Annotated in this window: 49 protein-coding genes, 1 other RNA gene and 1 pseudogene (1 of these 51 running past the window's edge); 29 read left to right on the top strand and 22 right to left on the bottom strand. The window is 42.3% G+C overall.

From position 1 onward, the window contains the following. The 3 genes from mfd to ACMHKH_RS09005 form a co-directional block, all read left to right on the top strand. Window positions 1-1,360, top strand: partial view of a transcription-repair coupling factor gene (gene mfd, locus ACMHKH_RS09015; RefSeq protein ID WP_413520304.1) — the final stretch only. Its footprint begins 2,369 nt before the window's first position; 1,360 of the gene's 3,729 nt are visible here — the last part of the coding sequence; the start codon falls outside the window, past its left edge; it ends in the stop codon at window positions 1,358-1,360. A gap of 225 nt (window positions 1,361-1,585) precedes the next feature. Continuing rightward, on the top strand, window positions 1,586-2,020 hold the full coding sequence (locus ACMHKH_RS09010) for an HIT domain-containing protein (protein ID WP_290162864.1): 435 nt from the start codon (window positions 1,586-1,588) through the stop codon (window positions 2,018-2,020). A 356-nt stretch (window positions 2,021-2,376) separates the two neighbouring features. After that, complete coding sequence (locus ACMHKH_RS09005; RefSeq protein WP_413520303.1) at window positions 2,377-3,798, top strand: adenylate/guanylate cyclase domain-containing protein; 1,422 nt, start codon at window positions 2,377-2,379, stop codon at window positions 3,796-3,798. Between the two features lie 136 nt (window positions 3,799-3,934). Here the strand turns inward: ACMHKH_RS09005 and fdx are convergent, their stop codons facing one another. The 8 genes from fdx to ACMHKH_RS08965 all read right to left on the bottom strand — a co-directional run bounded on the left by fdx (window position 3,935) and on the right by ACMHKH_RS08965 (window position 11,073). Continuing rightward, complete coding sequence (gene fdx / locus ACMHKH_RS09000) at window positions 3,935-4,273, bottom strand: ISC system 2Fe-2S type ferredoxin (RefSeq protein ID WP_413520302.1); 339 nt, start codon at window positions 4,271-4,273, stop codon at window positions 3,935-3,937. A 98-nt stretch (window positions 4,274-4,371) separates the two neighbouring features. Beyond that, window positions 4,372-6,249 carry a Fe-S protein assembly chaperone HscA gene (gene hscA, locus ACMHKH_RS08995; RefSeq protein ID WP_413520301.1) on the bottom strand — a complete coding sequence of 626 codons (1,878 nt, stop codon included), beginning with the start codon at window positions 6,247-6,249 and terminating at the stop codon, window positions 4,372-4,374. 239 nt (window positions 6,250-6,488) lie between these two features. Beyond that, a complete protein-coding gene (hscB, locus tag ACMHKH_RS08990; protein ID WP_413520300.1) occupies window positions 6,489-7,070 on the bottom strand; it encodes a Fe-S protein assembly co-chaperone HscB in 582 nt (193 codons plus the stop codon). 60 nt (window positions 7,071-7,130) lie between these two features. After that, window positions 7,131-7,451, bottom strand: a complete 321-nt coding sequence (gene iscA, locus ACMHKH_RS08985) for an iron-sulfur cluster assembly protein IscA (RefSeq protein WP_413520299.1) — start codon at window positions 7,449-7,451, stop codon at window positions 7,131-7,133. A gap of 218 nt (window positions 7,452-7,669) precedes the next feature. After that, window positions 7,670-8,056: a Fe-S cluster assembly scaffold IscU gene (gene iscU / locus ACMHKH_RS08980; RefSeq protein WP_011513983.1), complete on the bottom strand. Its 387-nt coding sequence runs from the start codon at window positions 8,054-8,056 to the stop codon at window positions 7,670-7,672. Between the two features lie 223 nt (window positions 8,057-8,279). Further along, entirely contained in the window at window positions 8,280-9,506 is a 1,227-nt protein-coding gene (locus tag ACMHKH_RS08975; RefSeq protein ID WP_413520298.1) for an IscS subfamily cysteine desulfurase, read from the bottom strand. Next, window positions 9,503-10,015 (bottom strand): Rrf2 family transcriptional regulator, encoded by a 513-nt coding sequence (locus tag ACMHKH_RS08970; protein ID WP_413520297.1) that lies wholly within the window; start codon window positions 10,013-10,015, stop codon window positions 9,503-9,505. Before ACMHKH_RS08970 ends, ACMHKH_RS08975 begins: the two co-directional genes overlap by 4 nt. Window positions 10,016-10,425: 410 nt before the next feature. Then, on the bottom strand, window positions 10,426-11,073 hold the full coding sequence (locus ACMHKH_RS08965; RefSeq protein WP_413520296.1) for a hypothetical protein: 648 nt from the start codon (window positions 11,071-11,073) through the stop codon (window positions 10,426-10,428). A gap of 519 nt (window positions 11,074-11,592) precedes the next feature. Here ACMHKH_RS08965 and ACMHKH_RS08960 point away from each other — a divergent pair. Beyond that, window positions 11,593-11,865 (top strand): HU family DNA-binding protein, encoded by a 273-nt coding sequence (locus ACMHKH_RS08960; RefSeq protein ID WP_068404475.1) that lies wholly within the window; start codon window positions 11,593-11,595, stop codon window positions 11,863-11,865. A gap of 393 nt (window positions 11,866-12,258) precedes the next feature. Next, complete coding sequence (locus ACMHKH_RS08955; RefSeq protein WP_413520295.1) at window positions 12,259-14,133, top strand: SurA N-terminal domain-containing protein; 1,875 nt, start codon at window positions 12,259-12,261, stop codon at window positions 14,131-14,133. A 127-nt stretch (window positions 14,134-14,260) separates the two neighbouring features. Here the strand turns inward: ACMHKH_RS08955 and purH are convergent, their stop codons facing one another. The 6 genes from purH to mrcB all read right to left on the bottom strand — a co-directional run bounded on the left by purH (window position 14,261) and on the right by mrcB (window position 22,251). Continuing rightward, window positions 14,261-15,841, bottom strand: coding sequence for a bifunctional phosphoribosylaminoimidazolecarboxamide formyltransferase/IMP cyclohydrolase (gene purH / locus ACMHKH_RS08950; RefSeq protein ID WP_413520294.1), 1,581 nt, complete (start codon window positions 15,839-15,841; stop codon window positions 14,261-14,263). 198 nt (window positions 15,842-16,039) lie between these two features. After that, window positions 16,040-16,300: a DNA-binding transcriptional regulator Fis gene (gene fis / locus ACMHKH_RS08945; RefSeq protein ID WP_413520311.1), complete on the bottom strand. Its 261-nt coding sequence runs from the start codon at window positions 16,298-16,300 to the stop codon at window positions 16,040-16,042. Window positions 16,301-16,516: 216 nt separating this feature from the next. Continuing rightward, window positions 16,517-17,713 carry a DUF3426 domain-containing protein gene (locus tag ACMHKH_RS08940; protein ID WP_413520293.1) on the bottom strand — a complete coding sequence of 399 codons (1,197 nt, stop codon included), beginning with the start codon at window positions 17,711-17,713 and terminating at the stop codon, window positions 16,517-16,519. Between the two features lie 178 nt (window positions 17,714-17,891). After that, on the bottom strand, window positions 17,892-18,818 hold the full coding sequence (gene prmA / locus ACMHKH_RS08935) for a 50S ribosomal protein L11 methyltransferase (RefSeq protein WP_413520292.1): 927 nt from the start codon (window positions 18,816-18,818) through the stop codon (window positions 17,892-17,894). Window positions 18,819-18,969: 151 nt separating this feature from the next. Further along, window positions 18,970-19,737 (bottom strand): tetratricopeptide repeat protein, encoded by a 768-nt coding sequence (locus ACMHKH_RS08930; protein WP_413520291.1) that lies wholly within the window; start codon window positions 19,735-19,737, stop codon window positions 18,970-18,972. Between the two features lie 30 nt (window positions 19,738-19,767). Further along, a complete protein-coding gene (gene mrcB, locus ACMHKH_RS08925; protein WP_413520290.1) occupies window positions 19,768-22,251 on the bottom strand; it encodes a penicillin-binding protein 1B in 2,484 nt (827 codons plus the stop codon). Window positions 22,252-22,646: 395 nt separating this feature from the next. On the opposite strand from mrcB, the gene ACMHKH_RS08920 reads away from it, so the two are divergent. Next, complete coding sequence (locus tag ACMHKH_RS08920; protein ID WP_413520289.1) at window positions 22,647-25,502, top strand: heavy metal translocating P-type ATPase; 2,856 nt, start codon at window positions 22,647-22,649, stop codon at window positions 25,500-25,502. Between the two features lie 112 nt (window positions 25,503-25,614). On the opposite strand, the gene ACMHKH_RS08915 is transcribed toward ACMHKH_RS08920, so the two are convergent. Further along, entirely contained in the window at window positions 25,615-26,337 is a 723-nt protein-coding gene (locus tag ACMHKH_RS08915) for a Bax inhibitor-1/YccA family membrane protein (protein ID WP_413520288.1), read from the bottom strand. Window positions 26,338-26,635: 298 nt separating this feature from the next. Between ACMHKH_RS08915 and ACMHKH_RS08910 the strand changes: the two genes are divergently transcribed. Beyond that, window positions 26,636-27,640 (top strand): NAD(+) kinase, encoded by a 1,005-nt coding sequence (locus ACMHKH_RS08910; protein WP_413520287.1) that lies wholly within the window; start codon window positions 26,636-26,638, stop codon window positions 27,638-27,640. 53 nt (window positions 27,641-27,693) lie between these two features. Then, window positions 27,694-28,005 carry a YeaC family protein gene (locus tag ACMHKH_RS08905; RefSeq protein ID WP_413520286.1) on the top strand — a complete coding sequence of 104 codons (312 nt, stop codon included), beginning with the start codon at window positions 27,694-27,696 and terminating at the stop codon, window positions 28,003-28,005. Between the two features lie 102 nt (window positions 28,006-28,107). Here ACMHKH_RS08905 and ACMHKH_RS08900 read toward each other — a convergent pair whose 3' ends face one another. The 4 genes and pseudogenes from ACMHKH_RS08900 to alaS form a co-directional block, all read right to left on the bottom strand. Continuing rightward, entirely contained in the window at window positions 28,108-28,482 is a 375-nt protein-coding gene (locus ACMHKH_RS08900; RefSeq protein ID WP_413520285.1) for a HopJ type III effector protein, read from the bottom strand. Window positions 28,483-28,652: 170 nt separating this feature from the next. Continuing rightward, a pseudogene (gene csrA, locus ACMHKH_RS08895) lies at window positions 28,653-28,820 on the bottom strand (carbon storage regulator CsrA); the annotation flags it as partial. A 347-nt stretch (window positions 28,821-29,167) separates the two neighbouring features. Next, window positions 29,168-30,454 carry an aspartate kinase gene (locus tag ACMHKH_RS08890; RefSeq protein WP_413520284.1) on the bottom strand — a complete coding sequence of 429 codons (1,287 nt, stop codon included), beginning with the start codon at window positions 30,452-30,454 and terminating at the stop codon, window positions 29,168-29,170. 382 nt (window positions 30,455-30,836) lie between these two features. Next, window positions 30,837-33,509 (bottom strand): alanine--tRNA ligase, encoded by a 2,673-nt coding sequence (gene alaS / locus ACMHKH_RS08885; protein ID WP_413520283.1) that lies wholly within the window; start codon window positions 33,507-33,509, stop codon window positions 30,837-30,839. Between the two features lie 437 nt (window positions 33,510-33,946). Here alaS and ACMHKH_RS08880 point away from each other — a divergent pair, with 437 nt between their 5' ends. After that, entirely contained in the window at window positions 33,947-34,159 is a 213-nt protein-coding gene (locus ACMHKH_RS08880; protein WP_413520282.1) for a hypothetical protein, read from the top strand. A gap of 150 nt (window positions 34,160-34,309) precedes the next feature. Here ACMHKH_RS08880 and ACMHKH_RS08875 read toward each other — a convergent pair whose 3' ends face one another. Further along, window positions 34,310-35,731: a L,D-transpeptidase family protein gene (locus ACMHKH_RS08875; protein WP_413520281.1), complete on the bottom strand. Its 1,422-nt coding sequence runs from the start codon at window positions 35,729-35,731 to the stop codon at window positions 34,310-34,312. Window positions 35,732-36,084: 353 nt separating this feature from the next. On the opposite strand from ACMHKH_RS08875, the gene prmB reads away from it, so the two are divergent. The 14 genes from prmB (at window position 36,085) to ACMHKH_RS08805 (ending at window position 47,648) form a co-directional block, all read left to right on the top strand. Next, the gene (gene prmB, locus ACMHKH_RS08870; protein WP_413520280.1) at window positions 36,085-37,260 is read left to right on the top strand and encodes a 50S ribosomal protein L3 N(5)-glutamine methyltransferase; all 1,176 of its coding nucleotides are present in this window, start codon (window positions 36,085-36,087) and stop codon (window positions 37,258-37,260) included. 61 nt (window positions 37,261-37,321) lie between these two features. Further along, window positions 37,322-38,425, top strand: a complete 1,104-nt coding sequence (gene aroC, locus ACMHKH_RS08865) for a chorismate synthase (protein WP_413520279.1) — start codon at window positions 37,322-37,324, stop codon at window positions 38,423-38,425. A gap of 160 nt (window positions 38,426-38,585) precedes the next feature. Further along, window positions 38,586-39,257, top strand: a complete 672-nt coding sequence (locus ACMHKH_RS08860) for an alpha/beta hydrolase (RefSeq protein ID WP_413520278.1) — start codon at window positions 38,586-38,588, stop codon at window positions 39,255-39,257. 85 nt (window positions 39,258-39,342) lie between these two features. Further along, window positions 39,343-39,719: a transfer-messenger RNA gene (gene ssrA / locus ACMHKH_RS08855) on the top strand. A 163-nt stretch (window positions 39,720-39,882) separates the two neighbouring features. Continuing rightward, entirely contained in the window at window positions 39,883-41,124 is a 1,242-nt protein-coding gene (locus tag ACMHKH_RS08850) for a tyrosine-type recombinase/integrase (protein WP_413520277.1), read from the top strand. 117 nt (window positions 41,125-41,241) lie between these two features. Next, the gene (locus ACMHKH_RS08845; RefSeq protein WP_413520276.1) at window positions 41,242-42,051 is read left to right on the top strand and encodes a hypothetical protein; all 810 of its coding nucleotides are present in this window, start codon (window positions 41,242-41,244) and stop codon (window positions 42,049-42,051) included. 153 nt (window positions 42,052-42,204) lie between these two features. Next, entirely contained in the window at window positions 42,205-42,495 is a 291-nt protein-coding gene (locus tag ACMHKH_RS08840; RefSeq protein ID WP_413520275.1) for a helix-turn-helix transcriptional regulator, read from the top strand. Window positions 42,496-42,498: 3 nt separating this feature from the next. After that, the gene (locus tag ACMHKH_RS08835; RefSeq protein WP_413520274.1) at window positions 42,499-42,753 is read left to right on the top strand and encodes a helix-turn-helix domain-containing protein; all 255 of its coding nucleotides are present in this window, start codon (window positions 42,499-42,501) and stop codon (window positions 42,751-42,753) included. Continuing rightward, window positions 42,750-43,010, top strand: coding sequence for a hypothetical protein (locus ACMHKH_RS08830; protein ID WP_413520273.1), 261 nt, complete (start codon window positions 42,750-42,752; stop codon window positions 43,008-43,010). Before ACMHKH_RS08835 ends, ACMHKH_RS08830 begins: the two co-directional genes overlap by 4 nt. Beyond that, on the top strand, window positions 43,003-43,542 hold the full coding sequence (locus ACMHKH_RS08825; RefSeq protein ID WP_413520272.1) for a hypothetical protein: 540 nt from the start codon (window positions 43,003-43,005) through the stop codon (window positions 43,540-43,542). The genes ACMHKH_RS08830 and ACMHKH_RS08825 overlap by 8 nt, the downstream gene beginning before the upstream one ends. Next, complete coding sequence (locus ACMHKH_RS08820) at window positions 43,535-44,122, top strand: hypothetical protein (RefSeq protein WP_413520271.1); 588 nt, start codon at window positions 43,535-43,537, stop codon at window positions 44,120-44,122. The genes ACMHKH_RS08825 and ACMHKH_RS08820 overlap by 8 nt, the downstream gene beginning before the upstream one ends. A 106-nt stretch (window positions 44,123-44,228) precedes the next feature. Beyond that, window positions 44,229-46,772, top strand: a complete 2,544-nt coding sequence (locus ACMHKH_RS08815) for a DUF927 domain-containing protein (protein ID WP_413520270.1) — start codon at window positions 44,229-44,231, stop codon at window positions 46,770-46,772. Between the two features lie 251 nt (window positions 46,773-47,023). After that, window positions 47,024-47,350, top strand: coding sequence for a type II toxin-antitoxin system RelE/ParE family toxin (locus ACMHKH_RS08810; RefSeq protein ID WP_413520269.1), 327 nt, complete (start codon window positions 47,024-47,026; stop codon window positions 47,348-47,350). Next, window positions 47,343-47,648, top strand: coding sequence for an addiction module antidote protein (locus tag ACMHKH_RS08805; protein WP_413520268.1), 306 nt, complete (start codon window positions 47,343-47,345; stop codon window positions 47,646-47,648). The genes ACMHKH_RS08810 and ACMHKH_RS08805 overlap by 8 nt, the downstream gene beginning before the upstream one ends. Before the next feature lie 2,314 nt (window positions 47,649-49,962). Here ACMHKH_RS08805 and ACMHKH_RS08800 read toward each other — a convergent pair. Together ACMHKH_RS08800 and ACMHKH_RS08795 are read right to left on the bottom strand one after the other, a co-directional pair. Continuing rightward, window positions 49,963-51,063: a hypothetical protein gene (locus tag ACMHKH_RS08800; protein WP_413520267.1), complete on the bottom strand. Its 1,101-nt coding sequence runs from the start codon at window positions 51,061-51,063 to the stop codon at window positions 49,963-49,965. A gap of 335 nt (window positions 51,064-51,398) precedes the next feature. Next, window positions 51,399-51,746, bottom strand: a complete 348-nt coding sequence (locus ACMHKH_RS08795; RefSeq protein ID WP_413520266.1) for a hypothetical protein — start codon at window positions 51,744-51,746, stop codon at window positions 51,399-51,401. A gap of 548 nt (window positions 51,747-52,294) precedes the next feature. Between ACMHKH_RS08795 and ACMHKH_RS08790 the strand changes: the two genes are divergently transcribed. The 6 genes from ACMHKH_RS08790 (at window position 52,295) to ACMHKH_RS08765 (ending at window position 57,292) form a co-directional block, all read left to right on the top strand. Next, window positions 52,295-53,200: an inovirus-type Gp2 protein gene (locus tag ACMHKH_RS08790; RefSeq protein ID WP_413520265.1), complete on the top strand. Its 906-nt coding sequence runs from the start codon at window positions 52,295-52,297 to the stop codon at window positions 53,198-53,200. A 127-nt stretch (window positions 53,201-53,327) separates the two neighbouring features. Then, on the top strand, window positions 53,328-53,609 hold the full coding sequence (locus ACMHKH_RS08785; protein WP_413520264.1) for a hypothetical protein: 282 nt from the start codon (window positions 53,328-53,330) through the stop codon (window positions 53,607-53,609). A 46-nt stretch (window positions 53,610-53,655) separates the two neighbouring features. Next, window positions 53,656-54,648, top strand: coding sequence for a DUF932 domain-containing protein (locus ACMHKH_RS08780; RefSeq protein WP_413520263.1), 993 nt, complete (start codon window positions 53,656-53,658; stop codon window positions 54,646-54,648). A gap of 105 nt (window positions 54,649-54,753) precedes the next feature. After that, window positions 54,754-55,857 carry a YqaJ viral recombinase family protein gene (locus ACMHKH_RS08775; protein ID WP_413520262.1) on the top strand — a complete coding sequence of 368 codons (1,104 nt, stop codon included), beginning with the start codon at window positions 54,754-54,756 and terminating at the stop codon, window positions 55,855-55,857. A 108-nt stretch (window positions 55,858-55,965) separates the two neighbouring features. Beyond that, complete coding sequence (locus ACMHKH_RS08770) at window positions 55,966-56,874, top strand: hydrolase or metal-binding protein (RefSeq protein ID WP_413520261.1); 909 nt, start codon at window positions 55,966-55,968, stop codon at window positions 56,872-56,874. 166 nt (window positions 56,875-57,040) lie between these two features. Next, window positions 57,041-57,292 carry a helix-turn-helix transcriptional regulator gene (locus tag ACMHKH_RS08765; RefSeq protein ID WP_413520260.1) on the top strand — a complete coding sequence of 84 codons (252 nt, stop codon included), beginning with the start codon at window positions 57,041-57,043 and terminating at the stop codon, window positions 57,290-57,292. Window positions 57,293-57,671: the final 379 nt, after the last annotated feature.

The following is a 57,671-nucleotide window of genomic DNA, read 5'->3' as shown; positions in this document are numbered from 1 at the left end:
GGGCAAGGTGGATATCGTTATCGGTACGCATAAGCTGTTGCAACCCGATGTGAAGTTTTCTAATTTAGGGTTAATGATTGTCGATGAGGAACATCGCTTTGGCGTGCGTCATAAAGAGCGTATTAAGGCGATTCAGACCGATGTCGATAGTATGTCGATGACAGCAACACCCATCCCTAGAACGCTCAATATGGCGTTATCTGGTATGCGTGATATGTCCATTATTGCCACGCCTCCAGCCCGCCGCTTAGCGATTAAAACCTTTGTCATGCAAAAGACAGAAGCCTTGATGAAAGAAGCCATCTTGCGTGAGCTACTACGTGGCGGTCAGGTGTATCTATTACATAATGATGTGGCTAGTATCGAGCGTATGGCAGAAACTATCCGTGAGCTGGTTCCTGAAGCGCGAGTAGGGGTCGCTCATGGGCAAATGCAGGAGCGGCAACTTGAACAAGTGATGCAGCAGTTTTATCATAAAAAATTCAATGTGCTGATTTGTTCAACTATTATCGAAACCGGCATCGATGTCCCGAATGCTAATACCATTATCATCGAGCGTGCTGATAAGTTCGGGCTTGCTCAGCTGCACCAACTACGTGGTCGTGTCGGCCGTAGTCATCATCAAGCTTATTGTTATCTGCTGGTACCGTCTATTAAAGGGCTTAAAGGCGATGCTAAGCGCCGATTACATGCGATTGAACGCGCTAATACTCTAGGTGCAGGTTTTATGCTGGCGAGCGAGGATTTGGAGATTCGTGGTGCTGGTGAAATACTTGGTAAGCAGCAAAGTGGTAACATGCAAGCGATTGGCTTTAGCTTATATATGGATATGCTGGAGCGTGCGACAAAAGCAATCAAAGCGGGTAAAGAACCAGATTTAAGCACCCCGTTGTCGCTTACTAGTGAGATTAACCTGCACAGCTCGGCATTGATACCAGAAGAGTATCTGCATGATGTGCATCAGCGTTTGTTATTTTATAAACGTATTGGCAATGCCGATGATAAAGAGGCATTGACTGATATCCGAACTGAAATGATTGATAGGTTTGGAGTTTTACCAGACCAGACTAAGCAGTTATTTGCTGTTCATAGTTTGCGCATACAAGCCGAGCCCTTAAAGATTAATAAAATTGATGCCAATAGTAATAGTATGACGTTAGAATTCGCACCCGATACGCCAGTCGATGCTTTAGCGATTATTAAGCTAATCCAAGCAAATGGGCAACGCTATCGTATGAATGGTGCCTCTGGCATTCGCTATCAAGATGCTGATAAACTGGCAACGCCGCAGCAGCGTATCACCGTTATCCAAGAGTTGCTGAGTTATTTTAGCGAACATACGGTGGTGGAATCAGCTTAGAGAGATTGGCTTACTCATAACAGCGATATATTAGTTATATTTTTAAGTAAGCATTAAAACTAAGTATTAAAAATCAGCCAATAATTTATGCTGCTATTTTATCGGTTGGATAACTGATAAAATAGCAGCATTGTATTTTTAACCTATTATCTTCACTGTATTAGATTTTATTGCTTTATCTTTTATCTTCTTTTATTTGAACTCCATAACAAGAGAACCGTCATTATGTTCCAACTTCATCATAAACTTGCTGCCGATAGCTTTTTAGTGGGTGATTTTCCACTGTCTACTTGTCGTTTAATCAATGACTGCCAGTTTCCATGGCTGATATTAGTACCACGTGTGTCAGGTATCAAAGAGTTGTATGAATTGTCTGAGGCAGACCAAACGCAGTTTTTGCGTGAATCAAGCTGGTTATCAAGCCAACTTGCCAAGACTTTCCAAGCCGATAAAATGAATGTGGCAGCGCTTGGTAATCAAGTACCGCAGCTACATTTTCATCATATCGTCCGCTATCAGAATGATATGCAATGGCCAAACCCAGTATGGGGTGTACCAGCGATACCTTATACCAAAGAAGTATTAGCACAGATGCAGCAAACATTAATGATGGCGCTACGAGGTCACCATCAAATGCCGTTCGATTGGCAGATGCAATAGAATGGTTTTGAACGTTCTTAGCATGGTTCTATAAGCCTTTTTTTATAAAGGACAGTTAAAAAGTCAGATATATTATCTGGCTTTTTTGCTTTAATCCACTTCGCTCTTGCCATTTTGTTACAGCTCAAAGTACTTTGCTTATCAATAAATGACAGCAGTGTCAAAATGAGTGACAAACGGTATGCTTTGAAGCTTCAATGACATAGGTATTTACAGAATAAAAACGTATAATATAAAATCATACTAATTAATTAGCCTTATATCATTTATAAAAATAAACGCTATTTATAAAAGATAACTTATCTGTATCTCAACATACATCTCCAATGGCTTTTCTGGTTTAAGCGACTACAATCATGGCATTTTTAGACACCTTTAGCCCAAGAAAATCTATAGAGGGTAATGATGTCCGTCGATTCGATTATCCAGAAGTCTTTGTCCTAATATTAAGCGTCATACTCCTTGCCTTTCATTTTGACTTTAGTCCTACTTCGATGGCGCTTCTAGTCGTCGTTTGCCTACCTAGTCTCATGATTCTAATTTATAACTATCGCCGTCAAATAAGCTTTTGGACGTCTAATATTGTTATTATTTTATTATCTGCAGTCATTGGCTCTATTCAGTTTTGTCCTATTATCTCGTTAAGTTTGGGGGCATTAATTGGGCTACGTATCATTCTTAGTAGTTCTGAAAACCATCTAAAGCTGATTGCTGTCGCTGTCGTTACTGTCATCATTTTTTATTACGTTAGCGTCACATTGAGTACTCGAGAAATAGACTGTCATGAAGGCTGGATAACGCCTATTATTTTACTAGGAACGATGATGGTGATGCTTTGCCATTTTCGTCATATTTATCATGAATATATTCATTACGAAACACGTGCTGAACAAGCATCTGGGCGTTTAACTACGATGGTCTCAGTCATCAATAAATTAACCCGCTTTGTACCACCGCAAGTGTGGGAGCCTATTGTTAAAGCAGATAGTTCAGTAACGGTCTACAATAAACGCGCTAAACTAACAATTATGTTCTCAGATATTGTCGGTTTTACTGAGCTATCTGATAGTTTGAGTGCGGATAATTTGGCGGATATTTTAAATACATATATGCACTGTATGACTTTGATTGCCAATAAGCATGGCGCAGTGTTGGATAAGTTTATCGGCGATGGGATGGTGTGTTTTTTTGGTGAGCCTAATAGCAATGGTCCGCGTCAAGACGCCTTAGATTGCGTTGCGATGGCGATAGATATGCGCCGTGAGATGCGTACGCTCAGGCAGAAGTGGCGACTGATGGGCTTTGAAGGCTTGTATATACGTGTGGGCATTACCACAGGCTATTGTCATGTTGGTAACTTTGGTAGTAATAATCGTCTGAGCTATACGCTCATTGGTAAAGAAGCAAACTTAGCCTCGAGGCTTGAAGCGGTTGCAGGTAAGAGTGAGATATTCATTAGCGAGAGCACTCATGACTATATCTCGCATGATTATGACTGCGAATATGTAGGTGCTTTTCCGTTAAAAGGCTTTGATGATAAAATCAGTGCTTGGAAAGTACTAGATCCTGATGAAAATAAAGGCAAATTGTCAAAGTGGGTCGACCACACGCTGCCAGGTTTTAATCTACATTTGAATTTTAGAGACATGCAAGATAATGATTATCAAGATATCAGAAGCCGTCTTAATCTTGCCCTTGAACGTATCGAGCAAGAAGAGCAAGCGGTTGCTATTGAGATAAGTAAAGCCAGTAAAAAAGAGGTTCAGCATCATAAATAATTTATAGTTTTAAACATCATATATTAGAATATAAAAAAGCCAACTATGATATATAGCTGGCTTTTTTTATGAGTATTGGCTCTAATTTAATAATGCAAAGAGCTTAAACATACGTGCTAGGTAAAGTCATCAATAATTAGTGATTTTCTTTTGCGTGGTTCAAAGTATATTTAGGAATCTCGATGGTTAAATCGTCATCCTCAAGCATCACTTGACAAGATAAGCGTGAATCAGGCTCTAATCCCCAAGCGCGATCAAGTAAGTCGGCTTCGATATCATCCATCTCATCCAAGCTATTAAAACCTTTACGTACCACAACATGACAAGTGGTACAAGCTTTTGACATCTCACAAGCATGTTCAATCTTGATGCCTTTTGCGAGCAGTGCTTTACATAAATTTTCGCCTGCTTCTAGTTCAACTTCGATGCCTTCAGGGCAAATTTCATGATGGGGTAGTACAGTAATTTTTGGCATAAGGTTGTTTGTCCGCTGCTAATCCATTTAAAGTAAAATCTAAAAGTATAAAAATATGCTTGATTCGAAATATCAGTGATATAGATAAACTATCTCTATTACCAGTCTTGAGCACTTGTGCCCGCCATACTGGTTTTGACACTTTGATTCATAATAAGGGCGGCAAAGGCATCGCTATGCGGTTTGAGTGCCAGTTTTTTTACATCAATAAGCGTTAAGTCATCGGTATCAAGTGCCGCTTGCAAATGTTGCATGGTTTGCGTTAGCGACTGCTTAGCATTTTCTGAAAGTAGAGCGTCAAAATCCTTCAGTGCCGATTGTAATGCTAGTATCTCACGCTCTGCTTCAACCTTGGTTTCAATTAACGAGCGTGCATTTTTGTCTTCTTCAGCATATTTAAAGCCTGCAATCAATAACTGCTCTTTTTGTTCATCAGACAAGCCATAAGAGGGCACAATCTCAATTTTACTTTCAGTCTTAGTGGTGGTTTCTTGCGCACTTACGGTCAGCTGTCCATTAGCATCAATACTAAACGTTACTTCAATGCGGGCAAATCCTGCTTTCATAGACGGAATGCCGTATAGCTCAAAACGTCCTAGTGAGCGGCAATTATCGACAGTCTCGCGCTCGCCTTGTACCACATGAATCACCATGCCAGTTTGGCCATCTTGATAAGTGGTAAACACTTGGCGTTTTTTGACTGGAATGGGGGTATTACGCGGGATAAGCACTTCAACTAAACCGCCCATGGTTTCAAGACCAAGCGATAATGGCGTTATGTCTAATAATAGTAAGTTGTTATCCCCATCGCCATTGACCAGTTGATGCGCGGTTTGTGCCGCACCTAAGGCAACGACTTCATCTGGATTCAAACGACAAAGCGGCTCTTTACCAAAGAAATCTGCAACCACCTGTTGAACTGCAGGCATACGGGTCGAGCCACCAACTAGAATCACTTCATCTAAATCGGCTGTTGAGAGTTTGGCATCACGTAAGACTTGCTCACAGACGCTCAAAGTACGGCGATTGACTGGGTCTGCAATCGCTAATAAATATTCACGCCGTAATACACCCTTAAACGATTGCTCATTCACGATGATATCAATATTAACTTGTTCAGCGTCGGTCAATACTTGCTTATAAGCTTTGGCTTGCTGGGCAAGGATTGATTTATCATGTAGGCTGACGTCTTTTGGATCGATATGTAGCTGCTTAATCAGCCAGTTGGTTAATAAGCGGTCAATATCATCGCCGCCAAGAGCACTATTACCACCTGTCGCTAGCACCTCAAACACGCCATCGTTTAACTTTAAAATAGACACATCAAACGTACCGCCGCCCAAATCATAGATAAGGTAATGTTTTTCAACACCCGCATCAGTTACTTGGTCAAGACCGTAAGCGACAGCAGCAGCAGTAGGCTCGTTTAATAAACGCAGTACATTAATACCTGCTGCTTGGGCAGCATCTTTTGTCGCTTGACGCTGTGCCTCATCAAAATAGGCAGGTACGGTAATAACTGCACCTTGAATACTCTCATCAGGCAATGCGCTATCAGCACGTTGTGCAAGCGCTGCTAAGATATGTGCTGACACTTCAACAGGAGATACCGCTCCCTGCGCCGTTTCAAAAACAGGCATCTCATCTTTACCACCACTTAGCTCATAGGGATGAGAGAATTTGATATCAGCTTGGCTACGACCCATAAAACGCTTGGCTGAAATGATGGTGTTTTTTGGGTCATCCGCTAAATGGGCAAGGGCTTCTGAGCCAACCAATGGGTTACCTTCACTTTGATAATACACCACAGAAGGCAACAAAGTATCTGTCGCTGTACCTGCTTGCAAAACTTGTGCCTTGCCTGAGCGTACCACGGCGACCAATGAGCGCGTCGTACCAAGGTCAATGCCTAGGCCAAAACGATGTTGGTGAGGTCGGGTGCTTTGATTGGGTTCAGCAATTTGCATTAAGGACATAAGATAACTCAAAGATAAAATGAATAAGTGAAATGATACAAAGACTGTAGAACCACTACCGTCAGTACAACATAAAATTGCTACGAAAAAAACGTTTGAATACAGCAATCAGCCATTATATTAAAGGCTTTTAGCGTGAGAGATTATACGCCATAGTTGGTACTATTTTAACCGTCGCTTTTTAAAATATCAGCCAAGATTATGATCTTAAATAGTAATTAGCGATTGAAACACAACAATTAAACGTATAAATCATCGTCATCTAACTGTGTAGCTGCCGAGATACCATCAATCGCTGTCACAACGTCAGCATTTAACTTCACCAAAAATTTCAATTTTTGGGTCGCATCAATAGCCGTTTGCCAGTTTTGACTCTCATAAGTACTTTTAAAATTTGCAGACTGCTTTGCTAGACGTTCTGTAATCTGTGGGTGCAGCTGCTTGAGCGTCGCTACGTCTTTATCGCCAATAGCATCGTCCAAATCCATACGCATCTCCATCGCATCTTCTAAGAAGTCCAAGTCTGCGATTGAATGCTCTAAATTTTGCGCTTGACCTGCCATATCTAATAAGTAGCTGGCGCGACTATCAGGCGCACTCAGCGTTTGATAGCCTTGATTAATAAGTGCTGACGCTTGCTCTGACTGCTGCTGTGCTTTGGCAGTATCGGCTACATTTTTTGCAACATTGTCAGGATGATAGCGTTTTTGCAAGAGACGTAAACGCTGATCCAAACTGTCTTGCGCAACTTCAAACTGCACAGGCTGCTCAAATAAAGCAAAGAAGTTATCAAACTGTGGTTCTAACGTGCTATCGGTCATATCGTCTGCCTTTATTGTATTTATTATTGTAAGGGCTTTTATTTAATCTAATAAAGACGGCTATACCGTAAAGGATTCACCGCAGCCACATTCACCTTTTTGATTAGGATTGCTGAATTTAAAGCCTTCATTGAGACCTTCTTTTTCATAATCCATTAATAAGCCATCAAGGTATACTAAGCTTTTAGGGTCAATAAAAATATTGACACCAAGGCTTTCATAGCGGGTGTCGTTCTCATCAGGGATATCGACGAACTCTAAAACATAAGCCAAGCCTGAACATCCAGCCGTACGAATACCCACTCGTATGCCTTCGCCTTTACCGCGATTGTCCAAAAACTCACGCACATGCTGAGCGGCGCGTTCTGTCATTTCAATCATGCCAACTCCCATTGACTATCAATAATAGGGATAAAAATTCAAAATAAATAACGTAATAAATAAAAGGTGACAATTACATAAGCGTCATTGTCACCTCCGTGGCGTTAGCCGCTTTTTGGCAGCTTGCGCTTTCATACAGAGAACAAGTTGCTAAATACTATATATTAAACCACTTATACACGACTTAATATAGCTGGTCATTTTAACGTCGACTGGGCTTAAGCAGGAACATGCTTGCCTTTATAGTCGCTAATAGCGGCTTTAATAGCATCTTCTGCAAGGACTGAGCAATGCACTTTTACTGGTGGTAATGCCAATTCTTCAGCAATGTGACTGTTCTTAATTTCACCAGCTTGATCCAAGCTTTTGCCTTTTAGCCACTCAGTAACGAGTGAGCTTGAGGCAATGGCTGAACCGCAACCGTAAGTTTTGAAGCGTGCATCTTCGATAATACCGTTATCATCGACTTGGATTTGTAAGCGCATGACATCACCACAGGCTGGTGCGCCAACCATGCCAGTGCCGACGTTTTTGGCATTTTTATCAAGATTGCCAACGTTGCGTGGATTTTCGTAATGATCGATAACTTGGTCACTATAGGCCATGGGGTTTTCTCCTGGTTAGATGATGAGCTGTCATTTAATGACTGTCGTCGTTAATGGGTTACTGGCTCATCGATAATTGGGGTCAAACATATATTTATAAAAACTGGATTTATAATTGTCTGATTCATCGGTTATGGCAATATTTCTATTTTTAAAAGTACTTTTTATGAATAAAAATATCGCTTTGACCATTATTTTTAAATTATAAAGCTTAAATGTAATATTAGTGCTCAGACCATTCTACTGAATCTAAATCAACACCTTCTTGATACATATCCCAAAGTGGCGATAGGGCACGTAATTTATCAACGGCTTGATGCATCTGAGTGATAACCGTATCAATATCTTCTTCGGTGGTGTAGCGGCCGAAACTAAAGCGGATTGAACTATGTGCCAACTCGTCTGGGCGACCAATAGCACGCAATACGTATGATGGCTCTAGAGTCGCTGACGTACAAGCTGAACCTGATGAGACAGCTAAGTCTTTTAGCGACATCATCAGTGACTCGCCTTCGACAAAGTTAAAGCTGATATTTACAATATTCGGTACACTATTCTCTAAATCACCGTTTAGATAAATCTCTTCGATATCTTGTAGACCATCCCACAGTTTTTGGCGTAATTTTGCCGCATGAGCATTGTCTTCTTGATAGCTATTATTGGCTAGCTCAAATGCTGCGCCAAGACCTACGATTTGATGGGTCGGTAAAGTACCTGAACGCATACCGCGCTCATGACCACCGCCATGCTGCTCGGCTTTTAGGCGAATACGTGGCTTGCGACTGACGAATAGGGCACCGATACCTTTAGGACCGTAAGCTTTATGACCTGAGAAGCTCATCAAGTCAATTTTCATCTCTGCAAGGTTGATGAGTACTTTACCAACAGACTGCGCCCCATCAACGTGGAAAACAACACCCGCTTCACGCGTGATTTCGCCAATAGCGGCGACATCAGTAATCGTACCAAGCTCATTATTCACCATCATGAGTGATACTAAAATCGTATCTTCACGTAAAGCAGCTTTCACCTGCTCTGGTAAAATCATACCCGTACTTGGCTGTGGCTCAAGATAGGTAATATCAAAACCTTCTTGCTCAAGCTCACGGCAAGTATCTAATACGGCTTTATGTTCAATTTTACTGGTAATAATATGCTTACCGCGAGACTGATAAAAATGAGCAGCGCCTTTGATGGCTAAGTTATCAGATTCTGTCGCACCAGAGGTAAAGACGATTTCGCGTGGATCAGCATTGATCACTTCAGCAACTTGCTGACGAGCCGTTTCTACTGCTTCTTCCGCTTGCCAGCCGTAGCCATGTGAGCGTGATGCTGGGTTACCAAAGATGCCATCTACCGTCAGATATTCGCTCATCTTGGCAGCGACTGACTTAGCAACTGGCGTGGTGGCGGCATAATCTAGATATATAAGGGTGTTATGTTGGCTCATGCTGGGTTTGCCTCGCTGGTCGATAAAGTAATAGTATTGATGTCTTTTATAGAAATATCTTTTAGAGCATCGCTGTGCTGACGGTCTGATACAGACTGCACATGCTCCATGTTTAATAATTGCGCTAATGTTATATTTTTCAAGTACTGCTCTACATGATTTGATAATGCACACCACAAATCATGGGTCAGACACATTGTACCACCTTGACAGTCGCCACGCCCTTCGCACTGCATCGCATTAACGGATTCATCGACAGCAGAGATAATGCTCATCACATCGATTTGATCAAGCGGCTTTGCTAGGTAGTAACCGCCAGCGGCACCGCGAATACTGGTGACCAAACCACGCTTACGAAGTTTTGAGAATAACTGCTCAAGATAAGAGATAGAAATGGATTGTCGCTTGGCAATGTCGGATAAAGACACTGCAGTGTCCTGTTGGCTGGTTTGTAATGCCAAATCTAGTAAAGCGGTGACGGCATATCTGCCTCGAGTAGTTAAACGCATATGTTATCTCCAAACTTTGTAATGAGCAGTTTATTTAACAACGATCTTAGCTCTGTCATCTATATCGCAAGCAGCTGATTAAAATAATGGTGCTTGTAATAAAGGAAATTATTTATCGACTAAGTAGGTGTTATCGTTATTAAACAACAGATGGTTTACCCGATGTGTGCAACGATAAGGTAATTATACTCAATCCCGAGTAATTTAGTCAAGATTAAAGTGTGGTTGAATGGTGAGTGATATTAATGACGATGATTGATAAAAACAATGATTGGAAATAAAACGAAAAAAGCGTTTAATAGGCAATCTGGCATATCAAACGCGATTTAGAAATATTATTTAAAGAAGCATTTTTTAAAGAGACATTATTTTTTAAAGAGCTATTTATACAGTAGGTTATTTATCAAACCTTAATTCATTACAAACAAGGCGATAATGGCAGCAATAGCAATGATAGAGGCAATTATCGTCGTAATGATAAAAGTCTTTTGCTTGCTTTGCAGCTCTTTAACAGCGGTTTCAAGCTCACGGTTTTTGATAGTTAAAGTAGTGATTTCAATTTGCTGCTCTTTAATGTGCAGCTTATAGCTCTCTTTTTTATCCGCCTTTTCAGCGTCAGTAGGCTTAGGCTTACTTTTACCACCTTTGATTTTTTTAATTAAGCCTTGAATCAAACTGCCTAAACCAAGCTGCATGATAAATTGTTTAACCAGTTGTACTTGTACCGTTTCACCGCGCATTTGCAGCTTTTCAGTCGTTTCACTGTCATGGGTAGTGATGGCATTAATTACCTGCAGGCTATAAGCATTAATCACCACATCAGGTTCACTGCGCCCAATAGGTAGCCTGTCATCTAGTAATACGCCCTTGGTACTAAAAGTGGCAAATATTTCTACATGCGGTAGATACAGTCTAAGCGCAACGACAGTTTCTTGCTTGGCAAGTGGATAAGCGGCTTTACGCAGTTCTGGATCTAAACGTAACAGCAGGGTTAGCGCCGATTCGATAAACACCAAAATGATATTAAGCAAAGAGTGAGACAACGTAGAACGCTTCATGTAGATAATCCGTTTTTATTGTTCAAAGATAAGATAAAAGGATAAGCAAGGGTCAAAACCGACCCAAAGTGGGCAGTGATATTGCGCTTATAGTAACGCCTTTATCATAAAAAGTAACGTGCGTTTCTGTCAGTTGTAAAATTATTACCTGACAATAATTGTCCCATTTAAAACATTAGCGATTGCTATTAATAGATTATATTTATAAAGATCGCTATCTAAATAAATTGCCTAAATGTTAATGATAGCCAAAATATCAAAGCTCATTCAGCCACTAAAATAGCCATTTTGTCATAATATTGATGCATTTTTAGGTAAAGTTAGGTGTCAAATAGGTTGTAGAGTGCACAAAAATATGTAAAATCGCTTGCGCTCATTATGCAGCCTTGCTATAAAGGCGATGACAAAGCGAAACCTATTTATGCCTGAGTCAGGTGGTTTTTATTGCTTAAGTACTCTGAGAGCGATACAATACCTGACGTGAGCGTTTTTTACATCCTAAAACTTGAAGGAAATTTTATGAATAAGTCAGAATTAATTGATAGCATCGCTGAAAAAAGTGGTCTAAATAAAACCCAAGCTGGTGAAGCATTGAATGCCGTTATGGAAAGCGTTGGCGAAGCTCTAGAAGCTGGCGATAGCATCTCATTAGTTGGCTTTGGTACTTTTAGCGTGAAAGACCGTAAAGCACGTACTGGCCGTAACCCTAAAACTGGCGAAGAGCTAAGCATCCCAGCCAGCAAGGTACCAAGCTTCAAAGCTGGTAAAAACCTAAAAGAGCGCTTGAACTAAGCCATAGCTATTGACAGACGATTGCAGATTAAACGTAATATTTTAATAAAAATCGCATTTGTTGACCGTCAAACCTTAGCAAATGATAGCTCATAAAAGCTATGAGAAACTCATCAAAAAAGCACCTAGATAATAGGTGCTTTTTTTAGTGCTATAGTTTGTATTATATCGCCTGAATATTTTGAGTCTGCATCAAAAATCACGTATCATAGGGCGCGCGATAGAGATGTTGTTTAAATAAAGGCGATGTCATCCGCCTTGAGCGACAATAATAAAATGCACCCCTTATTATTTTTACTACTTTCTTACCATTGCCAGCTTGTAGAGCGTTGATATTATTAATAGTATTACAATGGTTTTTCATCAATATAGGTTAATAAAGCAGAGATAACTATGGATAAATTGCGCGATTTCTTAAAAAGCTGGCCGGGTCGCATTTTATTGATTTTATGTTTAGCACCGCTCGCTCTATTGGGTGTCGAAAGCTACTTTGGTGGCAATGTCGATCCCAATCAAATCGCTCAGGTAGGCGAGTCAAGCATTGGGTTGTCAGAGTATCAAACGGCAGTCAACAATCGCCGGACTGAGCTTTTAGACCAAGTTGATGATGTCAGTTTATTAAATGAAGATGTGCTACATGAGCAAGTATTAAAAGGTCTGATAGACCGTACTTTGCTAGAGCAGCAGGCTGGCAAGCTTGGCATGACCGTCTCTGATGACACTATTAATCGCCTATTGCGCCAAGAAGAAATCTTTAAAGGTGAGGATGGTGAGTTTTCAAACGATCAGTTTGCAAGCTTTTTACGTCAGCGTAATATGACAAAAAATCAGCTGTTTGCTGAGTTCCGTAATCAATTGAGCTTAGATCAGCTCAATGCCAGTATCGTTGGTACTGCTGCCTATCCGATGAAAGCGGTCAGTCAATTGATTGATTTACAGCTAGAGGCACGTAATATTTGGCTACATCGTTTTAATTGGCAAGACTATGTGTCAAAAGTTAAATTGAGTAAAAGCGATATCCAAGCGTATTATGACGCCAATAAAGACAAGCTAAAAAGTGCTGCCATGGTCGATTTGGCTTACTTGCAGCTTAGCCCTCAGACCATTCAAGTAAATGAGGTTACTAAAGAGGATCTACAGCAGCAGTATGAAGCTTATAAGCAAGGCCTTGCCGTTGTAGACGAGCGTAAAATTAGCCAAATTTTATTGACTGGTAGTGATGCTAAAGCGCGTGCTGATAAAATCAAAGCGCGTCTTGCTAAAGGTGAGGCTTTTGCAAAGGTTGCGAAAACTGAGTCAGATGATCCATCGGGTGAAACAGGCGGTGATATCGGGCGCTTTAACCCATCGGTATTTGGTAATGACGCCGCAGCAGTGCAAAAAGCATTAGAAGGTTTGAGCGTAGGCGATGTCAGCGTACCGGTGAAGACCAGCTTTGGTTATCAGATATTTACCGTGACTGAAGATAATGGTAACAAGATACCAAGCCTTGAAAGTATGCGTGATGATTTAACTGCCAAAGCAAAAGAATACAAGCGTCAAGAAATCTATGCGGATAAAGTAACGGCAATTAACGATTTGGCAGCAGATGGCTTTAGTATTGAAGATATTGCTCAGCAGGAAAATGTGCCATTAAAACGTCTTAAAGATTACCGTAAAGAGAGCAATACCTCTGTGCTTGCGCAACCTGCAGTTATTAAGCAAGCATTTGATGAGTTTACCATTCAAGACCAAGCGGTCACCGCCGGTATCGAAGTTGGTAACAGTACTGTCTGGGTACAGCCAAGCAACTATCGTCCAACCAAAACACTGTCTTTATCTGCTGCGACACCTAGAATTACGCAGTTATTGCGTCAGCAAAAAGCCAGTGAATTGGCGTTAAATGATGCGAAAAAACTTGCGGCTGGCATTAAGACTACCGCTGATATCAGTAAGCAGGCGGTCACGTTCCAAGCACTTGGTGAGATTAACCGTCAGACCACGCAGTTGACAGAAAAGGAGCGCGGCTTAGCGTTTAGTAAGCAAGCACCTGAGAACGGTGTGGTAGCGGTAGCAAGTAAAACGGAGATGGGCGCGACTGTATTGGTTGGTGATCGTATCAAAACAGAGCAACAATCGCCATTATCTGCTGCCCAAAGAGCGCAAACTGCAGCTATTATCCGTGATAATTTAGGTCAAGATCAGTTGCAAGATTATTTAGACTATTTGCGTCTGGTTTACAAGGTTGAGATTAATAAAGCTAATATGGAAAACGCTCAAGGGCGCTAAGCACTTTATGCGCTATCCATAATAAATACATTTGTTGCTAGCCATTAAAAAAGCCACTGTAATCATACAGTGGCTTTTTTTATTCAAGAGGATAAACTATTTAATAATCATAATGCTTGATAACGAATTAATGACGGAAATGGCGCATACCGGTGAATACCATCGCGATACCATGCTCATTTGCCGCAGCGATAGTTTCATCATCACGCATAGAGCCACCCGGTTGGATAATTGCAGCAATACCAACTTCGGCAGCGTTATCAATGCCATCACGGAATGGGAAGAAGGCGTCAGATGCCATAACCGCGCCCTCAGTCGCAAGTCCAGCGTGATCGGCTTTAATAGCAGCGATACGGGCTGAGTTGACACGGCTCATCTGACCGGCGCCAACACCGATGGTACGCTGACCTTTAGCATAAACGATGGCATTAGATTTAACGTATTTGGCCACATTCCAGCTAAATAGTAGGTCAGCAATCTGGGCTTCGGTTGGCTGCACATCTGTGACGATCTTTAAGTCATTGGCGGTAATTAAACCTAAATCTTGCTCTTGCACCAGCAAGCCACCATTTACACGCTTATAGTCAAGCTGACGGTCACGTAGCTCAGGTGCTGGCAAGTCACCGCAGACTAAAACGCGGACGTTTTTCTTGCTTGCTGTGGCTTCAAGCACACCGTCTTCAATGCTTGGGGCAATGATAACTTCGACAAATTGATTGTCGATAATGGCTTTAGCAGCAGCAAGTGTCAACGGACGGTTAAACGCAATGATACCGCCAAACGAAGACTCAGGATCAGTACTAAAGGCCGTATGATAGGCCGCTACTTGATCAGCATCGACAGCAACGCCGCAAGGGTTGGCATGCTTTACAATCACACAGGCAGGCGTGCTAAAAGCTTTAACACACTCAAGCGCGGCATCGGTATCAGCGATATTGTTATAAGATAATGCTTTACCTTGTAATTGCTGAGCGGTCGCAATAGATGCTTGCTTGCTTTTTGAAGCGTTGTTTTCAACATAGAATGCCGCTTTTTGATGCGGGTTTTCACCGTAGCGCAGGTCTTGTACTTTTTCTAGCTGAACGTTAAAGGTACGTGAAAAACCTTCTGGCTCTTGATGCTCATTAACACGGCTACCTAGGAAGTTGGCAATCATACCGTCATATTGTGCGGTATGCTCAAATGCTTTAACTGCTAAGTCATAGCGTAAAGCATGGGTCAGTGTCGTACCATCACCCAAGGCTTCAAGTACACGCGTGTAATCGGCTGGATCAGTCACGATACCAACATGGGCATGATTCTTCGCCGCTGAACGAACCATCGTAGGTCCGCCAATATCGATATTTTCGATGGCATCATTCATGGTCACGTCGCTACGTGCAATCGTTTCTGCAAATGGATACAGATTGACTACGACCAAGTCAATGCGCTCAATTGCGTGCTCACTCATCACTGCGTCATCTTGACCACGGCGGCCTAGAATACCACCATGAATCTTTGGATGTAGCGTTTTAACCCGACCATCCATCATCTCAGGAAAACCCGTGTAGTCTGATACTTCGGTAACAGCGACATTGTTCTCGGTAAGTAGACGGAAAGTACCGCCAGTCGATAACAGACCAAAACCTGCCTGAATTAAACCTTGAGCGAATTCAACGATATTAGATTTATCGGAGACCGACAGTAGTGCAAGTGGGGCTTTACTCATAAAAAAACTTCCATAAAAAAAGCCTGACGTAAACGTCTGGCGTGGTGGTAATGGCAATCAGTGTAGAGCATATCATGAGTGATAAGATCATAAACTATAAACTGCCATACATAATGAAATTTTAGGATAAGAGTGCGTCATAAATAAGGCTAAAGCTATTTATTAATTAACAGTAAAGATAAGAGACACCAAGCAATACTACATTAAACCATAGATTTTGAGCTTTTTGCGTAGTGTACCGCGATTAAGACCTAAAATCTGTGCACATTTGGTTTGATTGCCACGACTTTTTTCAAGTACCACAGACAGCAAAGGCTGTTCTATCTCTTTTAAAATAAGCTCATATAAGTCAGTGGGCATCTCATCATCTAACAGGGCAAAGTATTGCCGTACTACGCGTTCAACATGCACCCGCAATCGCTCATGTGTGTGAGCTGTGTGATCTAATGCAGATTCCATATTGCGGATTGAACGCTGATAGCCTTCTTCATAATAATCAGGATTATCAGCGCTTTTGTTAAAATTGCTGGCATTATACTGTGCCTGTGGTGTCATAAGATAATGTCCTTGAGGTTAAAGAATAAAACCATGAGGCTATTGTCGGATATTATATCAAAGTCAGTAGCTATCAACTTAATAAGATGCGCTAAATCAGGGAATATACCTAAGTTAACGTTAATAAATAAGGTTGATAGCGACTTTTGAGATCTGAGTATTGGCAACTGGTACGGTAAAGAGGATCTGCTTACGGCTATTGGCAGCCAATTGGCTTTGCTTACCCACTAAATACTGCTCTGGTGCAGCAATAAACTCACCGATCAGCTCATTAACGCCATAAACACTGACTTTTATATGAGGATATAATTGCGCTTGCAAGCTTTGGTTATTGATAGCAGCACTAATATCACTAAAGCTCGATTTAGTATTTATTCGACTGGCTTGATACTTGGTATCAATTACGCTAAAGGCTGATAAATCGGCGCTAGGTAGGCTACAGCTAGCAATTGAGCATAGTGTCTGAAGGCGTCCAGCATGGACAGGATTTTTTACCAACGTATTTAAGTTAAACATCACATATTGCGCAAAAAGTAGCAGCGCTAACACCAAACAACCTAATGTCCATAATAATGAGGCCATTGAACGGCGAGACGGTGTTGGTGAGAATTTGGCTTGTGCCTGTAATCTTTTGCTATGCGCTGCTTGATCGTTTTCTTCTTTAAAGTCAATGCCCATATCGAGCAGTAATTGCGATAGGTCAGTGTCATTATTTGACACCTCTTCACCTTGATTCCGCTCTTTGAGGAGTTTCTCAAGCCATGACTCATCTGTAGTATTGTCAATATTGGCGTGTATGCTGTTAGCAGCTGCGGAGCTTAAAGCGACTTGCGCTGATGAAGGAGAATGGTTTGGAGTGGTAGCGGAGGCGGAGTTTTCTTCAAATATATCAGTGGATACATCTGAATAGTGGTCTAATTTTTTAGTCGTGTGTTTTTGTGATGAAGCGCTTTGGGTAGCGCTATAATTGTTATCAGTCGCTTGCGTAAGCCAAGCATCCATACTGTCGAGTGAGTCGTATTCTAAGTTTTTATCGTCAGATGTATCGATATCCATGTCGTCATGAATCATATCGTCATGAATTAAAATATCATCATCATCTGCATTGGAAGTAACTGAAATAGAGGTTTTCTTAGAGGGTGCGGTATTAATATGCTGACTATCTATATCAGCAGTCACGATCAGATTACTATTCACCAAGAACATTTGCTGGCAATGCTCACAGCAGATACTGGCGGTTTTTTCGTCTAATTGGGTCTTTTTTATATTAAAAATAGTATGACAATGAGGGCACTGAGTTTTAATGGGCGTGGTCATAGGGTCGAATCCAAAAAGATATAGATATTAATACCGCCAAGCCACTCATCAACCGCTGCCAATTACTTCAATGTCATCATTCAATATTTTAGATCATAACCCACAGGCAACTCTAGAGTAGCGTTGAATACACAACATTTAACTACTACTCTATCGTAACAGATGTAATTTAATGTTGCTAGCCTGTAAATGTACCAGACAACCTTTGCCAATGCTGATCTTCTTGCGCGGTATAAGCATGTTTGGGATCAAGCGCAAAATAAGGCTGATAGGCTTCGCTCACTTGCTCAGTTTGTGATTCAATCAAACCAGCAAGTACGATGCGGCTCTTTGGTGCCATTAAAGTGACAAAATAAGGCGCTAGAGCTATCAGTGGTTTGGCTAAAATATTAGCAACCATCACTTCTACAGGTGCTACGTTTTGCTGTTGCCAAAAGGTAGTGAAATCTTCTGGTAAAAATGCTTGCAGGCGATTACCGACATGATTTCGTGCTGCATTCTGATTGGTCGCCAGTACTGCTTGCGGGTCAATATCCACCGCATAAACGTGACGCGCCCCTAATAATAAAGCAGCAATACCTAAGATGCCTGAGCCGCAGCCATAATCTATCACCACTTTATCAGTCAGATCTTGCTCCGTCAGCCAATCAAGGCATAGGCGAGTGGTCGCATGGTAGCCCGTACCAAATGCCAAACCTGGGTCCATGATGATATTGGTCGCTTTAGGATTGGGTGGTGTCAGCCAATTAGGCACGATCCACAAGTCATTGGCACATTCAATAGGCTTGTAATTGGACATCCATTCACGTTCCCAATCTTTGTCATCGACAGCGCTAACCCAAGTACGGCTCGCCTGTACTTGCGCGCCAATCTCATGGCTAAGCTGTTCAATGACATCCGGAGTTCCAGACTCTATAGTGGCATCAAACAGTCCCGTTAAAATAACCTCGTCCCATAGTGGTGATTCACCAGGAAGTGGCTCAAATAAAGGCTGATCGCCTGCGTCGTCAAGTGCAATCGATAGCGCGCCTGCTTCCAATAATAATGCCTCAGCGAGATCGACATTGTCTTTTTCACACTGTAAGTGCAGTTGTTGCCATGCCATAAAGGTTACCTTAGTTCAAAATAAAAATGGATAGATAAAGTAGTTTAAAAATAATTATTACATCTGATAAGAAAAATGAACGACTGATGATATAAGCCTATTTTAGCGCTTATATCATCAGTCGTCATGGTCAATCATAAATTTGGTACTATTAGCGCAACGCTTGTTTGGCTTCTTTTATTACTCGTGCGTTGCCTTGAGCTTGTCCTGATTGCAAAATAATTTGCCATAGTGCACGTCGACGATTACTGTCTTGAGCGACTGTCAAGCCACGGCGTGCCATTGCTTCAGCCTTACGTGGCTGGTTTTTTTTGAGCGCTACTTGTGCAAGATAAAAATAGACGGCTGATGATTTGGGCGCTAGGCGCTGGGCTCTTGTAAAGCTGTTTTCAGCAGCATTGATATTGCCTGCTTTTAATTGTTCAGTACCGACGTTCATCAAATTGCGAAAGGCTGGCAGGTTACTATTGTTTGTTGTGCTTTGCTGGCTGCGTTGCTGCGAGTTTTGCCGCGCACGCTCTAATAGCTCATTGTGTGATGGTATTGATGGCTCATATACCATCTCATCTTCACGGGCAGGCGCGAGGATAATAATATCAGGCTGAGTTATTATTGGCGTTTGACTAGTACTTTGACTGGTCGGTTCAATTATCGCTGGCTCTTGTATTACTAATGCTGTTGGCGGCTTTATTGATACAGGTAGTTGATTAATTGCTGTGGCTTTTTGGCTAGTAACTGATGGTAAGGTCTGAGTTGCCGTAGTTTTGGTTGAAGTTGGTGCAGTCTGGCAAGCACTCAAGCTGAACATGGCAAAGCAAGTACTGATTAAAAGTATGGTAGGTAGAGGTTTTTGCTGTATTTTAGCCAGACTATTTGTTGGCTGCTGAGCTAAAGCATTTTGCGATATAAATAACGCCATACTGATACCCTTATTTAAGTTTTAAATAGCCTAAAACCATTCAACAGCACGATCGTACCAAGTATCTGCGCGAGTAGGTGTGTCACCATCTTGCTCGTCATTGTTACCTTCATTATCAACCGCTTCACCATTTGGAATATCTAAGCCTTCACGGCGACGTTGTTTATTGATATTGCCTTGCTCGTTTTGCCACTGCATTTGTTCACGAGCACGATCTTGTTGATATAAGCCAATCGCACAGCTGCTAGCTTCTTGTGGCAAATATGCCGACATCACAGGTAAGTAGCGTGCACTTTCACAGCGCTCATTAGACAGTTTGCCTGAGTTATTCTCTAACCATAGCCATTCAATACCTTCTGGCTCAGGCAGCGCAACAGGCGTCAGTTTTAGACGACTCATATAATCAACCCAAACTGGCAAAGCACCACTACCGCCGCTAAGTCCGATAGGTTTATTATCATCACGCCCAACCCAAACCACGCTAACATAGTTGCCACTATAACCGGCAAACCAGGCATCACGGTAATCATTGGTGGTACCAGTTTTGCCAGCAAGGTTTAGATTGCTACCAAGTGATTGTACGCGTTTGGCGGTGCCGTTTTTGACAACGTCTTGCAAAGCATAGTTGATCAAAAAGTTGGTCTCAGGCGGAATGCTGCGCTGAGTATTTAACCCTGTGCGCTGTAGTATACTACCGCGGTCATCGATCACACTACGGATACTGTGGATAGGGGTGCGGAAACCACCGGTAGCAAAGACTTGATAGACGCCTAGCATGTCCATTGGACTTAGATTGACTGAGCCTAATAATGCTGAAGGATAAGGCGGTATTTTCTCTTTAACGCCCATGCGTTTTAATTGCTTGGCAAAGGTGTCGACCCCAAACTCCATCCCTAAACGTACGGCACTACGGTTATACGATTGTGATAGCGCCGTAGTCAAGGATATGAAACCATGGTCACGATTGTCATAGTTTTTAGGAGTCCATTCAGTACCGTCACTGAGATTGACCGTAATAGGAGAATCGTCAACCGAGCTTGCCAAATTATAGCGTCCACTTTCGAGAGCAGTCATATAAATAATTGGCTTGAGTAACGAGCCTACTTGGCGTTTGGCATCGACCGCACGGTTAAAGCCGGTAAATTCGCTACCGCTACCCACAACAGAAACTAATTCACCAGTTTCAGGATTCGCACTGACTAGCGCCCCTTGTAAATTCTTGGTTTTACTACCACTACGGCGTAGCTCGCCAAGTTTTCTCTCAACGGCTTTGTCCGCGGCCAACTGGGCGATAGGATCCATCGTGCTGATGATAATTAGCCCTTCGTTTTTGAGATCATCAGAGTAATAGACTTTATTCAATTCACGCTTGACGATATCTAAAAAGTCTGGGAACTGACTTTTACCTTCAACAGGCTTATCAACCACCCCAAGGGAGTTCTTTAATGCCTTATCATAGTCTTCTTGACTGATAGAGCCGACGGCTAACATATTGCTAAGCACAACATCACGGCGCGCTTTTGAGTCGTTTGGATGACGGCGCGGATTATAAACGCTCGGACCTTTTGCCATACCAACAAGCAGTGCTTGCTGATCTAGACGCAGCTCATTGAGCGGTTTATCAAAATAAAACTGTGACGCCAAACCAAAGCCATTGATAGAGCGTTTGCCGTTTTGACCCAAATAAATCTCGTTGAGATATGCCTGTAAGATATCATCTTTACTATAATGCAGCTCTAGTAATACTGCCATCAACGCTTCATTGGCTTTACGTTTCATCGTCCGGTCTGAATTGAGATAAAAGTTTTTAATCAACTGCTGAGTGATAGTCGAGCCACCTTGACGCGCCCCGCCAGAGAAGTTATTGATGACTGCACGAGCGATACCGCGTATTGATACGCCTTTATGCTCGTAAAAACCACGATCTTCTGTTGCTATTAGTGCATCAATAAGCGGCTGCGGTACTTGATCTAAAGAGACTACTAGACGGTCTTCATTGCTATCGGGATAAATACCGCCGATATTGACCGGCTCAAGACGAATAATGCCGGTTTTCGCCGGTATGGTGCTTTGTACCGACTCAATTTTATTGCCAGCAATGGTCATTTTGATGACTTGCTCTTTGTCTACATCGTTGGCGCTATAAGTGAATCCACGTGTATGGATAAAATAGTTGTTGCCCGATTTATAATAAGTGCCGGTGCGATCATATGCTTTATCACTTTGATAATTAAGTAACTCAAGCCAGGTCTTCATCGTGTCTTTATCGACGTTAGCACCTTGATACAATTCAAGCGGCTGCGAATAAACCTTGGCAGGAATATCCCAGCGTTTACCCTCAAATTTAGTGGTAATGGTGCGATCAAGTTTGATCAAATACAGTGCTAATAGCACCATACCAGCGATAACCACCAGTAATAAAATACCACTGAACACTATGCCACGCTGCTGCGAAGGTAGCGTATTGATAGCAGGCTTAGAGGATCGTGGTTGTTTAGAATAAGAGTTTTGCACTGATGACACACCATTTTGGGATAAAAAACTGCCTCATAATGACGCAAATTGACAAATTTTTCAATCTATCATCGTCAACGCAGGCATTCATTCGCTCTCAATGTTAAGTAGTTATACTGCTGAGAGCCGATGCTTATAGTATAATGTTTATAAAAGTACTAATGGTTATCCTAAAGTATCCGCTCGCTATTATCGTCGTAATATTCACAATATTGTCTTATTTAGATAAAAGCGAGTATCAGGGCGGCATAGCCATATATTTATTAGTTAGTAGCCAGTTAGCCAATAATAGCTGTTCAATATAATGATTTTCTCGATATTGAGTAAATCAGATGATAGAGCCTTGATTTGAAGCCATTCAATCAATATTCTGTCTAAAGGAAATAAGTGCGATTATGTCCAGTATTCCATCTCCCATACCGCAAGCATCATCAGCGTCACTAAATACCAATGCTTATCACCATGACAATTCTATTATTGATGGTCTGGTATTGCCGCTGGTAGGTCACTGTTTTCATTGTGGTGACCCAGTGCCGCAGCCACCATTTTATAGCGAGATATTGGGTCAATCACGTGAGATGTGTTGTATGGGCTGTCAGTTGGCTTCACAAAGTATTGTGGAGGCGGGACTTGAGCAATACTACCTTGATCGCTCAGAGATTAACCGTACGGCAAGCTTACCAACGCAGCTTACCCGCCTTGAAGCTTATGACCATGATGAAATAAAGTCGCAGTTTGTCTATGCGCAAGACGGCATGTCGGTTGCAGAGCTATCCGTCAATAACCTACGCTGTGCAGCCTGTACGTGGTTGATTGAATCGCGGCTCGATGAGCTGGATGGTATTGATAAATGTCAGGTCAATTTGACCAATCAGCGCATGCGGGTGATTTGGGATGAGGATAAGCTACCTATTAGCCGTATTCTCGCTGTCATTAATGAAATTGGCTATGAAGCCAAGCCTTACCGGCAAGATACCCACGAAGCTATGCTGGCACGTCATAATAACCAAATGCTTATTAGGCTTGGTATTGCAGCATTGGGTTCGATGCAAGCAATGATGTATGCGGTAGCAATGTATTTTGGTGAATATAGCGATATGCTGATATTCCAGCGCGATTTTTTACGCTGGGTGTCTTTGTTTGTCAGCACGCCAGTGTTCTTTTATGCCGGTGTGCCGTTTTTCACTTCAGCATGGTCAGCGATTCGTGCCCGGCAAGTCAATATGGATGTGCCCGTTAGTATTGCCTTGATTGTCACATTTTTTGCCAGTCTTTTTGCCACTATTACTGGGCAAGGGGAGACCTACTACGACTCGGTTAGTATGTTTATTTTCTTCTTGCTGGCAGGACGTTATATTGAGCACAATGCACGGCTAAAAGCGGCAACCATGGCCAATGATTTGGTAGTAGTTGAGCCAGTTTTGGTACAAAAAATTGCTGAAGATAAGGATGCTGCTGAAAGCATCTTGCAGCTATTAGAACAAAACAGCGTTCAGAAAAATGCTCTTAAACAAGAAAGTGAAGAGTATGCTAATCAGGTTGGCGATGTAGCTGTTAGTGGTGCCGTTAATGGAATTGGCAATGAGCTTAATAGTCAAACTACAGTAAGCGCTACGCCCAACTTTATACAGAGCATGGATGCCAATGTCTATCAGTTAACATTACGTATTGCTCAACAATGGCAGCAGACTCGCCAGCAACGATTGACGGTTTCAGATACGAGCGATGAGGCAAAACAAAAGCAGATGGTGACCGCTCATAGTTTGCAAGTGGGTGACGTCATCATGGTTGAGGCAGGTTCTGAGATTATCAGTGATGGTATATTGCTCAGCTCAACCGCCACAGTTTCGCAAAGCTTGCTAACGGGCGAAGGCGATTTAATCAGTAAATCTCAAGGTGATTATATCGTTGGCGGTGCACAAAACGATAGCCAACCATTTGAGATGTTGGTCACAGCGTTGCCAGAAGACAGCCAAATAGGTCTAATCGATAGGCTAATGAATCGGGCGATGAGTGAAAAGCCAAAATTGGCACAGCAGGCTAATAAGATGGCACGTTGGTTTGTTGCGCGCATCTTAGTATTGTCTGTTCTAGTTTTTATTGGTTGGTATATCGTTGATCCAAGTCAGGCGATTTGGGCAACGGTTGCAGTATTGGTTGCGACTTGTCCTTGTGCGCTATCGCTAGCGACACCAATTGCGTTAACAGTTGCGACTAACCGACTGGCAAGCTACGGCTTTTTGACCACGCGCGGGCATACCCTGCAAACGCTTGCTGAAATTACCCATGTGGCTTTTGATAAAACCGGTACATTAACCTATGGCAAGCCCAATTTATTAAATATAGAGCTAGTAGCAGCCAATGATACGCCAACAGACATAGAAGATGAAAAAGACACGCTATTAGCGATTGCTGCGGCGTTAGAGGTAGGTAGTCGTCATCCGATTGCGTACGCACTACTGACAGCTGCCTATCAGCTGCATCTACCAGCTACCCAAGCTTTACAGTATTATCCAGCTGGTGGGGTTGAAGCAATGATTGATGGGGTGCTATATCGCATTGGTCATGCAAATTTTGCCTTAGATAGAACGAATAATACTACCGATGCAAGTAAAGATTTAACGATAGACTTAGTTGCACAGCGAGCGAGCTCAGCAGTGGTCTTATCATGTCAAAAAGATACATCAGCAAGCTGGCAAGCGCTGGCCTGTTTTTATTTTAATGATAAGGTACGTGATAGCGCTAAATCTATGCTTGATAGGCTCAAAGAGTTCGGCATTGAATCGATTATGTTGACCGGTGACCCAAGCCAGCAAGCGCTGGTGATGGCCGAAATTTTGGGCATGCAGTCAGCCTATAACGGTTTATCACCAACGGACAAGGTTAATCATATTCAGCAGCTACAAGCTAAGGGAGCAGTGGTGCTGATGGTTGGTGATGGTATCAACGATGCGCCGGTATTGGCAGCAGCAGATGTCTCGACCTCGATAGCAGGAGCCGCTGATTTAGCGCAAGTATCAAGTGACAGTATCATCCTAAATGGGCAGATTGAAGCCATCATAGCGGCAAAACGTATCGCTGATAAAACCAAACGTATTATCAAACAAAACTTGCGCTGGGCACTTATTTATAATGGTAGTGTTTTGATACCCGCGGCTTTGGGCTACGTGCCACCTTGGCTTGCTGCTATTGGCATGTCGTTAAGCTCATTATTTGTGGTATTAAATGCGCTGCGTTTAAAACGTTCCTAGTTTGAAATAGCTTAGACCAGTTTAAATAAATCTCTAATAGTCATTGCAATAAAAAAACCGCCTTTATAATAGGCGGTTTTTTTATTGCAATAACTATCGAACTAATTTTAAACTAATCTTGTAAGTAGCTTAGTAGACGCATAAATTCGATATACATCCATACTAGTGTTGCAAGAAGACCGATACTGAATAACCATTCGTAGTCTTCTGACACGCCCATTGCCACGCCACGCTCGATATTATCAAAGTCTAATAACAGCGTGAAAGAGGCGATAACAATCACAAACAAGCTAAAACCAATAGCGATAGCGCCACCTTCAAACAAGAAAGGCAAGCTTGAACCAAAGGCTAAAGAAAGTACCCACTGTGCTACATAAACCAGCATGATAGCAATCAATGCTGAAGTAACAATCGAGCGGAATTTTTCAGTAACCTTGACCAGACCTGAGCGATATAGCCCTAACATCACCGCTGCTGTCACGAATGTTGCACACATGGCAGTGACGGGTACGCTTGGGTACATTCTCATAAAAAATAGCGAGATACCGCCCAAGAATATACCTTCCAATAAAGCATAAGGAACAGCAAAGGTTTTGGCTTTTTGCGGTTTAAAGGTAATAAAAATAGCGAGACCGAAGGCAGCAAACATACTACCAAAGGCGGTCATGGTGATAAAACCTTGCGATAAACCTGCCATCAAGGCATAAAAGAAAAATCCAACACCAGTAATGGCTGATAGCCCAAGCAATAGACTGGTTTTTTGAATCACACCCTTAACCGTCATCGGCGCGCCGCCAACAGCAAGCTCTGCGCGACTGACAATAGGATTGGCCATAAAATTATCCTCAATAAAATACTAATAATAGTTATGTCAGCTACTTTAGCAAAACCGCTCTTATTGTCAACGGTGTTTGCGTGACAGTATATGAGGCTGCACACGCTTACTAGAGTGCTTAAAAGCCTTAACTAGAGCACTATTAAGTAGCTAAACAGATACACCGAAAACAGTGTATATTGCCTCTTATATGGGGTCGATTATGACTGTAAACAACGATACTTGATAAACAGGCTAGTCTAAACGCTGATTTCTGGTTATCATTGCTCTGTAATTTACCGTCATACCGAGTCGTTTTATGGAAAACTCAGCGCAGTCAGCAAGATTGCCGCATCTACATGAGTCAGAGCTGTTTCACGCTGTCAAAAACCCCGCCTTTCGACGCATTGGCTTGATGGGCCGTGCCGGCAAGCGCAGCGTGACCCAAAGTATTGGACAGATTGCTCAGATAATTAACGATATGAATCTTACGTTGATTATGGATGTACAAACTGCCAACTTACCAACCTTGAATCTCACTGAGATTGAGCGGGTAAAAATCGTCAAACGTAGCCTTATTGGCGAGATTTGTGACTTGGTTATCGTGGTGGGCGGCGACGGTTCTATACTGCATGCTGCCGAAGCGCTGGCGCGCTACCGCGTACCTGTATTAGGCGTCAACCGTGGTCGCCTTGGTTTTTTAGCAGACGTTAAACCAGATGAAGCCAGCTTTAAACTTCGTCAAGTATTGATGGGCGATTATCAGCTCGACCACAGGTTTCTACTAACGATGGAGATTCGTGAAGGTCGGAAGATTATTCATGAAGACATGGCGCTCAATGATATAGTGCTGCATGCGGGTAAGTCAGTCCATATGATTGATTTTCAGATGAAAATCGACGAGCATGATGTTTACCGCCAGCATAGTGATGGACTTATTGTGGCGACACCGACAGGTTCGACGGCTTATGCACTCTCTGGTGGCGGCCCTATCATCCATCCAAGTATGGATGCGATATGTTTGGTGCCTATGCATCCGCATACGCTATCTAGTCGCCCTATTGTGGTCAGTGGTACCAGTGAGATTTGCATTCGCATTCATGAAGACAATCGCACTCAGCCGATGGTTAGCGCTGATGGTAAGCCGAGCATACCACTTGATCAGGAGCAGCGCCTTTATATTCGAAAACACCCTGACAAGTTAACCTTGTTACATCCACCAGGCTTTGATTTTTATGAAGCTTGCCGAACCAAGCTACACTGGAACGTTCATGCTGAAGAATTCAGTATGGATAGTGATGATGATATTATGGACGATGAATAAGCGTCGTTGTCAGACGAAAATATGATAAAAAATAGTAGTGGAGAGTAGGTATAATGGATAAACAAACAATATTAGCAAGCCTAACACCAAAAGTGGTCGATCAATTCCGTTTGGCGATTGAGCTGGGTAAATGGGCAGATGGTCGTAAGCTAACGCCTGAGCAGCGCGAAACCTGTATGCAAGCGGTGATGGTATGGGAGCACGAGCATCTGCTGCCAGCTGAGCGTACTGGCTATATACATAAGCCAGTAAGAGAAGATGGCTCTATTGTTGGCGCTGAATGTGACGTCGAACATGAGCATCATTATCCAAACATGCCAAACCCTAAAGGCGCGGTACAGCCGGTTAAGTTTCGCAATAAATAGCTCGATGGCTAAATTTACCAATAAAAAGTAAAGCACATAAAAAGGCCACGCTATGATGATAGCGTGGCCTTTTTATGTGTCAATCCTATAACGATTGTATCGTTATAGCGTACTGGTATCGACACTAGGACGTAGAGTTAATGGGTTTTTCTCCATTAAAAAACCTTGCCAGCCCCAATGCAAAAAATTGCGAATATTTGCATGGTCAACCCCTTTAGGCGTCGCTTGGACTTTTTGGTAATGTTCACCAAAAAGCTTTAACGTGTCTAATTGATTTAAGCCATGGTGCTTGGCAAAACCAAAAATCTTGGCGCTGCCTTCGTTTTCGCCCGCGGCATTATGCTGCATACCATTAACGAAAGGCGCTGGCGCATAACGATAAAAATCATCAATAAAGCTGATGACATCATTGAATCCAATGGCGTTTTTGTTCAAACCATTAAGTAGAGCCGATACATCTGATTGGCGGATACTCATAAATAAATGACCTCAAAGCTGATATAAAGCAAAAATTAGCGTGCTTAATACAAGCTTAATGATTATTGATAGTTAGGAATGATGCTGATCGATTAGCGATTAAAGTAGTCTTCGTCATCAAAGGATGGCGCAAAACTGCCTTGCTCAAGATGTTGCATTTGCGATTGTACCGTGCGCTCATGTTGAATGCGCTGATAAATCTCTTCGCGGTGTACGGCAATATCTTTTGGCGCGTTAACGCCGATACGTACTTGATTGCCTTTGACACCTAGGACAGTCACACTGACCTCGTCGCCAATCATTAGCGTTTCGCCCACGCGGCGTGTCAAAATTAACATGCGTCACACTCCTTATGTCGCATCAACAGATTATTACTCATCAGATTGCGTCTCAATTACAGGACATTATCGCCGCACAAAATAGGGTGCTAATAGCGATAATGATAGGTAGATTCATTTAGCCCAAATGAAACCCTCATTATAGGGGGCATAATAGATACTGTCACGGGTTTTCACAAAACTATTAGGTCTATAATAACCTAAGCAATCCTAAAAAAGAAAATAGGGTCTTATGAAGACCCTATTCAAGGAGATATTATTAAAAATAATAAATTGCTGTTTGTTATGACTTAACTAAGCTCACGTTATTTTATAATGTGCTCTAGCAAGGCTTTATTAATTAAATACTACAAGCCTGCGATTTTGCTATCACCCTCTTCACGATCAAGACCAAAAGCAGTGTGCAGTGATTTAACGGCTTTTTCTAAATACTGTTCTTGAATCAAGACAGACACTTTAATTTCGCTGGTCGATATCATTTGAATATTGATATTGTTTTCAGCAAGCGTTTGGAACATAAGACTTGCAACACCGGCGTGAGAGCGCATGCCCACCCCAACTAAAGAGACTTTAACAACTTCATCATTAGCCAATATCTCTTTGGCACCGATTTCATTTTTGACTTCATTTTCTAATACTTTCATGGTTTTATCCATGTCAGTACGGTTGACCGTAAAGGTAAAATCGGTCATGCCATTGGTCGATAGGTTTTGTACAATCATATCGATTTCGATATTGGCGCGACCAATAGGGCTTAGAATAGCCGAGGCGATACCAGGATGATCAGGGACATCACGTACGACGATTTTTGCTTCATCGCGATTAAAGGCGATACCTGAGATGATTGCCTGTTCCATATTGTCTCCTTCGTCTATCGTAATTAAGGTGCCGACATTGTCTTGAAATTCTTGGTCGAAGCTACCATCGTTGTTTTCATCAAAGCTAGATAATACGCGTAGTGGTACGCCATATTTGCCAGCGAACTCTACTGAGCGAATTTGTAAAATCTTGGAGCCAAGACTGGCCATCTCAAGCATTTCTTCAAATGTAATTTTTTCAAGTTTTTTGGCTTTTGAGGTCACGCGTGGGTCAGTGGTATAGACGCCGTCGACATCAGTATAGATTTGGCATTCATCAGCGCCTAGCGCTGCTGCAATGGCCACACCCGTGGTATCCGAGCCGCCGCGTCCTAAAGTGGTCGCATTGCCTTCTTCATCGATACCTTGAAAGCCTGCCACGATAACGACGTTACCAGCATCAAGTTGCTCACGGATGTTTTTATCATCGATACTTTCGATGCGCGCTTTATTATGAGCGCTATCAGTTTTAATCGCGACTTGACGACCGGTAAATGAACGGGCACCAACACCAAGCTCTTGAATCGCCATGGTAAGCAATGAGATAGAAACTTGCTCGCCGGTTGAGACCATCTGGTCATATTCGCGTGGATCGGGATTACTACTGATTTGGCGTGCCAAGTCAATCAGACGGTTGGTCTCGCCACTCATGGCAGATACAACAACGACCACTTGGTGACCATTGTCATGCCAGCGCTTGACTCGTTTGGCGACGTTTTTGATGCGGTCGATACTACCCATCGAGGTGCCGCCGTATTTTTGTACTATTAACGCCATAAAAATCTACCTATTATTCACCAATGGCCATCTGTTAATTATAGACATCAATCTGTCATGCCACTATTTATAAATTCAGTTTACAAATTCAGCGTTAGATTAATTTTCATAACGATAGAGCCGGATTATAAAAACTGCGCCCTTTATTTTTTTACTGTTTTTCATGCTAATAGACTTTATATATCAAACTTACGCTAGGCTTTGCATTTTTGTCAAACAGGCTCGTTTTATCGAGCGTTGACCTTTATATCATATTCAAGCTGGAAATTTAAGCGCTAGAGGACATTAGATACATGGCGATTGGTTATGATACTTATAACCAATCTCATGATTTATGCACAGCCTATGTGTAATTTGGCATAAAGTAGCTCAGCTACATGTACTAGCCAAGTTGCTCTGCAAGCCAAGCAGGTAGCGCATTGACAACCGCGCTAGTATTAGCAGCTTTCGGCGCGCCGCCTTGTGCGTAGTCAGGCTTACCGCCACCTTTACCACCAAGCTCGCCTGCCAAATAACGAATAATGTCACCCGCTTTTACTTTAGCAGTCAAAGATTTTGCCACACTAGCAGCTAGTGCCAACTGCTCATCTTTATCGCCAATCAATACAATGACGCTATCAGGAAGTTTTGATTTGATGTCGTCCATCAGTGTGCGGATAGATTTACCATCGACCCCGCTTAAGGTGCTGATAAGTACTGGCGTACCAGCAATGGTTTGTACCTCATCAAGCAATTTTGCAGCTTGGGTGCTGGCGATTTTTTGCTCTAAGCGTTCTAACTGCTTTTCTAAATCACGCTGCTTATCAGCCATGGTACGGACACGCTGTGCCACTTCAGGGCGTTTCACTTTTAGCTGACTGGCAAGCTCGCTCAGTTGCTGCTCGCTTTGCTGAATGTTTTTAATCGCATTCATGCCAGTGACAGCTTCAATACGGCGAATACCAGCGGCAATGCCTGATTCGCTAGTGATTTTTAAGACACCAATATCACCCGTACGCTGTACATGTAGGCCGCCGCATAGCTCAATAGAGAAGGGCTTACGTTGACCATCGACAATGCTATCGGTACCCATTGTCAAGACGCGAACATCATTACCATATTTCTCGCCAAACAGAGCCATCGCGCCTTGTTTCATAGCCTCATCGATAGACATGTTTTGGATGCGAGCAGGGGTGTTTGCTTGAATTTGCTCATTAACCATACGTTCGATACGCATAATTTCCGCAGCACTAACAGGCTTATCATAAGAGAAGTCAAAACGTAACACTTCACTTGAAACTAATGAGCCTTTTTGCGTCACTGCATCACCTAATACTTCTCTTAATGCGGCATGTAATAAGTGAGTAGCAGAGTGATTTTTGGCACTAGCAGCACGGATACTTGATAATACTTGTGCATCTGCTGTTTGCTTAGGCGTAATTTCACCCATGGTGACCACGCCATAATGAATAATGGCTTGACCAGATTTTTTGGTATCTTGCACTTCAAAGACGCCCGTCGCAGTGCGGATTTCACCCAGCTCACCGACTTGACCACCACCTTCAGCATAAAACGGCGTACGGTCAAGTACCACTACACCCTCGATACCTTCAGCTAAGCTATCGGCTGGATTGCCCTCTTGATACAGCGCATCAATCGTCACACCGTCTTCTGCAAGTTGCCCATAACCGATAAAGGTCGTTGGGTTCTCTACTTGAATGACACTGCTGTAATCGACGTCGAACTTGCCGGCATCACGCGCACGTTCACGCTGCGCTTGCATATGTTCATCAAATTCCGCTTCATCGATGACAATACCGCGCTCACGAGTGATATCAGCGGTCAAATCAACAGGGAAGCCGTAAGTATCATAAAGCTTAAACGCCGCATCACCAGAGAGGGTGTCACCATCTTGCAAGCCTTCAAGCTCGCTGGCAAGTAAGCGTAAACCTTGCGCTAATGTTTTGGCAAATTGTGTTTCTTCTTTTTGAATGGCATTTTCAATGACGCTTTGCTTATCTTTTAGCTCAGGGTAGGCGATGCTCATCTCAGCAACTAAAGGCGCGACCATTTTATAAAAGAAATCACTATCCGCACCAAGCTTATTACCATGACGTACGGCACGGCGGATTACACGGCGCAGTACATAACCACGACCCTCATTACTTGGCGTGACGCCGTCAGCAATCAAAAATGCAACGGCACGAATATGGTCAGCAATGACTTTTAATGACGACTGTTGCTGGTTTTCGATGCCTAAAATCTCAGCAGCGGCATCCATTAGATGGACAAACAAGTCTATCTCGTAGTTACCATGGACGCCTTGCATAATGGCGCTGATACGCTCAAGCCCCATGCCAGTATCAACACTTGGAGCTGGTAGCGGTAGCATAGTACCGTCTTTTTGACGGTTAAACTGCATAAAGACACAGTTCCAAATCTCAATATAGCGGTCGCCATCTTCTTCTGGAGTACCTGGTAGACCGCCTTCGATATCAGCGCCATGGTCATAAAATACTTCGGTACAAGGACCGCAAGGACCGGTATCGCCCATCGTCCAGAAGTTATCTGAGGCGTAAGGCGCACCTTTATTATCGCCAATACGGATAATGCGCTCGCTAGGGATGCCGATGTCTTTGTGCCAAATATCAAAGGCTTCGTCATCAGTTTCATAAACGGTTACATATAAGCGATTTTTATCAATCGATAACCACTCATCCGAAGTTAAAAACTCCCAAATATAACCAATACCTGCTTGCTTAAAGTAATCACCAAAAGAGAAGTTGCCAAGCATCTCAAAAAATGTATGATGGCGCGCCGTATAACCAACGTTATCTAAATCATTATGCTTGCCGCCAGCACGTACGCATTTTTGTGAAGTCACTGCGCGGCTATAGTCACGTGGCTCCATACCCAGAAAAGTTTCTTTAAATTGATTCATACCGGCATTGGTAAATAACAAGGTCGGGTCATTGTGCGGAATCAAGCTCGATGAGGCGACGGGTGTGTGCTGCTTGCTTATGAAAAAATCGATAAAAGCTTGACGAATATCGGCTGAGCTAAATGGCTGGCTCACAGCGGCTCCTTACTGACGGATGTATTTAGTAGAATAAGTAAAATAATTTTGCAAGCGATTTTAGCACAAACGTGCCAAGGGTGTTGAAGATTCATGAGTAGAGTGATGGTAAAGGTGACTCATTTTTTATTGGATTAAGCAGATTTATATCGCTTATCAATTAAGGGTTTTGCTAATAAGAGTAATAGTGAGGAGAAATAAGTAAATTACTAGATATCTGACTAAAGAAAATTCAGACAATAACCGCATTAATCTTTATTAAAAAATGGTCAATTCTAAAGAATAAAATTCAGTAATATAAATCAATAATCATAACATGGTTTTAATTATCAATCACTTGCTATAATTGGCCTCAGCGTCTATATGAAAAGGCTTACTATTTGTGTGGATTTAGTGTATAAAGTAGTTATACCCACACAAAAAATGAGGAATAAATCATGAACTGGCCACTCTTCTCTGTTATCTATTCAATGGCAGCCACTGTTATCATCGGTATCTTTATGATTGTTGCGTTGGTCACAGGTTTTAATCAAATCCCGCACATTCAAATGGCAGTGGCAGCCGGCATCTTAATCTCCATTCCAGCCGGATTATTTTTTACTAAAAAAATCGGTAGCATTACAGGTAACGAAGAAGGCTACAAAGCATAGTTTGCGGTAAAAAGCTCGTGGTGTTGCTTAGCTATTTATTTTGTACATTGAAACTTTGGTAGTGAATTTTTTGGAATGCAATTTCGAACGCAATAAAAAAGACCTTGATTTGATAATCAAGGTCTTTTTTATTGCGTACTAACTATTGAACTATTTTAGCTCAACGGTTGCGCCATTTTCGATATTGGCATAAACCTCTAATACGTCCCAGTTGGTCAAACGTACACAGCCAGCAGATGCTTGACGGCTGATGCCTTCAGGCTTAGGTGAGCCATGTAGACCATAAGAAGGCTTAGATAAGCCCATCCATACGACGCCTACTGGACTGTTCGGTCCTGGTGGTAGCATATGTACTTTTTTATCGGCGCCTTCGCCAACAGTCGCTTTATACCACGGCATTTTTACTTTATTAACAATCTTAAAGGTGCCTTGTGGTGATGGCGTGCTGTCACTACCAACTGTGGTTGGATAGGTAGCAACCAGCTTGTTATCGTTATAAGCATAAAGGGTTTTATCGGCTTTATTAGCAATCACACGGTTGATACGCTGTTTAAGCGGCTCACGCGTATTTAAAACAGTAATGGTTTCGCCTGCTTTATATTGCTTGTTTTTATTCAGCTTGTCTAAATAACGCACATCCATATGGAAGCGCTCACCAAACAGCTCTTTGATATCTTGATAATACAAGCCTTTCATTTTTGACTTGGCTTCTGAGCCTGCAGGTGTGGTCGCAAAATTGGTATTCACATCATCTTCAGTGATGGTATAAGTCACTAAAACCGGCTTATTGGCGGCGATGTTTTTATTTAAAGCATCCCATGTTTTTTGATCCATTTTACCAGTGGCAGGCAAGCCTTTCATAGTTTGGAAGTTAATCAGTGCTTTTTTACTGTTCATGCCCCAGCCGCCATCAATAGCGCCAGGAGACGCATGGTTCCAATCGAGCAGCGCCTGCATTTTAATCGTCATCGCCGAGTTAACTTTCATACTCGGTGTCCATACGGCACCGTTTACTTGTTTGGCATAATTAGATAGATTCAATGTGGTGTGCTTTTTACCATCTACATCAGCAATGCTTTTGATAGAGGTGTCGGCTGAGCTGTCAGCTGTAGCAGAGCTTGGCGCTGCAACCGCTTGACCTTCACTGATATCATCACTATCCGATTGCTCATCTTTACGAGCCAATTCTTCTACAGTCATATTGTCGGCAGTGACGGCAACTGATGTATCGACTTTCGCTTCTTGCTTGGCATCAATCAGCTGAGTCATGCGGTCAGCAGCTTTTGGTTGTACAGCCGTAGGAGCATCAAGTGAGCTGCTGCGATTTTCTTGTACATTTAGACTGACTTTTTTGGCAATGCTAGGAAGCGCGTCAGCTGTGCGTACTGGTAAAGTGCGTGTACTATCAGCAGGTGCAGCAACTGCACTGAGACTCACACTGGCACTAAAGAGAGCTAGAGAGATAGCGGTAATAAGAGGCTTCATTTTCATCATAATATGGGGACGCTTGTGGTTGCTACTAATGCAGCTATTATGCTCATAATTGGTGAGCTTCGCAAACTTTTGACACATTTTTTTTCATTTAATACTTGCTAAACGTCAACGGCTGACGTATTCCCTACAGTCGAGCAAGAGTTCAGTCAGGCTGCACAAGTGTTGTTGTGCGATAACTGGTCGTAACTGCCTATATAGGTTTTGGAAAATGCTAATAAATAGGTGTGCTATAGACAGGCGCTAAAATATGGGCGACAAAATTTTATTAAACTAAAAACTGCAGTCATTGGCGCAGCATCTTGTTTCCGTCTATAATATGGAACGAGATTTTTATTTAATAAATCAGCTATTCCTTGAAGTTATTAAATTCATTGAAAGCAATTTAACCCATCCGCATGTAGTCAGTGAGCATGTAATAAGCAAGGTGCGATATGTCAGAAGACCAAACAATGAGCGCAGAAGAGTTTCAGAATCAATATTTTAGTGATGAAGATTCACAAGGTATCGATGGCGAGATGGAATATGATTTGGCAACAGGGCTGCTAGGTGAGCACGACGAATTTGCCACTTTGCGTGCGGAGCTTGAAGAAGCGCGTGAGCAGCTGGTCAGCATCCGCGACTTTATTCGTTTTGCAGTGACGCAATTACGCAATTATGATGTGGTCGTCGCTCAAGGTACTACCGATGAGTTTGCCGAAGCGTCTGCGATTGTGTTGCATTCTTTGTCTTTAGATTGGTCTGCTAACGATCAGATTCTTGATTGCCGCTTGACCACATCAGAGAAGCAATTGGTATTAAGCTTACTAGAAGAACGTATTGCTGAGCGTAAGCCGTTAAGCTATCTGATTAATTTGTCTTACTTCTGTGACTTACCTTTTTATGTCGATGAACGGGTTTTAATTCCGCGCTCGCCTATCGCGGAGTTAATTCGTCAGCAGTTCCATCCGTACTTTGAAGTTACTGAGTTGGCAAAGCCGGTTGGCAATAATGCTAATAATCAAGCAGCCACTTTTTATGATCACGGTTTAGAGATTAAACAGCTGTCACAACCTGAGCGTATTTTAGATTTATGTACCGGTTCTGGTTGTATCGCTATTGCGCTGGCGACCCGTTTTGTTGACGCCTTGGTTGATGCCGTAGATATTGATAAAAGTGCGCTTGAAGTAGCAATGGTAAACGTCGATCATCATGATCTTGGTCATCAAGTGAACGTGATTGAGTCAGATTTATTTGCCAAGATTCCTGCTGAACATCAATATGAATTGATTGTCACCAATCCTCCATATGTCGATGCTGCTATTATGGCAGATTTGCCACCTGAGTTTTTGTATGAGCCTGAGCATGCGCTAGCTGCTGGTCAAGATGGACTGGACTTGGTACATCGCATTCTTTTTGAAGCGCCAGATTATCTGAGTCCAGAAGGATTGCTAGTCTGTGAAGTAGGCGATAGTGAGTGGGCGTTAAAGCAAGCTTATCCTGAGATTCAGTTTGATTGGTTAAAATTTGCCCATGGTGGTCATGGTATTTTTGCGATTACTTATGATGAGCTGATGAGCTATCGTTCACTATTCGCTAATTACGTACAGTTATTAGATAGCAATCAATAAATTAAAATTGACACAATAGTCAAAACATTCAAAGAACGACTTCAGTTATTTAAGGATAAATATGGCAGGCAATAGTATTGGACAGCTCTTTACCGTCACCACCTGCGGCGAATCGCATGGCGCAGGTCTTATGGCAATCGTCGATGGCGTGCCACCAGGTTTAGCCTTATCTGAAGCCGACTTGCAAATAGATTTGGATCGCCGCAAGCCGGGTACTTCTAAATACTCGACCCAGCGCCGTGAGTCTGATGAAGTTGAGATTATCTCTGGCGTCTTTGAAGGTAAAACGACGGGCACTTCTATTGGTTTGCTGATTCGTAATACCAATCAAAAATCTAAAGACTATGGCGAGATTAAAGACACCTTTCGGCCCGGTCATGCTGATTACACCTACAGTATGAAGTATGGCTTCCGTGACTACCGTGGCGGTGGGCGCTCATCGGCGCGTGAGACTGCTATGCGTGTCGCTGCTGGGGCTATTGCCAAAAAATACTTACTAGATCGCTTGGGCGTGCAAATCCGTGGTCATGTTACCCAAATCGGTAATGAGTACAGTAATGTCCTAGAGCCAAGTAAAATTGATTGGGATTTTGTCAATAGTAATCCTTTCTTTTGTGCGGATAAAGACGCCGTTAGCCGCTTTGAGAGCTTGATAGACAGTTTACGCCGTGAAGGTACAAGTTGTGGTGCCCGTCTTGAGATTATCGCAAGCGGTGTACCTGTTGGTTTGGGTGAGCCAGTATTTGACCGTTTAGATGCGGATATCGCCCATGCGATGATGAGTATCAATGCCGTAAAAGGTGTTGAGGTTGGTGATGGTATGGCGGTAGCTGGACAGTTTGGGCATAGCTCACGTGATGAGATGACGCCAGAAGGTTTTACTGCTAATCACGCTGGTGGTGTCTTAGGTGGTATCTCGTCAGGACAAGATATCCGTGTCAGTATCGCGCTTAAGCCAACCTCTAGTATTACCACGGCTGGCAAGAGTATCAATACGCAAGGCGAGTCGGTTGATATGCTCACCAAAGGTCGTCATGATCCTTGCGTAGGTGTGCGTGCAACACCTATCGCCGAAGCTATGTTAGCCATTGTGTTACTGGACCATTATCTGCGTCATCGTGGTCAAAATGCTGATGTTAAACAGCCAGTAGAATCTATTACTTAGAGTATTTGTCGTAAATTGATTTGCCCTTTATCGCATCTACTGCTGTTCTATTAGATACGCTAGAGGGTTTTTTTTATGCATACTTCAAACGTTATTGATACAATTTATAACGCCTAATTTTAATATCAGTTTATTTACTAGTTAAAGGAAGCTAAAAATTATGAGTAATTATTTAGACACTGTTATCGTTGAACATAATCCCTCACAAAAAAAGATAGATAGAGCGGTTATTTGGCTACATGGCTTGGGGGCGAGTGGGCATGACTTTGAGCCTGTGGTACCGCAGCTTGGGTTAGCGGACGATATGGCAGTGCGTTTTATTTTTCCGCATGCGCCTAATATTCCAGTGACTATCAATGGTGGTATGGTGATGCCAGCATGGTACGATATCCTAGAGATGAGTCTCGAGCGTAAAGTTGATATCGCTCAGATTGAAAAGTCTGCGCAGCAAATCCATGATTTGATTGCTCGTGAGGTTGAGCGTGGTGTGTTACCACAGCATATTGTGATTGCTGGATTTTCACAGGGCGGGGCAGTGGCATACCAAGTGGCACTTGGTTACCCACAGCGCTTAGCTGGCTTAATGGCGCTATCTACTTATCTAGCGACCAATGACAACATTGCTTATAGCGACGCTAATAAAGACATGCCGATATTGATTGAGCATGGTACGCATGATCCTGTCGTTCCGGTTATCTTAGGTGAGCAGGCTAAGCAGCTCTTATCCGCTAAAGGCTACAATGTTGCATATAATAGCTATCCGATGGCACATCAAGTATGTATGCCGCAGATTCAAAATATCGGTAAATGGTTAAATAAAGTCTTGGCTTAAATGATTCAGCTGTAACGTAATGTAATACGGACGTCTAATAGGTTGCAAGCGAACGTGTAAGTACTATATAATCATCAACCTTATTGGGGATGTTCTGGCTTCGACGCTGGTGATGAAACTCAATGATGCATGTCGAGAGTATATGTCCTCTCGTTAATCAAACATATATTGTTATAGTCGCAAACGACGAAAATTACGCTCTAGCAGCTTAAACCCTGTTTACATGGTTTACCCTGCTTACTTAGTTGCTGATCACCTACAGTTGGTCAACTAAGTTGAAGCGTCCGCATGTAGGATCGCCACAAGTGATTGTCTCAATTGCTTGGGTTCAAAAGTAGAGAATCGTCCAATCCATCCTGACTGTCGGATCGGTGCGGATTAAAACCAAAGACAGAAACTAAACATGTAGATTCATGAGCGTAATGCTGGCGGACGCGGGTTCAACTCCCGCCATCTCCACCAAACAACGATAAAGGGCTGACCGTCATAGACTGTTAGCCCTTTATTTTGGGCGTTTTTCAAGGATTAAGGGTTATATAGGGGTATGGCGTCCCATATAGAATGTTGGTATTATTGTTGGTATTAGAGTTTATACACGCGCTCAATACCAACAAAGGATAGTCCAATGCCCTTAACTCATACCGTTATCAATAAGCTACAGCCCAGTAGCACCTCGATTGATACAAAGCGACCTGACAAGCACAGTGACGGTAACGGGCTGCAATTATGGGTGCGCTATACGGGCGTTAAGTCATGGATCAGCGCCTACAGATGGCAAGGCAAGCAGCAAACCCTCACTATTGGCACTTATCCAGTAATGAGCCTACAAAATGCACGCCAGCGCAATATTGAGATCAAACGCTTAATAGCTGATGGTGTGAACCCCAAAGACCATAAGAGAGAGCAGCAAGCCAGCCAAGACGGTTTAAATGTTTTCGATAACATAGCCCAGTCATGGTATAGCGAGCGTAAAACCTACCTAGCAGAAAGCACCTTTTCCCGTAACTACTCCGCCTACATGCGCGATGTTAAGCCCTCTATTGGTCAAAAGAACATAAACGACATTACCGCACCTGACATATTGGCTATTGGTAAAGCAGTAGAAGCACGGGGCGCTAATGAGATGGCAAGGCGTACCATTAGAGAGATAGGGCAGATATTCAAGCACGCCATACGCAATGGACTAGCCACACACAACCCAGCCACCGACCTAGCCGAAGCGATCAAGCCACACAAAACCGTCAATCATAGCCGCATCACTAGCCAGCAATTACCTAAGCTATTAAAAGACATTGATGCTTATCAAGGTGATGTATTGGTGAAACTAGGCTTATGGTTTTTATGCTATACGTTTGTGCGTACCAATGAATTGCGCTTTATGGAATGGCAGGACATAGATTTTAATCGCGGCTTATGGACTGTCCCAGCTGAAAAGATGAAAGCTAGGCGTTTGCATATTGTGCCACTAGCACCGCAAGCAGTAGCGATATTGAAGCAGATCAAAGAGCTAGGTTTTTCGGATCAGTACGTTTTCTTTAATACCTCAACCCGTAAGCCATACAGTCAAAGCGCGTTTATTAATGCCCTATGGAATATGGGTTATAAAGGCAAGATGACGGGGCACGGGTTTAGAGGGCTTGCCAGTACCACACTACATGAAAAAGAGTTTATGCACGAAGCCATAGAGCTACAGCTGGCACATGATAGAGAAAACAAGATCAGCGCAGCCTACAACGGGGCGCAGCACTTGCCATATAGAATAGACATGATGCACCAATGGGCAAACTTTATTGATGATGCTTATGCTGGCAAATTGGATAACGTCATACATACCAACTTTAAACGACAAAAACAAAAGCATGGCTAACATCATGCTGTAACGACTATGCAAGGCTAGGACTAATTACCCGAACGACAGCTATTCACACCCTTAAGCTGTCACTGCCTTGCACCTATTTAATTTAAGGGTGTAGGGGTGTGAGTTATGACTTATGTAATTTATGATGACGATGGTTTTAACGCTAAGTCTGGTCGCTTAACATATGAAGCTATGGAGAGGTTTATTATAAAACCAACTATAGATTTAATGTTGAATAGTATTCTTGATGATAAAAACTGCGATGAAGCACAGTCTGCAATTAATATTGCTTTTTTGGAACACCAAGAAACTCTTATGAGTGATTATGTAGCATTATACGATTATGATCTTAACCCTGATATTTCTGATTATGAATGTGACTGTGAGGGCGTTTGTGAGCGTGAATGTTTGGTTAATGCTGTAGTAAGTTATAACTTTAAAGAAATTATAAAGCAGTTTGAAGCTGGCATAGATGATGACATTGAAGAATTAAGCTACATCACAGATAAATATACCGAAGAAGATTTCATGCGAATAAGAGAAGTATCTTATGACGTAACGAGAGTTTTATTATATAGAGAGTTAGGCAGATGGGCTTTTTATCATGGGGCTTATGAAACTGGAATAAGTTATAACAGTGTAGCTACACTAATTTATGGCATAGCTATACGCAATAAGAAAGAAGATTTTGATAGCTACATAAAAGAAGAAATATCCAATAGAAATAGAAAAGCATCTGATGCGAGATGGCAGCCACATAGAGAGAAAAAAAAGGAGCGAAAAGAAAAATACCTCAAGATTATGAAAGACAAAGGGTTTAGTACTTATACCGATGCAGCTACATATATTAAGCTGCATATTGATACAGGTAAAAGCCCGTCATTCAATACCGTTTTTAGTTTATTGAGTGAAGCTGACAAAGGGGATTTTTCATAGTTTAATGTTGTATGCATGCATGCATTAATCTATCCATGCATTCATTAATCTATGCATGCATAAGCATTTAGCTATACCAATCTACCCCATAAGATAGCTCATGTAAGCCGTAGAACACCTTTACGGCTCAACAAACTACATGGAGCTATGAACATGGCACACCCCACCCAAAACACGCCAGTTATTCCCTTTACTGGTGACACCTCGAACGACACCGAACCAACCACCGCAAACAGTCCAGCTATGCAACTGCCTACTACTGGCATGGGCAGGGCTAAAGATATTCTGCCATTCCTACCATTTAGCAAAACCACCCTTTTTGAATGGTCAAAAGATGGACGTTTCCCAGCTGGCAAGAAGCTAAGCCCTACTATGACCGCATGGAGCTATGCAGACATTCACGAATGGCTTAATTCTCACACCTCAACCACTAGCGAGGTGTAACCCATGAATACACGGCAACCAAAAAAGAGCTATAAGCAGATTATCCATAATCACCTACTGGCAGGTAATAGCCTATCCACTTATGAAGCCTTTGATTTATGGCAAATCACATGCTTTTTACAGCGGATCAGTGAGCTAAGGGCGCAAGGCGTGGTTATTCAAGATAAGACCATCAAACGCAACGGTAAGACGTTTAAACAATATTGGATAGACACGCCAGCCGATGGCAGCCATGACGCTATAGGGGTGCAATTATGAGCCAATCAAACGACAGGCTATTACAGATAGCGGACACGTTAGAGCATATCAACGAACAGCTGATCTTATTATCAATTGATACCGAACATTACGCTATGGCATTGCAAGCCGTGCAGACAAATGACCCCGTATCTCAAGGCGTTATTCAAGCCGTCATTGCTGCATTGTTTAGGGACTCATTGTTTGCCACCGATGCAAGCGAACAGATGGACAGCGTTCTATCAATGCCTGAAATGGAGGTTACGCGCTATGTGTGATAATCATAACAAAACCACTCTAAAAGCCCGTGACGGGGCACGCAGTCGCAAACAGCCACATAAGCGCGGCTTACTACTTAGCTTTATCATATTCATGGCATGGGTTGCTGGTATTGGCTTAGCACTATCATTAATCGCGTGCCAGCCAGTGAAAGCAAAACAGATTGCAACCGATGATAACAGCGGTTACTATATAGACCTCTCAAAAGAACACGCAAGCGGCACGCCAAGCCGTTACTTATTGGCTTTTTTTATGCCTGATAATAGCGCAGCCTCTCAAGCTGTCACTATCTATTCAAGCATAGCCCCACAAGCGCATTTAAGCGCATCAAGGGGGCAAACCATCATATCTATAGCAAATCACTTGCTAACCAACTATGACGGGTTGACGCTGCAAAATACAATAGCCGAAAGGCGAATATGCAGGGCGGTTGCTTGCGTGACCGAGAGTAAGACCCGTCACCCTATACTTTTACCGTATAGCGTGGCATTCACTCAAAAAACAACGCAAGGAGGGCATAATCATGCCTAATTCAATCCGTACGACCTCAAACACTCAAACCACTACCAACCGCACACTAGCTCCATTCAAAGCAGGTGACAGCGTGCTATGGGCAGCCGTAAGCAATGACACCTATAAGCTGCAACCCAGTAGCGACAAGCGCAGTAACCGCCTTGTTATCCGTCATGCAAATATAGAGTATTCTTTTGATACTGATGGACGTTCAAACCCTGATGATGCTTTACCGTCATTATTCCATGACACGCCAGCCAACCGCCAAGCGATAACAACGCTATACAGTGGCAACCAAACCAGCCAACGCACAGTAATAGACACCACCGAAGCAGACGATAAACAAGTGATTTTAATATCTGCTTTTGATTTATCGGACATTGCTTGTGATATTGATGGGGCAGCCACTGCCTTATATGATGTTGGACAGCTATTAGCACTCATGCACTATAACAAGATAGAAGCGCACACAGTCCCAGCATTGGCACGCCTAGCACATGATGCCACCGACACATGGGCAAGCCTACTATATGAGAAATTAGAGGGCATTAACGACACCCTAGCAATGACAGGTTACGGCAAGGAGGGCAGCCAATGAAACGCTACCCACCAAAGCAAAGCCGCAAGCACGCCAAGCGCAAAAGCTACTACAAGAAGTATAGAGCAGCGCGTAAGCCGAACCACACGCAAGCAAGGGGGACTAAATGACCACCACACTACAAACCACTAGCCATGAAAAAGCCCACGCATTTAGCGCAGGCTTTACATTGGTAATCAATAGTTTTGATGCAGTCACACGGCAAGGACTGGCAGACGATCCTACTTTAATAAAACTACATGAGCTATTACCGCCCAATAGCTTGTTAAGCGTTACTGATGATCTTACTACAAATGATGCGTCTTTAGTACCGACAGCTGGCACGATAGCCCTACGATTGACCGATAAACAAGGCGATATTGTAGGCGCGGTATTCTACACACCAAATAGTAAGAAGCCGCCGACTGTTATTGATCCTACAGGTTATGGCGCTATCGTCATTGGTGACTTAAACAAAGCCAATGAGGTAATCGCTTTCGATGATGCAGAATATGGCATTGATGCGTATCAGTGTATGGCAGACGACAAAACAACCTTTATTATTAGCCCTCAAAAGACAAAGCAATGCTTTAAAAAGATGGTGCAGCACTGGAGCAGCGGATCACTGCTAACCGTACCAATGACCATAGACAACAAAGGCATGATAAATCTACTAGCAGGTGTGAATGCTAGGGCATTGGTTACTGTGGCTGATATTGTCACGATGCTACATGCTAACCATAGCTATGAGGCAATACTGGCAGCTGATGACACACAGCTAATCAGTTTAAAAGATACCGCTTACTATCCTGAATGGCGCGATGATCCACAGCTGAATGAATCGATGATTTATGCTGATGGGCGTTTTGAGCTATACCATGATGGACTGTTTTTTGTGAAATATAACGATGACGATCCAGCAAATATAACCTTTAAGTTTAAGGCGTTTGTTTGTTCACCGATTGAGGTTATCGCAAAGACACGGGACACAAGCAGCGGTACATGGGGGCGGTTACTGCAATGGCGTGATGATGATAGCGTGCTGCATACGTGGTCAATGCCGTTATCACTGCTACAAGGTGATGCCCGTGAGTATCGTAGAGAATTAGCCAGTCAAGGATTGAACATTACTACCAACAGTAAACAGCGCAATTACTTAGACACTTATATTCAAGACTATCCTATTCATAAACGGGCGTTATGCGTGGATAAGCTGGGCTGGCATGATGGACAATATATATTACCTGATAGCGCAATAGGCGGCGATGGTAAGCAGTTAATAGTCTATCAGTCTGCCCATGCAATCAATAGCACCATAGCCCAGCAAGGCACTTTAGTACAATGGCGTGATGAACTATGCAAAAAACTAGCAGATCAAAGCCGTTTTGTTTTCTCTATTGCTTGCGCGTTTGCTGGTCAATTGTTAGAGCTGTTAGATGATGATGGGGGTGGCTTTCACCTTTTAGGATCATCAAGCATGGGCAAGTCATTATCACTTAAAACAGCGTCTAGCGTATGGGGCAAGCCTGACAGCTATACTAAGACATGGCGTAGCACTGATAACGCCTTAGAGGGCACAGCCAGCGAGCATAACGACAGTTTTTTACCACTTGATGAAATCAGCGAATGTGATCCACGGATAGTAGGTAACAGCGTTTACATGTTGGCTAATGGCAAAGGCAAAGGTAGAAGCACCACCACAGGACATAATCGCACTGCTAAGACATGGCGCATTATTTTCTTATCTAATGGTGAGGAGTCGCTACAAAACTTTATGGCACAAGCAGGACAGAAAACGAATGCAGGTATTGAGGTTCGAGTAGCACATATAGATGCTGATGCTGGTCAAGGTTTAAAGACGTTTGATAGTTTGGTACTGGCAGACACAGGCGCAGCACAAGCCGATAAGATCAAGGAGTTATCACACACTTACTATGGATCAGCTGGCATAGCATGGCTGGAATATATCACCAATGACAAAGTAGCGACCACAGCCACCGCCAAGCAGCTTGTAAATGAGTTTATGAGTCAATATAGAGACCTTGCACCGCAAGCGCATAGAGTGGCTAAACGGTTCGCTATTGTTGCCGCGGCTGGTGAGATGGCAAAAGGTGCAGGCATTACAGGCTGGCAAGCAGGACAAGCAACCACAGCCGTTATGACATGCTTAGATAATTGGCTCGATAACTATGGGCGTGATGGTGAACATGAGCAGCGCCAAATCATAGAGCATATCAAGGCATTTATTGAACAGCATGGCAGTAGTCGCTTTCAACCTTGCCACATTCACATGCACCAAGATTTTGAAACTAAGATAACAAACCGTGCTGGCTATCATAACTACGACACAGGGGAATATTATTTCTCTACCAGTACGTTTGATGAAGTCTGTTCACCATTCAATAAAAGCAAAGTATTGCAAGTGTTAGATGAAGCTGGACTATTGAACGTGACAGAAAGCGACCGCAAAACGTGTAGAGTATCTTTACCATTCAAGAAAAACCGTACGCGCGTTTATGCAATCAAAAACGAGATATTAAGTTGTGAACCTACTAAAAGCACTGGGACAGCTGGGACAACTGGGACAACCCATACGCAGCAAGGGATAGGCACTGTCCCAAGCATTAAAACCCCACTGGGACAGCTGGGACAAAGTAGCTCAATTTGTTAATCTGTCCCAAGTGTCCCAAAGGCTAAAAATGGGCTGGGACAGCTACAAGCCAATAACTACGGGCGTTGTCCCGTTGTCCCAAGTGTCCCAAGCAAAAAACTAAGGTACAGAAAAAATAATCAAAGGTAGGCGTTTATCGTCTGCCTTTTTTTATGGATCAACAATAAACAACACAGCAAGCACAGTCATAGCTTGTTATATATTATCCAAAAGTTTACAATAAATTATAAGTTTACTAATAATCTAACCCTATGATTAATATTGATCAAACAGAACAGTTTGAACGTTGGTTGCATAAGCTCAAAGACCCGTTAGGCAAAGTTGGCATATTGGCACGTATAAAGCGAGCGCAAGGCGGTAACTTTGGTGACCATAAACCATTAGCCAATACAAACGGTATCTATGAGATGCGAATATTTAAAGGCAATGGTTACCGTGTCTATTATGCCCAGCAAGGCGATACCCTCTATCTATTGTTGATAGGTGGCAGTAAAGACAGCCAAACAAACGACATTTCTAAGGCTTGCACCTTATGGCAGCAAGTTAAGGATCAAGAAAAGGAACACACCAATGACTAATATTAAAACTAGCCGTTTTGACGTAGCGGAATACCTGACAGATGAAACCCTTATCAATGCTTACTTGAACGAAATATTGACCGATGGCGCACCTAGCGAATTTATCGAAGCATTAAATGACGTAGCAAAAGCAAAGGGCATGAACGAGCTGGCAGCAAAGACAGGCATAAGACGCGAAAGCCTTTACAAGACATTGCGATCAGAGAAGCCACGTTTTGACACTATGCTAAAGATTATTGACGGCATGGGCTTACAAGTTACCCTAATCCCTAAAGCCGAACCTTTTTTAGAGGCTTAACTGCTTAGGTATTAAATTATGAGTTAATCAAAAGGTGTACCGTTTGGTACGCCCTTTTTTATGGACTGCAAAAACCTAAGGGAAACCTAAGGTTAGGCGCTCAATACTCACTTGCAAATCATGGGCAGCATGTTGTCATTTGTTGACATTCAAAACAGTTTAATGACATGCCAGCATGTTAATAAATGTTAAGGTTTAAAAGCATAATTCTTTTGACCACGTTTTACCGATTGCACAACCCCCAATGGGGTAAGTTAAGCCCAAAGTATGACCATCATTAGCCTACAGCCTTACAACACCGTCAAAACACCATAGAGCCGTCAAACAAAATAGATAAGTCCATTTTTGGACGCATTAAGCATGATTTAGGTTTACCAGTGTTTACGGATTGCCAAAACTCCAATGGAGGGCAACCGCTGGCTAGTTATGGGCTATAAGGCAGTTTAACGACAAATCAGCAAGGGGCTGTAAACCTAAATTAATGTGAGCAGTTTTGCGCGTATTAACAGTGGTTTAAGTTAACTATTTAGTTACGGATTGATAAAAAACGAATGAGCCGCAAACGTTTACCAATCATGGGCTATAAGGTAGTTTTAGGGGTAAATTATAGGAGGGCTGTAGCGGATTATAAATAAATCCTATTTTGGTTATATCGCATATCAAAGGGTAGGAATAACGGTAAGGTTACGGTTAGTTTTCGGACACGTTAGAACCTCACAAAACTTCACATTCATTTCATTACTGGCAGCGCCTACCACCCCATGATTACCACAAGGTTAGAACCGTATAAAACCGTACATTCAAAACCGATTAATACAGCCACCGACTTGACAGAACTTAACATTTTGCACAGCCCAAAACCTGACAAAACCTTACATTCAAAACCAAATCACACGCCGCTAATGCTAACATTTTGCATGGCATTCCCTCATCATTGCCAATATCACAAAGCTATGCAGCATAAGGGCTTAGCTAATTAATGGACAAGTATCGCGCGCGCACACGAGGCAAACAGCAATTACAGGGGTTTTCATACACTATAAAAAAGGGATTTTCGGACATCGTAAGAGGCTAATTTTTCGGACTGTTTTAAAAGGACTGGGGTAATTTTCGGACATCGTAGAGGGTAGTTTTTGGAGTCCATAAAAAGGGACTGTTTTCGGACTGTTCTAAATCGACTAAGGGTAATTTTGCGAGTCCATAAAAGGGACTTTATGGACAGGTATCGTAAGGGACTTTTCGGACAGGTAACAAGGCAGGTAAAGCCATATATCGAAAATGACTCCATGAAAGGCTAGTTTCTTAACAGGTATCGCGAGGCAACGCGACCAGATGCAATAAAACGCATGAAAAACGCTTAACTTTTAGCGCCATTATTGAGCGCGTGCAGTGATTAGCAATTCAACCCCATGCAAACAAAGTGCAAGATCATAATAGTATTGATTAAGTAATAACTGGATAACCGAATATATAGAATAAACCTAGTAGTAAATATCTCTTACATCATGTTGAGTTGGCAAGCAGTGGTAATAATTACAAAATAATCTTTAGCTGATAGAGTAAGTATTGAATAACAGCAAAATCAAAAACGATTGTTGGTATTATGGTTGGTATCGTCTTATTTTTGAATTTATATTTCTATATAAATCAATGACTTGCGCTTATAGTTTAGTTTCCGCCATCTCCACCAAATATTAAAAATCCGATCACTTAGGTGGTCGGATTTTTTTATGCTTTAATTTATGATTAGGCTTGTAGTGTTATATGTTGGTGATAAAGAAATGAAGTCGTTAAAGAAAGTAGAGTAGATAATACAAAATAAGAAAAAGGCTTCCAATTGCTTGGAAGCCTTTTCATGTAATGGTACCCGGAGCCGGAACGGTAGTATGGATTTAAGTGTTTGATATTAATTGTATTAATAAGTATACATAAATAAAATGTACACCACAGTGTACATAATGTTCTATTTTCGTTATGAACAGAAAACTAACTACTAAATATAATTTAGCATGTAGCTTTAAGTTTCTCGATGTCACTGGCATTCTATGTTTAGGCTAGTTTAGCTAAACAATTTAAATAAAGGCAAACTTCTTATACCTGCTTAGGGACACAGGCGAAGTCATTGACTTTCAAACTGCCCGTCAACAGATTGAGAAGTCACTGAATGAGCATAACCAAACATCGCTATCTAATATGGAGAGCGATGCTTTAATACAGGCTGTACGAGATAAAGGGTTAAGCACTGAAGATTTACAATCTCTATTGTCTAATAAATAAGCACTAAAAAGAAGGATGTGTAGACAAAAGATATTTTCTAATCATTTTTTTTATCTACTATGAGTTCATCGTACAGTTGTTCTATTGAATGGTTAATTACCTTATTCGCTGTAAAACCACTAAATTTCATAAGTTTCTTCAATTTAGGTTGGTTCTCCTTAGTAACCTTTACACTACTATTTTCGTTTAAAAAATTGTTAGCCTCATATTGCTTTCGACCGTCCCATGCTTTTTTCATGCTATAAAGCGTGTAGTTTCTCAAAGAAAAACCTTTCTTATCCTTAGTGCCTATATCAGGGCTCTCAACGTTAGATAAGACATCTAAACTTGCAAGGATAAGCTCATATTTTTCATTAATAGTTTGAGGGAAAAACATTCCTTTTAAAATAATATATTTTCGATCTTTATCGTCAAGATAATTATACATCCAGTTTATCTGTTCATTGTCAGTAGGCTTTACCCAAGAAATATTTTTATCACAATCTAATCGATTTTTAAGATAATAAGATTTGATGTAGAGTATATCAGCCGTTTTCCGCTCTCCAGATTTCATTATATCCCATCGATAATGAGGTAGGTTTTGAGAATAGTCAGAATTAAAAATTTCAATATCGTACCGTAAATAATCAACCACCTCTTCGAGCAGCTCGTCTCTACCTTTATAAACATCATTCTCTATTGATTTTTTAACTAAAAATGCTAGAAATAGAGAGCAGCGTAAGTCCTTTTTAAACCAATCTAAATACTTCTCTGGTAAATTATTTTTTATTTTATAGTAGATTAGATCATTATACTCTTGCAGAGGATCAGGGTGATCCTTCAAATATTCAATAAGCAAATTTTTATAATCGTCATTATCAAATGCTATATTTTTATGACTATTGTCGTCTAACGAATTTTTCATATATAGGAGAGATTTAGCATCATTGCTGTTCAATTCACGTAAAGCTTTAAAAAATCCATCTATTGATTTTCTTTGTGACCTTACAGCTCTAATGTATTCATCAGTCACAAACCCTAATAATCTGCCTTTAGAGTACCTTACTGATGCTTCGCCAAAAATCAAGTTTGTATCATTGTCAGGGATTGATGGTAGCCGTTCTACATTGTTAGCTCTAGTGGATAACTCTCTACTCATTATTACTTCATCCTAAAAATATAAGAAATGTTCAAGTAAATATATAAGAAAGCAATAGGAAAATACTGTTATATTTCTAGTATTTTTGTAGCAATAATTTGACGTCTAGACCATAAAAACAAGCCGTACAGCTGAAAATGGCATATGAATTTTATTATAATTTAAATTTTGGTATAGGCACACTGATATCTTGAATAATTCTGTAAAAATTGTTTATGTTTTAGCTGATAGCAACATCCTAAATTGGCTCAAACTTTTAGTTAAAATTGACTGCTTGTACGCGGCTTTGTTGCACAACCGAACTCAGAACCAAACATTCCTTATGTAGACACTCATTAGACAGCTACCGTTACTGGCATACCTAGACTCACAAATCGATTAAGCACAACTATACTAATATGCACCTCAGCTACCTGACGGTCAAAATCACAAGCCATTAGCCTATCGCCAAGTCTTTTAAAGCGAAACATAGCCGTCTCCACCAAACTGCGTTTATGATAGCCTGATACCTTCTTCCACATCTTATGTCCTAACTGTAAGCACAAACTTAATGCCTCATTGCGATTCTCATCTCCTTGATGCTTTACATCCCATAGAACAGCATTCGATCGTGGCAGGATTAGTAAACTTTTGATTGCGTCCAAGTTTACCATTGGGTTTGGCGCACCACTGGGTGTCTGCATCAATCCAAAAGGTGAGATTGCATCGATTCTTTAAGGCTCGATAGTATGCTAACCAGTTGGTGGTGTGATAGGTTTTCTTGGGGCTAGAATCTTATGTTTTCATAATACTAAAGTATCATATGGGGCAGGTTGTGCAACAAAGCCCTTGTACGCATGATAATGCAATCTCGCTAACCAGCATAACTGATTCAGTAACCATCAATCATAAAGATAAAGTCTTTTTCCTCAGCACTTACGCTATTCTCATTGTCGTTCATAAACGCTTATCCTTTAGAGTATTTACTTCCACGCGTGATAATTCAGCAGCTTTTCAGCATTAGCTCATACACATAAAAGCTAACTCCATTCCTTATGGCACTTCACGTTTTCAGCAATTCCTCACAAGTGAGCGTGAGGGTATGTAGGCGTTTTTACAGTGCGGCTTGGCTATCCTTAGTGGGTATCTATACTATTAACTACTCAAGCTAACAGACTAGGTGCTAACCCCTATACTTAAAAAAAACTGACTAACCTGAATATATGAACCACTAATTCATAGGAGCAGGAACATGTCATATTTACATCTCAATCAACCTCTAATCGTCGCTAACATTGATAAACTCGTTAAAGGAGCATTGTTCAGTCACATCAGTTTTGAAGAGACCAAGAAACAGCTAAACGACTTGTATGGGCCATTCATGGACATCTTTGATGATGGCTTGTTCTATTCTGAAACCATCCATGCGTTTATTGGGAGTACTGAATCTATCGTAGGCGACTCATACCCCAATAATGTCTTTTGGGATCATGACAAAACCCAACGATTTATAAGAGCGCTGTCATCGTATAAAAACGATATCGAGGCTGAAACTAGAGCATGGCGCTATAACGAAGGTCAGAATAAAAACAATGTAGTAAGCCTTGTAAGAAACCTTACTGACCAGTATTCAAAACTGCTATTCGTAGTTGTGGATTTAAAGTACGCAACAGAAACCAGCCATCATGTGACGATAGATGGTTTCAATGATGACATGAGGAAAATTCGAGAGCTTATCAGTAATAAAAAGACGTGCTTTGAGCATTTGCAAGGTTACGCTTGGGCACTAGAACAAGGCGGTAAAAATGGCGGTCTGCATTGTCATCTTTTGCTGATTTATAATGGCTCAGAGCGACAAAAAGATGGTTACTTAGGTAAAGCGGTAGGTGAAAAGTGGCAAAGTATAACGAGTGGGCTTGGGACTTACTACAACTGGAACACTCTAGAAAATAAGCTAAAGTTTGAAGAAAAAGGGAAATTGGGCATTGGTATGATTCATCGTGACAATCCACTTGAAGTTGAGAACGCCGAAATAGTAGCTTCCTATCTAGCAAAGACTGATAAGTATGAGCAACAGCTTAAGTTGTGGCTGCCTAACATGCGTACCTTTGGACAAAGTCAGTTCGACGTACCTTGGCGTCGAAATAAAAAGCGATAGCAAAGTAATCTCAGATATATATTATTTTAATGAGATAGCGCGTTTGCAATCAATGCAGCGCCTAATCCCCTAATTCAGGTCTGCCTAGTGCAGGCCTTTTTTATGCCCAAAATAAATAGGAGCCCTTATGAAACCCATCTGTCCATGCTGTCGCTCATCTGCTGTCTATGAGGTAAGTGATGGTGCTCATAGTACTATCGTTGAAAGCCTGTTCTCTCCTGCCATGCTAGTGAGTCTTGGCGTCAGTATCTGTAAGAGTCTTAAGTTCCATCCTGTCATAGGCGCTGTTGCAGGCATTGCCTTAGCGGCGGTTATTGAGCTTACTCAACCAAGTAATGCTCTACCATTACTTGTTAATAGGCGATATCGCTGTAGTGACTGCACGCACACCTTTACCGCATTAAACTAATACGGATAACCCATCATCTTAATTAATTACTTCAAGGAATATTTATATGGCACATTTAATCGAAAACATGGCGTACGTTGGTGAGACCCCTTGGCACGGTCTTGGTAATCAGCTTCCTAAGAATCAGCCTATCGAAGTTTGGGCAAAGAAAGCTGGTATGGACTGGCGTATTGAGTCCTCGGACGTTAGCTACATGGCTAACAACGACAAAGGCCAAAACCTAATCATGCCCTTTGACAGCAATAAGGTGCTCTACCGCTCAGATACCCTAGAGCCGTTATCGGTCGTCAGTCAACGCTATCAGGAAGTGCAGCCACGTGAGATTTTAGAGTTCTATCGTGATCTCACTGAGCAATCGCATTTTGAGCTTGAGACGGCTGGTGTTCTTAAAGGCGGCAAAAAGATGTGGGCTTTAGCGAGGACAGGTCAGTCAACCGCTCTAAAGGGCGGTGATGTTAGTAATGGCTACCTTTTACTTGCAACGGCGTGTGACGGCACTCTGGCGACCACAGCTCAGTTCACCTCTATTCGTGTGGTGTGTAATAACACCTTAGCTATCAGCTTGGCTAATGGTAGCGGTGGTGTGGTGAAAGTACCGCATAGCACCTCGTTTGATGGTGACAAAGTCAAACTGCAACTCGGTGTCTCTGTTAAGCAGTGGGATGAGCATATGTACCAGATGAAGCAGTTAAGTCAGCGCCGTGTTACTCAAGCGCAAGCCGCTAATTATTTAAGCCGTGTGTTCAATGATCAGGACAATGACATCATTCTATTTAACAGCGCTAAGAAAGAGAAGGATGCCATGCCTAATGCGAAGGCCATGAACCAAGTCATGAATATGTTTAACGGTCAAGGTCGCGGTGCAGGACTTGATGCCGCTCGTGATACGGCTTATGGCTTGCTGTGTGCAATGACTGAATTCGTTGATCATGAGCGTCGTGCCATGTCAACGGATCACAGACTCGATTCAGCATGGTTCGGTGCAGGCGCTAAGCTGAAGGATAAAAGCTTAGAGGAAGCTTTTGCCTTAATTGCCTAAATATTCTTAGTAAACTCAAATGATTAAACCACGCCTAAGCGCGTGGTTTTTTTATGCCTATTATTTCAGTTATCACTAATAATCAATTTATCGAAGGAGTTCATTATGAACCTGATTGCCTTAAATACGACAACACCAGTAAGACGCACTAAGCGTTCAACTGCAAAAGTGACAGCACCTTTAGCTACTAAAGCTAAGGTAGATCATAATCCAGCAAATGCCTCTGCTACTCAACCTTTTACTCCTAAGCGTCTGGTTAGTACCAAAGACTTAAGCCGTGAGGAGTGGCTCAAAGTTCGCAAGCAAGGCATTGGTAGCTCTGACGCCGCTGCTGCCTGTGGCATTCATCCTTACCTATCAATGCTTGAGCTATGGATGATCAAAACGGGGCGCACAAGCTCCGACTTAGATGAGAGCATCGAGGGTTATTCGCCGCTGTATTGGGGTAATACCTTAGAGCCCATGGTGGCTAAGTACTATCAACAGCAGACAGGCAATAAGGTACGTCGCGTTAATGCCATCTTGCAGCACCCTGATCCTGAGCAGCACTTTATGTTGGCAAATTTAGACTACGCCATAACAGGTAGTGATGACGTGCAGATACTAGAGTGCAAAACCGCTGGTGAGCATGGGGCTAAGCTATGGAAGCATGGTGTGCCGTTGTATGTCACCTGCCAAGTACAACATCAATTGGCAGTCACGGGTAAAACTGCCGCTCATATCTGCGTTCTGCTATGCGGACACGAGGCTAAGATTTATAAGGTTGAGCGTGATGAGCAACTGATAGCCAGCATTATCGAGCAAGAACGTATATTCTGGCAGTACGTAGAAGCTAATACACCGCCAAACCCTGACCATAGCGAATCAGCAGCCAAAGCGCTAAAGCTGCTTTATCCAAAACCTAAGCCTTTAAGTAAGGTCGATCTGCGAGAGGATGAAGGAGGGAACAAGCTATTCGATAAATTGCTGCACTATCGCGACGCGATAGCTGATCTTGAGCAGCATCATGATCAAGTGAAGCATCAGCTACAAACGCTGATTGCAGATAATGAAATCGCTGTATTCAATCAAGGCGCTATCTCATGGAAGCGTTCTAAAGACAGCATTGGTATCGATAGTAAAGCGGTCATCAAGGCTCATCCTGAGCTACTAAAGCAGTTTGGTAAAACTAAGCAAGGCAGTCGCCGCTTTGTCATCTTAACTGACTAAGTAGTTATTGCATCAACCAATCAATCCATTGAATCAACAAGTGCATAACTGCCCACCCTTATAGGTGGGCTTTTTATGGCTTAAATAATCAATATAAGGAATACCCTCATGATTAAAGGTCTAACGATAACCCCGCCAGTATTAGGTCGCATTAGCATCGGTAAAGTCGTTCAAAAAGACGGTAAGCGTCTGCCAGCCAAAGACGATCAATTCACGATTACTAGTCAAGTCCAGAACAAGGACGGCTGGGTGAATCATCCCCTCGATGAAAAGCTGCGTAAAGGTAAAACTGAGAAGCTTAGACAAATTCCCGTGCGGATGTTGTTTAATGATCCTGAGCTTAACCTGCGAGCAGAGTACACATTGTTTGATCGGCAAACGGGAAGACCATTGTGTGTGGGTGATGGTGAGCAGTGTCAGCGTCGAACCAGTAAAGGTGTTGAAAGTCATCCCTGTCCATCGCCTGATCGGTGTCCACTAGCACAAGGCGGTGCTTGTAAACCTTATGGCAGACTCTACGTGAATCTGTCTGAGGACGATGAGCTAGGCACCTTTATCTTTCGCACCACAGGCTTTAACAGCATTCGCACGCTTGCAGCAAGGCTTAGCTACTTTGCAGCGGTGTCAGGTAATAAGCTGTCTTGTCTACCACTTCAATTAATCTTGAGAGGCAAAAGCACCACGCAGAGCTATCGAACACCGATCTACTTTGTTGATTTGACCCTACGTGAAGGTATTCATCTAAGAGAAGCTGTTCAGGGTGCTAGGGCCATCGATGCGGAGCTTAGCGAACACGGCTTTGATCAAGCTGCGCTAGAGGAGGCCGCTAAACAAGGCTATGTGAACTCGTGCTTTGAGATTGATAGTGAGGAAGCTTTTGAGGTTGAAGAGTTTAATTCAGTAGAGACGGATGACGCTAATAGCAGTCAGCAAGGAGGTTCGCACGATGATAAGGCTACCTACAATATCGGTAATATCGAACGAAGTCTAAGGGAGAGTGTGACGGCTATAAGTTAAAGCAATAGTAGGGATGTACGGCAAAAAATGGAGCTGATTCATTCAGCTCTTTTTTTATTGCTTGAATTAAGGCTAACGGTTGGACGGTATGGGATGCCGTAAAAAATTATAGGACTCGGTAAGTATATGAGAGGAAACGCTCTCATTCACTTATAAGGAGCACATCATGAAAAATTTGAATTCAACACAACCAGTAATTGAGCAATGTAATCATATTCCACAGCTATTGAGTATCAAGGATGTTGGTGGCTATACAGGGCTTAGTCGTTCTACGATCTATGAGATGATCAATGAGAAGTCTGATCGTTACGACTCTACATTTCCCAAAAAGGTGCAGCTGACACAGGTGAGGGTAGTGTGGGTAGCGAGTGAGATTGCTAATTGGATTAATACTAAGATCGCGGAGCGCTCAGCATGAATTTATCGAACTGCCCTAATTCTAAGGAGTAGGGCAGTTTATTTTTTTGTATTGCATATAACATTTAGATCTTTTTCAAAACCTCGTGTTGATTTTTTCTTATTCGGAGCTGTTAATCAAACACCAATATCTATAGCTCCGTAGTCTGTTATAAGTAGTTCCATTATATCAGTCTATTTTGAGTGATTTTATTAGGTAGTTCCAATAGGCCCTAGTCAAAATAACCATTAATTTCAGGTTGCAATATCCAAATCTGACTGTTCGTATCGGTATAAATATAATTCAATCGAAGAGTACACACGCGCAAAACTGAGTTTAACTATCTTAATAAGAAAACCTTAACCTGTCTATTCAACACTCTATTCCAAAAAGAAAGGTT

It is taken from the genome of Psychrobacter glacincola (assembly GCF_965118485.1).
Taxonomy (GTDB): domain Bacteria; phylum Pseudomonadota; class Gammaproteobacteria; order Pseudomonadales; family Moraxellaceae; genus Psychrobacter; species Psychrobacter glacincola_D.
This window is presented reverse-complemented; position numbering and strand designations above follow the sequence as displayed.

Excerpts from the sequence above, each read along its gene's own strand:
- ACMHKH_RS09010 (WP_290162864.1), top strand. The coding sequence starts at position 1,586 with ATGTTCCAACTTCATCATAAACTTGCTGCCGATAGCTTTTTAGTGGGT.
- ACMHKH_RS09005 (WP_413520303.1), top strand. The coding sequence starts at position 2,377 with ATGGCATTTTTAGACACCTTTAGCCCAAGAAAATCTATAGAGGGTAAT.
- fdx (WP_413520302.1), bottom strand. The coding sequence starts at position 4,273 with ATGCCAAAAATTACTGTACTACCCCATCATGAAATTTGCCCTGAAGGC.
- hscA (WP_413520301.1), bottom strand. The coding sequence starts at position 6,249 with ATGTCCTTAATGCAAATTGCTGAACCCAATCAAAGCACCCGACCTCAC.
- hscB (WP_413520300.1), bottom strand. The coding sequence starts at position 7,070 with ATGACCGATAGCACGTTAGAACCACAGTTTGATAACTTCTTTGCTTTA.
- iscA (WP_413520299.1), bottom strand. The coding sequence starts at position 7,451 with ATGATTGAAATGACAGAACGCGCCGCTCAGCATGTGCGTGAGTTTTTG.
- iscU (WP_011513983.1), bottom strand. The coding sequence starts at position 8,056 with ATGGCCTATAGTGACCAAGTTATCGATCATTACGAAAATCCACGCAAC.
- ACMHKH_RS08975 (WP_413520298.1), bottom strand. The coding sequence starts at position 9,506 with ATGAGCCAACATAACACCCTTATATATCTAGATTATGCCGCCACCACG.
- ACMHKH_RS08970 (WP_413520297.1), bottom strand. The coding sequence starts at position 10,015 with ATGCGTTTAACTACTCGAGGCAGATATGCCGTCACCGCTTTACTAGAT.
- ACMHKH_RS08965 (WP_413520296.1), bottom strand. The coding sequence starts at position 11,073 with ATGAAGCGTTCTACGTTGTCTCACTCTTTGCTTAATATCATTTTGGTG.
- ACMHKH_RS08960 (WP_068404475.1), top strand. The coding sequence starts at position 11,593 with ATGAATAAGTCAGAATTAATTGATAGCATCGCTGAAAAAAGTGGTCTA.
- ACMHKH_RS08955 (WP_413520295.1), top strand. The coding sequence starts at position 12,259 with ATGGATAAATTGCGCGATTTCTTAAAAAGCTGGCCGGGTCGCATTTTA.
- purH (WP_413520294.1), bottom strand. The coding sequence starts at position 15,841 with ATGAGTAAAGCCCCACTTGCACTACTGTCGGTCTCCGATAAATCTAAT.
- fis (WP_413520311.1), bottom strand. The coding sequence starts at position 16,300 with ATGGAATCTGCATTAGATCACACAGCTCACACACATGAGCGATTGCGG.
- ACMHKH_RS08940 (WP_413520293.1), bottom strand. The coding sequence starts at position 17,713 with ATGACCACGCCCATTAAAACTCAGTGCCCTCATTGTCATACTATTTTT.
- prmA (WP_413520292.1), bottom strand. The coding sequence starts at position 18,818 with ATGGCATGGCAACAACTGCACTTACAGTGTGAAAAAGACAATGTCGAT.
- ACMHKH_RS08930 (WP_413520291.1), bottom strand. The coding sequence starts at position 19,737 with ATGGCGTTATTTATATCGCAAAATGCTTTAGCTCAGCAGCCAACAAAT.
- ACMHKH_RS08920 (WP_413520289.1), top strand. The coding sequence starts at position 22,647 with ATGTCCAGTATTCCATCTCCCATACCGCAAGCATCATCAGCGTCACTA.
- ACMHKH_RS08915 (WP_413520288.1), bottom strand. The coding sequence starts at position 26,337 with ATGGCCAATCCTATTGTCAGTCGCGCAGAGCTTGCTGTTGGCGGCGCG.
- ACMHKH_RS08910 (WP_413520287.1), top strand. The coding sequence starts at position 26,636 with ATGGAAAACTCAGCGCAGTCAGCAAGATTGCCGCATCTACATGAGTCA.
- ACMHKH_RS08905 (WP_413520286.1), top strand. The coding sequence starts at position 27,694 with ATGGATAAACAAACAATATTAGCAAGCCTAACACCAAAAGTGGTCGAT.
- ACMHKH_RS08900 (WP_413520285.1), bottom strand. The coding sequence starts at position 28,482 with ATGAGTATCCGCCAATCAGATGTATCGGCTCTACTTAATGGTTTGAAC.
- ACMHKH_RS08890 (WP_413520284.1), bottom strand. The coding sequence starts at position 30,454 with ATGGCGTTAATAGTACAAAAATACGGCGGCACCTCGATGGGTAGTATC.
- ACMHKH_RS08880 (WP_413520282.1), top strand. The coding sequence starts at position 33,947 with ATGAACTGGCCACTCTTCTCTGTTATCTATTCAATGGCAGCCACTGTT.
- ACMHKH_RS08875 (WP_413520281.1), bottom strand. The coding sequence starts at position 35,731 with ATGTGTCAAAAGTTTGCGAAGCTCACCAATTATGAGCATAATAGCTGC.
- prmB (WP_413520280.1), top strand. The coding sequence starts at position 36,085 with ATGTCAGAAGACCAAACAATGAGCGCAGAAGAGTTTCAGAATCAATAT.
- aroC (WP_413520279.1), top strand. The coding sequence starts at position 37,322 with ATGGCAGGCAATAGTATTGGACAGCTCTTTACCGTCACCACCTGCGGC.
- ACMHKH_RS08860 (WP_413520278.1), top strand. The coding sequence starts at position 38,586 with ATGAGTAATTATTTAGACACTGTTATCGTTGAACATAATCCCTCACAA.
- ACMHKH_RS08850 (WP_413520277.1), top strand. The coding sequence starts at position 39,883 with ATGCCCTTAACTCATACCGTTATCAATAAGCTACAGCCCAGTAGCACC.
- ACMHKH_RS08845 (WP_413520276.1), top strand. The coding sequence starts at position 41,242 with ATGACTTATGTAATTTATGATGACGATGGTTTTAACGCTAAGTCTGGT.
- ACMHKH_RS08840 (WP_413520275.1), top strand. The coding sequence starts at position 42,205 with ATGGCACACCCCACCCAAAACACGCCAGTTATTCCCTTTACTGGTGAC.
- ACMHKH_RS08835 (WP_413520274.1), top strand. The coding sequence starts at position 42,499 with ATGAATACACGGCAACCAAAAAAGAGCTATAAGCAGATTATCCATAAT.
- ACMHKH_RS08830 (WP_413520273.1), top strand. The coding sequence starts at position 42,750 with ATGAGCCAATCAAACGACAGGCTATTACAGATAGCGGACACGTTAGAG.
- ACMHKH_RS08825 (WP_413520272.1), top strand. The coding sequence starts at position 43,003 with ATGTGTGATAATCATAACAAAACCACTCTAAAAGCCCGTGACGGGGCA.
- ACMHKH_RS08820 (WP_413520271.1), top strand. The coding sequence starts at position 43,535 with ATGCCTAATTCAATCCGTACGACCTCAAACACTCAAACCACTACCAAC.
- ACMHKH_RS08815 (WP_413520270.1), top strand. The coding sequence starts at position 44,229 with ATGACCACCACACTACAAACCACTAGCCATGAAAAAGCCCACGCATTT.
- ACMHKH_RS08810 (WP_413520269.1), top strand. The coding sequence starts at position 47,024 with ATGATTAATATTGATCAAACAGAACAGTTTGAACGTTGGTTGCATAAG.
- ACMHKH_RS08805 (WP_413520268.1), top strand. The coding sequence starts at position 47,343 with ATGACTAATATTAAAACTAGCCGTTTTGACGTAGCGGAATACCTGACA.
- ACMHKH_RS08800 (WP_413520267.1), bottom strand. The coding sequence starts at position 51,063 with ATGAGTAGAGAGTTATCCACTAGAGCTAACAATGTAGAACGGCTACCA.
- ACMHKH_RS08795 (WP_413520266.1), bottom strand. The coding sequence starts at position 51,746 with ATGCAGACACCCAGTGGTGCGCCAAACCCAATGGTAAACTTGGACGCA.
- ACMHKH_RS08790 (WP_413520265.1), top strand. The coding sequence starts at position 52,295 with ATGTCATATTTACATCTCAATCAACCTCTAATCGTCGCTAACATTGAT.
- ACMHKH_RS08785 (WP_413520264.1), top strand. The coding sequence starts at position 53,328 with ATGAAACCCATCTGTCCATGCTGTCGCTCATCTGCTGTCTATGAGGTA.
- ACMHKH_RS08780 (WP_413520263.1), top strand. The coding sequence starts at position 53,656 with ATGGCACATTTAATCGAAAACATGGCGTACGTTGGTGAGACCCCTTGG.
- ACMHKH_RS08775 (WP_413520262.1), top strand. The coding sequence starts at position 54,754 with ATGAACCTGATTGCCTTAAATACGACAACACCAGTAAGACGCACTAAG.
- ACMHKH_RS08770 (WP_413520261.1), top strand. The coding sequence starts at position 55,966 with ATGATTAAAGGTCTAACGATAACCCCGCCAGTATTAGGTCGCATTAGC.
- ACMHKH_RS08765 (WP_413520260.1), top strand. The coding sequence starts at position 57,041 with ATGAAAAATTTGAATTCAACACAACCAGTAATTGAGCAATGTAATCAT.